At 75.0% G+C, this 55851-nt stretch carries 58 protein-coding genes and 1 riboswitch; of the genes, 25 read left to right on the plus strand and 33 right to left on the minus strand.

Annotated elements, in window-relative coordinates:
• Positions 1–297: 297 nt before the first annotated feature.
• Positions 298–1944, minus strand: a complete 1647-nt coding sequence (locus DQ238_RS09820; protein ID WP_113781247.1) for an IS1634 family transposase — start codon at positions 1942–1944, stop codon at positions 298–300.
• 357 nt (positions 1945–2301) lie between these two features.
• Here DQ238_RS09820 and DQ238_RS23145 point away from each other — a divergent pair, with 357 nt between their 5' ends.
• The gene (locus DQ238_RS23145) at positions 2302–2511 is read left to right on the plus strand and encodes a hypothetical protein (protein WP_199506244.1); all 210 of its coding nucleotides are present in this window, start codon (positions 2302–2304) and stop codon (positions 2509–2511) included.
• A 52-nt stretch (positions 2512–2563) separates the two neighbouring features.
• Here DQ238_RS23145 and DQ238_RS09830 read toward each other — a convergent pair whose 3' ends face one another.
• Positions 2564–3070 (minus strand): 2'-5' RNA ligase family protein, encoded by a 507-nt coding sequence (locus DQ238_RS09830; protein WP_113781121.1) that lies wholly within the window; start codon positions 3068–3070, stop codon positions 2564–2566.
• Between the two features lie 156 nt (positions 3071–3226).
• Entirely contained in the window at positions 3227–4447 is a 1221-nt protein-coding gene (glgC, locus tag DQ238_RS09840; protein WP_113781122.1) for a glucose-1-phosphate adenylyltransferase, read from the minus strand.
• Positions 4448–4608: 161 nt separating this feature from the next.
• Here glgC and glgA point away from each other — a divergent pair, with 161 nt between their 5' ends.
• The 5 genes from glgA (at position 4609) to DQ238_RS09865 (ending at position 9607) form a co-directional block, all read left to right on the plus strand.
• Positions 4609–5781 (plus strand): glycogen synthase, encoded by a 1173-nt coding sequence (gene glgA, locus DQ238_RS09845; RefSeq protein WP_113781248.1) that lies wholly within the window; start codon positions 4609–4611, stop codon positions 5779–5781.
• Between the two features lie 62 nt (positions 5782–5843).
• A riboswitch (cobalamin riboswitch) is annotated at positions 5844–5901 on the plus strand.
• Positions 5902–6001: 100 nt separating this feature from the next.
• Positions 6002–6934 carry an ABC transporter substrate-binding protein gene (locus DQ238_RS09850; RefSeq protein WP_233495859.1) on the plus strand — a complete coding sequence of 311 codons (933 nt, stop codon included), beginning with the start codon at positions 6002–6004 and terminating at the stop codon, positions 6932–6934.
• 15 nt (positions 6935–6949) lie between these two features.
• Complete coding sequence (locus tag DQ238_RS09855) at positions 6950–8029, plus strand: iron ABC transporter permease (protein WP_233495860.1); 1080 nt, start codon at positions 6950–6952, stop codon at positions 8027–8029.
• Positions 8026–8862, plus strand: coding sequence for an ABC transporter ATP-binding protein (locus DQ238_RS09860; protein WP_113781251.1), 837 nt, complete (start codon positions 8026–8028; stop codon positions 8860–8862). The genes DQ238_RS09855 and DQ238_RS09860 overlap by 4 nt, the downstream gene beginning before the upstream one ends.
• Positions 8863–8869: 7 nt before the next feature.
• On the plus strand, positions 8870–9607 hold the full coding sequence (locus DQ238_RS09865; RefSeq protein ID WP_113781123.1) for a GAF domain-containing protein: 738 nt from the start codon (positions 8870–8872) through the stop codon (positions 9605–9607).
• Positions 9608–9949: 342 nt separating this feature from the next.
• On the opposite strand, the gene DQ238_RS09870 is transcribed toward DQ238_RS09865, so the two are convergent.
• Both DQ238_RS09870 and DQ238_RS09875 read right to left on the minus strand, forming a co-directional pair.
• Entirely contained in the window at positions 9950–10633 is a 684-nt protein-coding gene (locus tag DQ238_RS09870) for a DUF6766 family protein (protein ID WP_113781124.1), read from the minus strand.
• A gap of 85 nt (positions 10634–10718) precedes the next feature.
• A complete protein-coding gene (locus tag DQ238_RS09875) occupies positions 10719–11120 on the minus strand; it encodes a hypothetical protein (RefSeq protein WP_147263041.1) in 402 nt (133 codons plus the stop codon).
• Between the two features lie 149 nt (positions 11121–11269).
• On the opposite strand from DQ238_RS09875, the gene DQ238_RS09880 reads away from it, so the two are divergent.
• Positions 11270–12784: an NAD(P)/FAD-dependent oxidoreductase gene (locus DQ238_RS09880; RefSeq protein ID WP_113781126.1), complete on the plus strand. Its 1515-nt coding sequence runs from the start codon at positions 11270–11272 to the stop codon at positions 12782–12784.
• Between the two features lie 26 nt (positions 12785–12810).
• The gene (locus tag DQ238_RS09885) at positions 12811–16017 is read left to right on the plus strand and encodes a BTAD domain-containing putative transcriptional regulator (RefSeq protein ID WP_158550753.1); all 3207 of its coding nucleotides are present in this window, start codon (positions 12811–12813) and stop codon (positions 16015–16017) included.
• Between the two features lie 223 nt (positions 16018–16240).
• On the opposite strand, the gene DQ238_RS09890 is transcribed toward DQ238_RS09885, so the two are convergent.
• On the minus strand, positions 16241–17068 hold the full coding sequence (locus tag DQ238_RS09890) for an ABC transporter permease (RefSeq protein ID WP_113781128.1): 828 nt from the start codon (positions 17066–17068) through the stop codon (positions 16241–16243).
• Entirely contained in the window at positions 17065–18018 is a 954-nt protein-coding gene (locus DQ238_RS09895; RefSeq protein ID WP_113781129.1) for an ATP-binding cassette domain-containing protein, read from the minus strand. The genes DQ238_RS09890 and DQ238_RS09895 overlap by 4 nt, the downstream gene beginning before the upstream one ends.
• A gap of 176 nt (positions 18019–18194) precedes the next feature.
• On the opposite strand from DQ238_RS09895, the gene DQ238_RS09900 reads away from it, so the two are divergent.
• Both DQ238_RS09900 and DQ238_RS09905 read left to right on the plus strand, forming a co-directional pair.
• Positions 18195–18407 (plus strand): type II toxin-antitoxin system VapB family antitoxin, encoded by a 213-nt coding sequence (locus DQ238_RS09900; protein ID WP_113781130.1) that lies wholly within the window; start codon positions 18195–18197, stop codon positions 18405–18407.
• A complete protein-coding gene (locus tag DQ238_RS09905) occupies positions 18404–18814 on the plus strand; it encodes a PIN domain nuclease (RefSeq protein WP_113781131.1) in 411 nt (136 codons plus the stop codon). The genes DQ238_RS09900 and DQ238_RS09905 overlap by 4 nt, the downstream gene beginning before the upstream one ends.
• 42 nt (positions 18815–18856) lie before the next feature.
• Here DQ238_RS09905 and DQ238_RS09910 read toward each other — a convergent pair whose 3' ends face one another.
• The 5 genes from DQ238_RS09910 to DQ238_RS09930 form a co-directional block, all read right to left on the minus strand.
• Complete coding sequence (locus DQ238_RS09910) at positions 18857–20317, minus strand: hypothetical protein (RefSeq protein ID WP_113781132.1); 1461 nt, start codon at positions 20315–20317, stop codon at positions 18857–18859.
• Positions 20317–21978: a M17 family metallopeptidase gene (locus tag DQ238_RS09915; RefSeq protein ID WP_233495861.1), complete on the minus strand. Its 1662-nt coding sequence runs from the start codon at positions 21976–21978 to the stop codon at positions 20317–20319. Before DQ238_RS09915 ends, DQ238_RS09910 begins: the two co-directional genes overlap by 1 nt.
• Before the next feature lie 89 nt (positions 21979–22067).
• Positions 22068–22235, minus strand: coding sequence for a DUF3117 domain-containing protein (locus tag DQ238_RS09920; protein ID WP_012947303.1), 168 nt, complete (start codon positions 22233–22235; stop codon positions 22068–22070).
• Positions 22236–22466: 231 nt separating this feature from the next.
• A complete protein-coding gene (locus DQ238_RS09925) occupies positions 22467–23051 on the minus strand; it encodes a DNA-3-methyladenine glycosylase I (RefSeq protein ID WP_113781133.1) in 585 nt (194 codons plus the stop codon).
• A gap of 35 nt (positions 23052–23086) precedes the next feature.
• Positions 23087–23983 carry a DMT family transporter gene (locus DQ238_RS09930; protein WP_113781134.1) on the minus strand — a complete coding sequence of 299 codons (897 nt, stop codon included), beginning with the start codon at positions 23981–23983 and terminating at the stop codon, positions 23087–23089.
• Between the two features lie 76 nt (positions 23984–24059).
• On the opposite strand from DQ238_RS09930, the gene DQ238_RS09935 reads away from it, so the two are divergent.
• A complete protein-coding gene (locus DQ238_RS09935) occupies positions 24060–24680 on the plus strand; it encodes a LysE family translocator (protein WP_233495862.1) in 621 nt (206 codons plus the stop codon).
• 123 nt (positions 24681–24803) lie between these two features.
• Here the strand turns inward: DQ238_RS09935 and DQ238_RS09940 are convergent, their stop codons facing one another.
• The 5 genes from DQ238_RS09940 to dapE all read right to left on the minus strand — a co-directional run bounded on the left by DQ238_RS09940 (position 24804) and on the right by dapE (position 28368).
• The gene (locus DQ238_RS09940; protein ID WP_113781136.1) at positions 24804–25361 is read right to left on the minus strand and encodes a Uma2 family endonuclease; all 558 of its coding nucleotides are present in this window, start codon (positions 25359–25361) and stop codon (positions 24804–24806) included.
• A gap of 136 nt (positions 25362–25497) precedes the next feature.
• Positions 25498–25965 (minus strand): SRPBCC family protein, encoded by a 468-nt coding sequence (locus tag DQ238_RS09945; protein WP_113781137.1) that lies wholly within the window; start codon positions 25963–25965, stop codon positions 25498–25500.
• Entirely contained in the window at positions 25958–26329 is a 372-nt protein-coding gene (locus tag DQ238_RS09950; protein ID WP_233495863.1) for a DivIVA domain-containing protein, read from the minus strand. Before DQ238_RS09950 ends, DQ238_RS09945 begins: the two co-directional genes overlap by 8 nt.
• A gap of 81 nt (positions 26330–26410) precedes the next feature.
• Entirely contained in the window at positions 26411–27250 is an 840-nt protein-coding gene (locus DQ238_RS09955) for a TIGR00730 family Rossman fold protein (protein ID WP_113781138.1), read from the minus strand.
• On the minus strand, positions 27247–28368 hold the full coding sequence (gene dapE, locus DQ238_RS09960; RefSeq protein ID WP_113781139.1) for a succinyl-diaminopimelate desuccinylase: 1122 nt from the start codon (positions 28366–28368) through the stop codon (positions 27247–27249). Before dapE ends, DQ238_RS09955 begins: the two co-directional genes overlap by 4 nt.
• A 242-nt stretch (positions 28369–28610) precedes the next feature.
• On the opposite strand from dapE, the gene dapD reads away from it, so the two are divergent.
• Entirely contained in the window at positions 28611–29585 is a 975-nt protein-coding gene (gene dapD, locus DQ238_RS09965) for a 2,3,4,5-tetrahydropyridine-2,6-dicarboxylate N-succinyltransferase (protein ID WP_113781140.1), read from the plus strand.
• Between the two features lie 189 nt (positions 29586–29774).
• Here dapD and DQ238_RS09970 read toward each other — a convergent pair whose 3' ends face one another.
• Entirely contained in the window at positions 29775–30905 is a 1131-nt protein-coding gene (locus DQ238_RS09970; protein WP_113781141.1) for an alpha/beta fold hydrolase, read from the minus strand.
• A gap of 265 nt (positions 30906–31170) precedes the next feature.
• On the opposite strand from DQ238_RS09970, the gene DQ238_RS24060 reads away from it, so the two are divergent.
• Positions 31171–31665: a hypothetical protein gene (locus DQ238_RS24060; protein ID WP_199506246.1), complete on the plus strand. Its 495-nt coding sequence runs from the start codon at positions 31171–31173 to the stop codon at positions 31663–31665.
• A gap of 139 nt (positions 31666–31804) precedes the next feature.
• Here the strand turns inward: DQ238_RS24060 and dapC are convergent, their stop codons facing one another.
• Together dapC and fdxA are read right to left on the minus strand one after the other, a co-directional pair.
• The gene (gene dapC, locus DQ238_RS09980; protein ID WP_113781253.1) at positions 31805–32926 is read right to left on the minus strand and encodes a succinyldiaminopimelate transaminase; all 1122 of its coding nucleotides are present in this window, start codon (positions 32924–32926) and stop codon (positions 31805–31807) included.
• Positions 32923–33249: a ferredoxin gene (fdxA, locus tag DQ238_RS09985; protein WP_113781142.1), complete on the minus strand. Its 327-nt coding sequence runs from the start codon at positions 33247–33249 to the stop codon at positions 32923–32925. Before fdxA ends, dapC begins: the two co-directional genes overlap by 4 nt.
• A gap of 156 nt (positions 33250–33405) precedes the next feature.
• Between fdxA and DQ238_RS09990 the strand changes: the two genes are divergently transcribed.
• Positions 33406–34158, plus strand: a complete 753-nt coding sequence (locus DQ238_RS09990) for a GNAT family N-acetyltransferase (protein WP_113781143.1) — start codon at positions 33406–33408, stop codon at positions 34156–34158.
• Here DQ238_RS09990 and DQ238_RS09995 read toward each other — a convergent pair.
• The 7 genes from DQ238_RS09995 to DQ238_RS10025 form a co-directional block, all read right to left on the minus strand.
• Positions 34115–34522: a hypothetical protein gene (locus DQ238_RS09995; protein WP_113781144.1), complete on the minus strand. Its 408-nt coding sequence runs from the start codon at positions 34520–34522 to the stop codon at positions 34115–34117. The two genes, DQ238_RS09990 and DQ238_RS09995, sit on opposite strands and share 44 nt — an antisense overlap.
• Complete coding sequence (mshB, locus tag DQ238_RS10000; RefSeq protein ID WP_113781145.1) at positions 34519–35415, minus strand: N-acetyl-1-D-myo-inositol-2-amino-2-deoxy-alpha-D-glucopyranoside deacetylase; 897 nt, start codon at positions 35413–35415, stop codon at positions 34519–34521. Before mshB ends, DQ238_RS09995 begins: the two co-directional genes overlap by 4 nt.
• Positions 35416–35546: 131 nt before the next feature.
• On the minus strand, positions 35547–36560 hold the full coding sequence (locus tag DQ238_RS10005) for a dipeptide ABC transporter ATP-binding protein (RefSeq protein ID WP_199506262.1): 1014 nt from the start codon (positions 36558–36560) through the stop codon (positions 35547–35549).
• Between the two features lie 163 nt (positions 36561–36723).
• On the minus strand, positions 36724–37776 hold the full coding sequence (locus tag DQ238_RS10010; RefSeq protein ID WP_113781147.1) for an ABC transporter ATP-binding protein: 1053 nt from the start codon (positions 37774–37776) through the stop codon (positions 36724–36726).
• The gene (locus DQ238_RS10015; RefSeq protein WP_113781148.1) at positions 37773–38744 is read right to left on the minus strand and encodes an ABC transporter permease; all 972 of its coding nucleotides are present in this window, start codon (positions 38742–38744) and stop codon (positions 37773–37775) included. Before DQ238_RS10015 ends, DQ238_RS10010 begins: the two co-directional genes overlap by 4 nt.
• Entirely contained in the window at positions 38737–39660 is a 924-nt protein-coding gene (locus tag DQ238_RS10020; protein WP_113781149.1) for an ABC transporter permease, read from the minus strand. The genes DQ238_RS10015 and DQ238_RS10020 overlap by 8 nt, the downstream gene beginning before the upstream one ends.
• 140 nt (positions 39661–39800) lie before the next feature.
• Positions 39801–41420 (minus strand): ABC transporter substrate-binding protein, encoded by a 1620-nt coding sequence (locus tag DQ238_RS10025; protein ID WP_199506247.1) that lies wholly within the window; start codon positions 41418–41420, stop codon positions 39801–39803.
• A 349-nt stretch (positions 41421–41769) separates the two neighbouring features.
• Between DQ238_RS10025 and DQ238_RS10030 the strand changes: the two genes are divergently transcribed.
• Complete coding sequence (locus DQ238_RS10030) at positions 41770–41940, plus strand: CsbD family protein (RefSeq protein WP_113781150.1); 171 nt, start codon at positions 41770–41772, stop codon at positions 41938–41940.
• Positions 41941–42164: 224 nt separating this feature from the next.
• Here DQ238_RS10030 and DQ238_RS10035 read toward each other — a convergent pair whose 3' ends face one another.
• Both DQ238_RS10035 and DQ238_RS23150 read right to left on the minus strand, forming a co-directional pair.
• Positions 42165–42578, minus strand: a complete 414-nt coding sequence (locus DQ238_RS10035) for a VOC family protein (protein WP_113781151.1) — start codon at positions 42576–42578, stop codon at positions 42165–42167.
• Entirely contained in the window at positions 42575–43357 is a 783-nt protein-coding gene (locus DQ238_RS23150) for a (deoxy)nucleoside triphosphate pyrophosphohydrolase (RefSeq protein WP_199506248.1), read from the minus strand. Before DQ238_RS23150 ends, DQ238_RS10035 begins: the two co-directional genes overlap by 4 nt.
• 36 nt (positions 43358–43393) lie before the next feature.
• Here DQ238_RS23150 and DQ238_RS10045 point away from each other — a divergent pair, with 36 nt between their 5' ends.
• The 6 genes from DQ238_RS10045 to DQ238_RS10065 all read left to right on the plus strand — a co-directional run bounded on the left by DQ238_RS10045 (position 43394) and on the right by DQ238_RS10065 (position 47777).
• The gene (locus tag DQ238_RS10045) at positions 43394–43870 is read left to right on the plus strand and encodes an Rrf2 family transcriptional regulator (RefSeq protein ID WP_113781152.1); all 477 of its coding nucleotides are present in this window, start codon (positions 43394–43396) and stop codon (positions 43868–43870) included.
• A gap of 45 nt (positions 43871–43915) precedes the next feature.
• Positions 43916–44467, plus strand: a complete 552-nt coding sequence (gene cysC / locus DQ238_RS10050; protein WP_113781153.1) for an adenylyl-sulfate kinase — start codon at positions 43916–43918, stop codon at positions 44465–44467.
• Between the two features lie 297 nt (positions 44468–44764).
• Positions 44765–46456: a nitrite/sulfite reductase gene (locus DQ238_RS10055; RefSeq protein WP_113781154.1), complete on the plus strand. Its 1692-nt coding sequence runs from the start codon at positions 44765–44767 to the stop codon at positions 46454–46456.
• Between the two features lie 78 nt (positions 46457–46534).
• Positions 46535–46678, plus strand: a complete 144-nt coding sequence (locus tag DQ238_RS23155) for a hypothetical protein (protein WP_199506249.1) — start codon at positions 46535–46537, stop codon at positions 46676–46678.
• Positions 46675–47400 carry a phosphoadenylyl-sulfate reductase gene (locus tag DQ238_RS10060; RefSeq protein ID WP_113781155.1) on the plus strand — a complete coding sequence of 242 codons (726 nt, stop codon included), beginning with the start codon at positions 46675–46677 and terminating at the stop codon, positions 47398–47400. The genes DQ238_RS23155 and DQ238_RS10060 overlap by 4 nt, the downstream gene beginning before the upstream one ends.
• 74 nt (positions 47401–47474) lie before the next feature.
• Positions 47475–47777 (plus strand): 4a-hydroxytetrahydrobiopterin dehydratase, encoded by a 303-nt coding sequence (locus tag DQ238_RS10065; protein WP_113781156.1) that lies wholly within the window; start codon positions 47475–47477, stop codon positions 47775–47777.
• A gap of 130 nt (positions 47778–47907) precedes the next feature.
• On the opposite strand, the gene DQ238_RS10070 is transcribed toward DQ238_RS10065, so the two are convergent.
• Both DQ238_RS10070 and DQ238_RS10075 read right to left on the minus strand, forming a co-directional pair.
• The gene (locus DQ238_RS10070) at positions 47908–48300 is read right to left on the minus strand and encodes a DUF3037 domain-containing protein (protein WP_113781157.1); all 393 of its coding nucleotides are present in this window, start codon (positions 48298–48300) and stop codon (positions 47908–47910) included.
• Positions 48297–49253, minus strand: coding sequence for a HipA family kinase (locus DQ238_RS10075; RefSeq protein ID WP_113781158.1), 957 nt, complete (start codon positions 49251–49253; stop codon positions 48297–48299). The genes DQ238_RS10070 and DQ238_RS10075 overlap by 4 nt, the downstream gene beginning before the upstream one ends.
• 36 nt (positions 49254–49289) lie before the next feature.
• Here DQ238_RS10075 and DQ238_RS10080 point away from each other — a divergent pair, with 36 nt between their 5' ends.
• Complete coding sequence (locus DQ238_RS10080) at positions 49290–49838, plus strand: DUF1990 family protein (protein ID WP_113781159.1); 549 nt, start codon at positions 49290–49292, stop codon at positions 49836–49838.
• 57 nt (positions 49839–49895) lie between these two features.
• Complete coding sequence (locus tag DQ238_RS10085) at positions 49896–51050, plus strand: serine hydrolase (RefSeq protein ID WP_113781160.1); 1155 nt, start codon at positions 49896–49898, stop codon at positions 51048–51050.
• Positions 51051–51119: 69 nt separating this feature from the next.
• On the opposite strand, the gene DQ238_RS10090 is transcribed toward DQ238_RS10085, so the two are convergent.
• Positions 51120–51929 carry a formate/nitrite transporter family protein gene (locus DQ238_RS10090; protein WP_113781161.1) on the minus strand — a complete coding sequence of 270 codons (810 nt, stop codon included), beginning with the start codon at positions 51927–51929 and terminating at the stop codon, positions 51120–51122.
• A gap of 175 nt (positions 51930–52104) precedes the next feature.
• Between DQ238_RS10090 and DQ238_RS10095 the strand changes: the two genes are divergently transcribed.
• Both DQ238_RS10095 and DQ238_RS10100 read left to right on the plus strand, forming a co-directional pair.
• Positions 52105–54225: a catalase gene (locus tag DQ238_RS10095; protein ID WP_113781162.1), complete on the plus strand. Its 2121-nt coding sequence runs from the start codon at positions 52105–52107 to the stop codon at positions 54223–54225.
• A 222-nt stretch (positions 54226–54447) separates the two neighbouring features.
• Positions 54448–55146 carry a monooxygenase gene (locus DQ238_RS10100; RefSeq protein WP_113781163.1) on the plus strand — a complete coding sequence of 233 codons (699 nt, stop codon included), beginning with the start codon at positions 54448–54450 and terminating at the stop codon, positions 55144–55146.
• 63 nt (positions 55147–55209) lie between these two features.
• On the opposite strand, the gene DQ238_RS10105 is transcribed toward DQ238_RS10100, so the two are convergent.
• Complete coding sequence (locus DQ238_RS10105; protein ID WP_113781164.1) at positions 55210–55725, minus strand: GNAT family N-acetyltransferase; 516 nt, start codon at positions 55723–55725, stop codon at positions 55210–55212.
• Between the last annotated feature and the right edge of the window lie 126 nt (positions 55726–55851).

The following is a 55851-nucleotide window of genomic DNA, read 5'->3' on the forward strand; positions in this document are numbered from 1 at the left end:
TTCCTTGAGCAGAACCGATCCTCTCGCAGGACCCCGCGCCTATGCAGTGACACTCCCTTCAGCCCGCCGACCTGCACATCCTCGGGCCGGAGAATGGCTCACACGCCAATCCGTTGAGAAAACCTCAGTCCTGTTGTATGATACAAACCGGCGGTCCGTTTTTTGTGGTTGAGTCTGCAAACCCATCCTATCAAGAGGCGGACCGCCCCTCATTCAAACGCGCCGCGGAATCCGCTGTCGATCAACCCCGTGAATAACCCTCCTACTTCATCCAAGACCTGAGTTGGGTCAATTGCTTTAGTGCCTTGCGTCGCGCTGGTTGAGTGCATTCAGGATTTCCTGCGCCTCGGGGGTGAGCGCGGCTGGAAAGGTGCTGGTTACGCCGTTGATCTGGACGGTGGCCGACCGCAGCGGCTTGAGGGCGCGCAGCACGCGGCGCAGGGACAGGCCGGTGCGGTTCTGCACGGTCCGGGAGACCGCCAGTGCGGCGAACACGATCGTGAGGTGGGCCTCGATCGCGTCGCGGGTGCGAGCGAACAAAGGCCTGGCGGCGAGGTCGGTCTTGCTCATGCGGAAGGACTGCTCGACCTGCCACAGGTCGTGGTAGCTGCCGATCACCTCGGCCGCGGGCATGAGGCTGGCAGGGATGTTGGTGACGTAGCCCTTCAGCCCGACCAGTCGCTGCGCTCTGGCCAGCGCGGCCTCGTCGAGGGAGCGGGCGCCGTTGCTGGTCTTGACGAACCGGGGTGCGCGGGCGGCCCGCTCGCCGTCGACGACCTCCCGGGCCCGGGCCTCCTGGGCGGCGAGGGTCTTGCGGTCCCGGGCTGCGCGTGTGGCCGAGTAGGCCCACACCGCTCGCCACGAGCCCGTGTGCTCAGCGGGATCCCATACGGGTTCGGCCCGTCGGGCGGTGTCGTTCTCCCCGACCTTGCCGCCCTTACTGCGACCGGTTTTGGGGGTGATGGTGTCGATGATCTGGCCGTTGGTGAACGCGTCGCCGTGCCAGTGGAAGTGGGACTCCAGATCGATCGGCGCCCGGGTCACCCGCGACCCGACGACGAACCGCAACTGCGCCTCGTCCAAGGCCTTCAGATTCGCCGCGGAGAGCATCCCGGCGTCGGCGACGATCACCAGGTCGGCGATCCCATGTCGGGCTTGGAACGCGGTGATGATCGGGATCAAGGTGTGAGTCTCGGCCTTGTTGCCCTCGAAGCAGCCGATCTCCAGCGGAAAGCCCTGCCGGTCGACCAGCAGCCCGACCACGATCTGGGGGTCGACGCGGCGTTCCTTGGAGAACCCCACCTTCCGGAGGTCGTCCTCCTTCTTGGCCTCGAAGTACAGCGTCGTCACGTCGTAGAGGCACAAGCTCACATCCCCGCTGGCGCAGGCGTGGGCGTAGCAAGCCGCGGCGACCTGGTCGCGGTAGGCGCCGGTGTGCGCGCGACGCAGCGTGCGCTTGCGGGTCGACAGGCTCACCGACACCCGGCCCAGCTCGGCCAGTACCCGGTCGACATCGAGCAGCGAGGTGGGCTCGGCGATCCGGGCGATCACCAGGTCCCGGAACACGTCGTCACCGACGCGGTCCAGGCCCAGGCTGGCGTACACCCCGGCCAGCGCCTCGTACAGCAGCCCCGAGGACGTCTTCAGCACCCGCGCCGCAGGCACCACCGGCCTGCTGACCGGGCCATCGGCGGAGCCGCGGAACAGAGCCGGCGCGGCCGGCGGCGGCACCATCACGGTCTTCCGGACAGCCGGGGTGATGCCCAGGTCCAGCACCCCTTGAGCGTCGTCGACCAGCAGTCGCTGGGCCTGATCCATCAGCAGGCCCAGCTCGGCCTCATCCCGGGCCGAACCGACATGACGCACGATCCGCCGCCGGCCCCCGACGGACTCAGCGATCTGCACTGCGGTGGCCCCCGAAGCGGTGCGCACCCGCCGGACCAGGCCACCCACGCAACCCTACCGACCCCGATTAGTGCCTCAGCAGCACACTAAGCCTGCGCGAAGACGCAGGTCAGCGCGATCCGACATCGAAACGTCCTCCACCGTGACCCAACTCAGGAGGCGGACCGCCCCTCATTCAAACGCGCCGCGGAATCCGCTGTCGATCAACCCCGTGAATAACCCTCCTACTTCATCCAAGAGTTCGGACGAGCGGTCTGGAACCTGGCAGAAGGCCCCGACATCACCAAGGCAGATGCGTTGGCCGCTCGAGACCTGGTTGAGGCTGAACTCGACGAGAGCTTCTTCCGAGCTCGCGTACAGAGATCTTCTCCCGAAGAACTGCGATACATGCGCGCGATGGCCGAGCTCGGCCCCGAGGCTCAGAAGGCTTCCGAGGTCGCCGACGTACTCGGTCGCACGTCCGAGCAGGTCGCACCGCTACGGGCACGGCTCATCAGCAAGGGCTTGTTGTACACACCGAGGTACGGCTTCGCGAAGTTCACCGTCCCGCAGTTCGACCGCTTCATGCGCCGGTACATGACACTCGAGGAGGTGCCACCGGTATGAGCTCTATTCACGACTCCGAGGCCAGGAGTCCGGGGCACGCCACGCGCTTCCGTCAGCCGAACAGGTACTCCGCGACCGGGGCCCACGGGCCGCCGAGGTAGCGCCACAGGCCCAGCCCCCGCGCCGGCACCCGCTCGGGGGTGAACCCGGCGGCCAGCCGGTCGTGCAGCGCCCGGGCCATCGCGGGCTCGACCTTGTTCTGCACGGTGACGTGCGGCGCGTGCCGCTGGCGGTCCTGCCGGGTCAGCCAGGGATCCCAGGCCGCCGCCAGCCCGGCCCGCAGCGCGGTGAGCTCCGGCGAGTCGAGGGTGTAGGCCACCCCGCGGCCGAGCAGGCGCAGGCCGGTGACGGCGACGTCGAACGGCGGACGGCGGGCCGCCTCGGCCAGGTCGGCCGCGACGGCGTCCTCGTGCTCGCCGGGCAGCGCGTGGAACAGGGTGACGTGCGCGGCCAGGTGGTTGCGCTCGGCCGGGAAGTGCGCGGCGCGCAGCCGGTCGAACCGCTGCTGCGCCTCCTCGCCGAGCAGCAGGGTCACGACGAGCGGCTCAGCCGACGTCACCGATCAACCCGCTCCCGGCCCCTCCTGGCGTGCCCGAGCTTGTGAAGGGCTCGGGGAGGACGGCGGCCTCCCTGCAGTAAGAGGACCCCGTCCTCCTCACCCCTCGCAAGCTCGGGGCGAGCCTCGGAACGGGGCCGGGGGCAGGGAGGCCCTTCTTCAGACATGGGCGCGGGCCCCCTTGCCCAGGACGGTCACCCCGCCGGCGCTGACGTGGTAGCGCTCGCGGTCGGCGGAGAGGTCGACACCGATGCGCGCCCAGTCCGGGACGACGACGAACTTGTCGAGGATGGCCCGCCGCACGTAGGCACCCTCGCCGACGTGCACGCCGTCCATGAGCACGCTGTCCTCCACCCGGGCGCCGCGCTCGACGCGGACGCCGGGCGAGACGACGGAGTTGTGCACCGACCCGCCGCCGATGATCGCGCCGGCGCTGACCATCGACTCCTCCGCGCGGCCGCCGAGCACGAACTTCGCCGGCGGCTGTTGCGGCGGCAGGGTGAGGATCGGCCAGCGGTCGTTGTAGAGGTTGAACACCGGGGTGACCGACACCAGGTCCATGTGCGCGTCGAAGTAGGAGTCGATCGTCCCGACGTCCCGCCAGTAGCCGTGGTCGCGCTCGGTGGCGCCGGGGACGACGTTGGTGGAGAAGTCGTACACCCACGCCTGCCCGGCGTCGGACAGCATCGGCATGATCGAGCCGCCCATGTCGTGCGCGGACTCCTCGTCCTCGGCGTCCTCGCGCAGGGCCTCGAGCAGCGCGTCGGTGGTGAACACGTAGTTGCCCATGGAGGCGAAGCTCTCCTCGGGCGAGTCCGGCAGCCCCGGCGGGTCGGCCGGCTTCTCCAGGAAGCCGCGGACCCGCCCGTCGGCGTCGGAGTCGATGACGCCGAACCCGGTGGCCTCGTGCCGCGGCACCCGCAGGCCGGCGATGGTGACCCCGGCCCCGGTCTGCTGGTGCTGGTCGATCATCTGCGCGGGGTCCATCCGGTACACGTGGTCGGCGCCGAAGACGACGACGATGTCGGGCCGGGCGTCGTAGATGAGGTTGAGGCTCTGGAAGATCGCGTCGGCGCTGCCGGTGTACCAGCGCGGCCCGAGGCGCTGCTGCGCCGGCACCGGGGTGATGAAGTTGCCCAGCATCTGCGACAGCCGCCAGGTGGTGGTGATGTGCCGGTCGAGGCTGTGGCTCTTGTACTGGGTGAGGACGGCGACCTGCCGGATCTCGGCGTTGACCAGGTTGGACAGCACGAAGTCGATGAGCCGGTAGTTGCCGCCGAAGGGGACCGCCGGCTTGGCCCGGTCCTGCGTCAGGGGCGCCAGCCGTTTGCCCTCTCCACCGGCGAGGACGATGCCGAGGACCCGGGGACCACCACGCATGTGGCGCAACGTAGCGGGTGACGCGGATCACCGCCGCTCCGCGCGCTGCACGGCCCCGCCCCGAGCCTGCGAAGGGTGCGGAGGACGGTGGCCCCCCTGCAGGGTCCCGTCGCGAGCGTGCGAGCGGCGGGGGGCAGGGGGGTCCTTCTAGGGTGGGGGCCGTGCGCATCGGCATGGTGACGAGGGAGTGGCCGCCGGACGTCTACGGGGGCGCGGGTGTGCACGTCGAGCACCTCGCCGCGGCGCTGCGTGCGCTGCCGGACGGTCCCGAGCTCGACGTGCACTGCTTCGGCGGGCCGAGACCGGACGCGACCGGCCACGAGGTGCCCCCGGGGCTGGAGAAGGCCAACGGCGCGCTGCAGGCGCTCGGCGTCGACGTCGAGATCGCCGGGGCGCTGGCCGAGGTCGACCTGGTGCACAGCCACACCTGGTACGCCAACGCCGCGGGCCTGTTCGCCTCGCTGGTGCACGGCACGCCGCACGTGGTGACCGCGCACTCCCTCGAGCCGCGCCGGCCGTGGAAGGCCGACCAGCTCGGCGGGGGCTACCGGCTCTCCTCGTGGGTCGAGCGCACCGCCTACCTGGCCGCCGACGGGGTGATCGCGGTCAGCGCCGGCATGCGCGACGACGTGCTGGCCGTCTATCCCGAGCTGGACCCCGCGCGGTTGCACGTGGTCCACAACGGCGTCGACGCCGAGGCCTACCGCCCGGTGCCCGACCCCGGCACCGTGCGCTCCCTCGGGGTCGACCCCGACCGGCCCTACGCGCTGTTCGTCGGCCGGATCACCCGGCAGAAGGGCGTGACGCACCTGCTCGCCGCCGCCGAGCAGCTGCCCGCCGACGCCGGCCTGGTGCTGTGCGCCGGGGCCGCGGACACCCCGGCGGAGCGCCAGCAGGTCGCCGACGCGGTCGCCACGCTGCAGGCCCGGCGGGACGGCGTCGTCTGGATCGAGGCGATGCTGCCCCGCGAGCAGCTGGTCCCACTGATCACCGGCGCCACGGTGTTCGTCTGCCCGTCGGTGTACGAGCCGCTGGGCATCGTCAACCTGGAGGCCGCCGCCTGCGGCACCGCGGTCGTGGCCAGCGCCGTGGGCGGCATCCCCGAGGTGGTCGACGACGGCCGCACCGGGCTGCTCGTGCCCTACGACCCCGAGGACGCAGCCGCCTTCGAGGCCGGCCTGGCCGCGCGGATCGCCGAGCTGCTGGCCGATCCGCCGCGGGCGGAGGCGATGGGCGCGGCCGGCCGCGAGCGGGTGCTGGCCGAGTTCGGCTGGCCGGCGGTGGCGCAGCAGACGGTCGGGGTCTACTCCGCCGTCCTCGACGCGCGGAGCTGACCGCCGCCGCGGCTGGTACCGTCGCGCCGCCGGCCTGGTGCCGGCGGCGCTCGCGCAGCGAAGACCGGTGCGAACCCGGCGCTGTCCCGCAACTGTGATGGCCTCCCGGCCTCAGCCAGATCGCCTGCCCCGCGTCGTGTACCGACCCTCGCGGCAGGGGTCGCGCATCGGGGCCGGGCGCCCCTGGGCGGCCGCGTGCCGCCTCCCGGAAGGCTCCCCGTTGCTCCGCACCACCCCGCGCCGGCTCGCCCCGGTCGCGCTGCTGCCCCTGCTCGTCCTGTCCTCGTGCGGCGGGAGCGAGCCCCCCGCCGAGGGCGCCGCCACGACCGCCTCGGCCGACGGACACCCGGTCACCGTCACCGGCGACGACGGCGAGCTGACCCTCGACCAGCGGCCGGAGTCCATCGTGTCGATGTCGGCCTCGGCCACCGAGATGCTCTTCGCGATCGGCGCCGGCGGGCAGGTCGAGGCGGTGGACAGCACCTCGGACTTCCCGGCCGAGGCGCCGACCACCGACCTGTCGGCGTTCACCCCGAACGCCGAGGCGATCGCCGCCCGCTCCCCCGACCTGGTCGTCCTCAGCGACGACCTGAACGGCATCGTCGGCGCCCTGGACGCGCTCCAGGTGCCGACCCTGCTGCTCGGCGCGGCCGACACGCTCGACGAGAGCTACGCCCAGATCGAGACCCTGGGCGAGGCCACCGGGCACGCCGAGCAGGCCGCCGACGTGGTGGCCGGCATCCAGGACCGGATCGCCGCCGCGGTGGACTCCGTCCCGGACTCGGTGCAGGGCATGCGCGTCTACCACGAGATCGACCCGAGCTTCTACTCGGCGACCAGCGACACCTTCATCGGCGGCGTCTACGCGCTGTTCGGGCTGGAGAACATCGCCGACGGCGCCGCCGACCCCGCCGGGGGCTACCCGCAGCTGTCCGCCGAGTACGTCGTCGGCCGGGCGCCGGACCTGGTCGTGCTGGCCGACACGGTCTGCTGCGGCGAGAACGCCGCGACGCTGGCCGCGCGACCGGGCTTCGACACGGTGCCCGCGGTGCAGCAGGGCCGGGTGCTGGCCGTCGACGACGCCGTCGCCTCGCGGTGGGGGCCGCGGGTCGCCGACTTCGCCGAGTCCCTCGCGGCCGAGCTGCGGAGCTGAGCGGAGCGCGGACCCGTGACGGCTCCCGCGGGCACCCGACCCGTCGCCGCGGCACCGGCCCGGCACCGGCGCCGGACGGCGGTCGTCCTGTCCGGCGCCGCGGTGGCGCTGGTGCTGGCGGCGCTGGCCGGGGTCTGGGTGGGTGCCCTGCCGCTGCCGCCCGGAGCGGTGCTCGCCACGCTGCTCGACCGCGCGCTCGCCCCCCTCGGCGTGGACGTGCCCGGCGGGCTGGAGGGCACCGGCGCGGCGGTGCTGCTGCAGCTGCGGCTGCCGCGGGTGGTGCTGGCGGCGCTGGTCGGGGGCGGGCTGGCCGTCTCCGGCGCCGCCTACCAGGGGGTGTTCCGCAACCCGCTGGCCGACCCGTACCTGCTGGGGGCGGCCGCCGGTGCCGGGCTGGGCGCGACCCTGGTCATCGCGTACGCGCCCGGGACGTCGCTGGGCCCGGTCGGCGTCGTCCCGCTCGCGGCGTTCGCCGGGGCGCTGGCCGGCGTCGGCGCGGCGCTGGCCCTGGGCACCGCCGCCGGCGGGTCGTCCAGCGCGACGCTGCTGCTGGCCGGGGTCGCCGTCGCCTCGTTCCTGGCCGCCGCGCAGACCCTGGTCCAGCAGCAGGACAGCGACGACCTGCGCCAGGTCTACGGCTGGCTGCTCGGCCAGCTCGGCCGGGCGCGGTGGACCGACGTCGTCCTCGTGCTCCCCTACCTCGGCGCCGCGTGCCTGGTGCTGCTGCTGTGCGGCCGGGCGCTGGACGTGCTGGCGGTCGGCGACGACGAGGCCCGCTCCCTCGGCGTGCACCCGGGCCGGCTGCGGCTGCTGGTGGTGGCCGCGGCGTCGCTGGCCACCGCCGCGGCCGTGGCGGTCAGCGGGCTGATCGGCTTCGTCGGGCTGGTGGTGCCGCACGTCGTCCGGCGGCTGGTCGGCGGCTCGTACGCCCGGGTGCTGCCCGCGGCCCTGCTCGCCGGCGGCGCCTTCCTCGTGCTCGCCGACCTGGTGGCCCGGGTGGTGCTGGCCCCCGCCGAGCTGCCGATCGGCGTGGTGACCGCCTTCGTCGGTGCCCCGTTCTTCGCCGGGCTGCTGTGGTCGGGGAGGCGGCGGTGACCGGTGCCCGGGTGGAGGTCGTGGGGCTGGGCGCCGCCCACGGTCGCAGCCGCGTGCTCGACGACGTCCGGCTGACGGTGGCGCCCGGCGGGTGGACGGCGGTCATCGGGCCCAACGGCTCGGGCAAGACCACCCTGCTGCGCGCGGTGCTGGGCGCGCACCCGCACGAGGGGCTGGTCCGCGTCGACGGCGTCCCGACCGCGGACACGCCCCGGCGGGCGCGGGCCCGCCAGATGGCCTACGCCCCCCAGCGCCCGGTCGTGCCCGACGGCGTGACCACCGCCGAGTACGTGGGCCTGGGCCGCACCCCGCACCGGCCGCTGCTCGCCGCACCCCGCGCGGGCGACCGGCAGGTCGTGGCCGACGTGATAGCGCGGCTGGAGCTGACCGACCTGGCCGACCGGCTGGTGAGCACGCTCTCCGGCGGGGAGCAGCAGCGCGCGGTGCTGGCCCGGGCGCTGGCCCAGCAGCCGCGGGTGCTGCTGCTCGACGAGCCGACCGCCGCCCTCGACCTGGGACACGCCCAGCAGGTGCTCGACCTGGTCGACCGGCTGCGCCGGCAGGACGGGCTGACCGTGCTCAGCACGCTGCACGACCTGACCCTGGCCGGGCAGTACGCCGACCGGCTGGCCCTGCTCTCCCGGGGGCGGGTGGTCGCCGAGGGGCGGCCGGCGGAGGTCCTGACGCCGGCGGCGCTGGCCGGCCACTACGGCGCGCGGGCCGAGGTGGTGGCGGGCCCGCACGGCCCGGTCGTGGTCCCGCTCCGGGGGTCGGGGAGGCGATGCGGATCGGATCGATCCGTTTCCCCGGGTGGTGGCGGGGAAGGCGGATGATCGGGTCATGTCGATCGCCGCGCGTTTCCGGGCCGCGCTGGGCGACGTCGACGACGCCGACCTCGCCGGCCCCGAGCTGCTGCCGGTCCGGCTCTGCCGCGCCTGCGCGCGCACGCTGGGGGTCGACGGCGCCGGCATGAGCGTCCTCGACCGCGACGGACGGCGGATCCCGCTGGGTGCCAGCTCCGAGACGGCCGGCACGGCCGAGCGGCTGCAGTTCACCGCCGGCAGCGGCCCCTGCCAGTCGGCCCAGGAGAACCGCGAGCCGGTCTTCGCGACCTTCGCCGACCTGCAGCGCCGGTGGCCGGCGTTCGCCGGTCTCCTGGCCGAGCACACGCCCTACCGCGCCGTGGTCGCCCTCCCCATCGGCGAGACGCTGACCGGGCCGGGCGCCCTCGACCTGTTCTTCGTCGACGACGCCACCGTGACCGACCTCGACGTCTTCGAGGCCATGGCCGTCGGCGGCCTGGTCACCTCGGTGCTCGGGGAGGCCGCGGTGTGGGCGCCGTGGTCCCCGCAGGGCGGCCCGGCCTGGCTGCACGGCCCGGCGGCGCGGCGCCGCGCGACGGTCTGGACGGCGATGGGTCGGCTCGCCATGGCGCTGGACACCGACGGCCTCATCGCGCTGGACCTGCTGCGCGGCGCGGCGTGGACGGCCGACCGCTCCGTCGACGACCTGGCCGAGGACGTGGTCGCCGGCCGGCTCGACCCGGCCGCCCTCCGGCCGCGGGAGGACGGCCCGTAGCGCCGGAGCCGGTCGGCGTCGACCGCGTCCGGGCGCCCCGGTCGCCGTGCCGCAGGGCCCCCGTCGAGGTGCACGGCGTCGAGGTGCACGGCGTCGAGGTGCACGAACTCGTGGCCTTGAGCGCCTGACGACCATGACTGGTGCGTCTCGGCGCATCCCGGGAGCCCACCGGTACGCGACCTGCACCAGGTGGACCTCGACTGGCACCCGTGGGCGAGGAGCTGCTGTGGCAGCTGGTCGCCGCGCGCGCCCCGTGGCTGCGGGTGCGGTACGCCTTCTTGAGCAAGGACCCCGTCCTCCCCAGCCCTCGCAGGCTCGGGCCGGTACCCGGGGCGGTGCCCGTCAGCCGGTCTGCCCGGTGTCGGCGTGCGCGGCACCCACCGGCTTGGACTCCGGTGAGCCGCGCTGGCGCAGGTAGACGGCGAAGATCGCCATGGAGCCGACGGCGAGCATCTCCGACTGCCAGTTCTGGAAGGTGCGGTTCCAGAAGTCGGCCTCGCCGAGGTAGCCGACCCAGCTGACCGGATCCTCCAGGGCGGCGAGCTGCTCGGCGTTGAACGCCGCCCAACCGGCGACCGAGGAGGCCGCCCAGGTCAGCAGGAACAGCGCTCCCATGAGCAGGCCGAGGGAGCGGGAGAACAGCGCCGTCCGCCAGCCGCCGGCGCGGGCCCACGTCGGGGAGTGCTCGTCGGCGTGCGGGCCGACGTGCTGGTCCTCGTCGGACTCCCGGCCCTCCTTGCCCGGCTCCTTGGACTCCGACGACCCGCGCTGCACGAGCCAGACGGTCGCGAAGATGTAGAGGAAGAACTGCAGGTACTCCGACTGCCAGTTCTCCATCACGTCCACCCCGAACGACGACGAGGTGACGTAGTCGAGGAAGGACACCGGCTCCAGGCCGTCGGCGACCTGCTGGTGGTTGACGTAGGCGGTCCCGGAGATCGCCTGGCCGAGGAGGAAGACGAGGAACAGCCCGCCGAACACGAGGCCGAGGCTGTTGTCCCGGAGGAAGCTCCGCCGCTCGCTCACCGGCCCATCCACCCCAGGGCCACGACGTACCCGACCCCCAGCAGGATCACCACCAGGTAGCCCACGAACACTGCACGGACGTCCTTCACGGCCCCTCCACCTGACAGTCGTAGGGCGCTTCCCGCCGCGCCTGGCACGCGGCGGCGGCGACCCGCCACCCGGCGTCGGTCCGGGTGAGGAAGACGGTGTCGTCGGTCATCCGGACCTGGGCCTCGTCACCCCAGACCTCCACCGCCCGGACCGCCCCGCCGCCGAGCGGCAGCCGGCCGATCGCATCGGTGCAGGGCATCGACTCGTCGGACTCGAGCGCGGCCCGCGTGGCGGGGGTGAGCAGCGCACACCGGGCTGCGGGGTCCCCCGCCGGGTCCTCGAAGGCCAGGGCCACCTGTCCGACGTCACCCTCCGCGAGGCGCGCGCAGCCGGCCAGCAACCCGGCCAGGGCCAACCCCGCGGCGGTCAGGCACCTCCTCGTCGTCGAGGTCGCCACCCGAGCCTCCCGTCCTCCCCCTCCGTCGTCCCGGCCCTGCGGGCTGGGCCCGACCGCCTACCCGAGCCGGACGACCCGGCAAACGGTGCCCACCCGCCCGGGGGAACCGGCGGTGCCGACGGCCCGGCCCGGCCTCGTACCGTGGCGGCATGGCGCGGGTGGCGGTGGTCGGCGCGGGCCTCGGCGGGCTGGCGGCCGCGGCCCGGCTGGTCTCGCTGGGCCATGCGGTCACCGTGCTGGAACAGGCTCCGGCGGTCGGCGGCAAGCTGGGCTGGTACGTCCGCGACGGGCACGGCTTCGACACCGGCCCGAGCCTGGTGACCCTCCCGCAGGTGTACCGCGACCTGTTCGCCGCGACCGGCGCCCGGCTGGAGGACGCCGTCGACCTGGTGCGCCTCGACCCCGCGGTCGCCTACCGCTTCGCCGACGGGACGCCGCTGCTCGTGCCGGGCACCCGCCAGGAGGTCCCGGACGCCGTCGACGCGGCCCTCGGCCCGGGCACCGGCGCCCAGTGGGCGGCCCTGCTGGCCCGCGCCGGCGCGATGTGGCGGGTCACCGAGCAGCCGTTCCTGCGCTCGCCGCTGGCCGGCGCGGCCACCCTGGCCCGGCTGGCCCGCAGCGCCTCCGACGTCGCCACGGTCGCCCCCTGGCGCACGCTGCGCGGCCTGGGCGCCGAGCACCTGCGGCACCCGGCGCTGCGCACCCTGCTCGACCGCTACGCCACCTACTCCGGATCCGATCCGCGGCGGGCACCGGCGGTGCTGGCCACCGTCCCGTACGTCGAGCAGGAGTACGGCTCCTGGTACGTGCGCGGCGGACTGCGCCGGCTGGCCGAGGCGGTGGCGGCGCGGGCGGTCGAGCGCGGCGCCGTCGTCCGCACCGGGGCTCTGGTGGAGCGGGTGCTGGTCGAGGGCGGGCGGGCGGCCGGCGTGCGCCTGGCCGACGGCGAGGTGCTGGGGGCCGACGTCGTGGTCTCCGGCGCGGACGCCGCGGCCCTCTACGCCGACCTGCTCCCCTCCTCGCGCGCGACCGGTCGGGTGCGCCGCGACCTCGCCCGCAGCACGCCGTCGCTGTCGGGGTTCGTGCTGCTGCTGGCGCTGCGCGGCCGCACGCCGGGGCTGGCGCACCACACCGTGCTCTTCCCGGAGGACTACGACGCCGAGTTCGACGCGGTCTTCGGCGTCGGTCGGCACCGCGGCGCGCCGCGGCCGGTGGCCGACCCGACGGTGTACGTCAGCGCGCCCGATGACCCGGCCACCCGCCCGGACGGTGCCGACGAGTCGTGGTTCGTGCTGGTCAACGCGCCGCGACACCGTGCAGGGCACGACCCGGCCGGCGGCGTCGACTGGGACGCCCCCGGGCTGGCCGACCGCTACGCGCAGCAGGTGCTCGAGGTGATGGCCCGCCGCGGGCTCGACGTCCGCGACCGGCTGCGCTGGTGCGTCGTCCGGACCCCGGCCGACCTGGCGCGCGAGACCCGCAGCGTCGGCGGCTCGATCTACGGGACGTCGAGCAACGGCGCCCGCGCGGCGTTCCTCCGCCCGGGCAACGCCTCCCCCGTCCCGGGGCTGTTCCTCGTCGGAGGCTCGGCGCACCCCGGCGGCGGGCTGCCGCTGGTGGCGCTGTCGGCGCAGATCGTCGCCGGGTTGGTGGGCCCGGCCTGAGGCCCCGAGCTGCGAGACTCGGCGGTGTGCAGGTCGGATACCTGGGGCCGCTGGAGGTCGGCGACGACGGGCGCACCGTCGCGGTGCCGGGTGCCCGGCTGCAGCAGCTGCTGGTCGCGCTGGCCCTCGACCCGGGCCGGTGGGTCCCGGCCGGCGCCCTCGCCGACGCGGTGTGGGGTGCCGAGCAGCCGGCCGACCCGGTCAACAGCCTGCAGTCGCTGGTCTCCCGGCTGCGCCGCGCGCTCGGTCGGCCGGAGCTGGTCGAGCAGTCCGCCGCGGGTTACCGGCTGGGAGTCGCACCCGACGACGTGGACGCCGTCCGGTTCACCCGGCTGGTCGCAGAGGGCCGGCGGCTGCTGGCCGGCGGGGAGAGCCGCGCCGCCGCTGCGGCGCTCGACGCGGCCCTGGCGCTGTGGCGCGGCGAGCCGCTGCCCGGCGACGACTCCCCCGAGGCGGCCGGGCGGCGGGCGGCGCTGAGCGACCTGCGGCTGGCCGCGCTGTGCGACCGGGCCGCGCTGGCCGTGCGCGACGGGCGGGCGGCCGAGGTGGTGCCCCAGCTGGAGGAGCTGGCCGCGGCCTCCCCGCTGCGCGAGGACCTCGCCGGCGCGCTGGTCGACGCGCTCGCCGCCGCGGGACGGCCGGCCGCGGCGCTGGCCGCCTACGAGCGGGTGCGCGCGGCGCTGGCCGACTCGCTCGGCGCCGACCCGTCGCCGGAGCTGCGCGCCCGGCACCTGCGGCTCCTGCGCCAGGGCGACCGCCCGGCGGAGGTGCCGACGAACCTGCGGGCGGCGGTGACCAGCTTCGTCGGGCGCGAGGACGCCGTCCGCACGGTGCAGGAACGGCTGGCCGCCTCCCGGCTGGTGACGGTCGTCGGCGCCGGCGGCTCGGGCAAGACCCGGCTGGCCGGCGAGGTCGCGTCCCGGGTCGTCGCGGCGCAGACCCCGGCGGCACCCGACGGCGTCTGGCTGGTCGAGCTCGCCCCGGTCACCGAACCCACCGCCGTCGCGCAGGTGGTCCTCGACAGCCTGGGCGGACGGGGCATCGTCATCCCCGACCCGGTGGGTGAGTACCAGCGCCGCGAGGCACGCGAGCGGCTGCTGGAGCGGCTGCGCACCGCGACCTGCCTGCTCGTCGTCGACAACTGCGAGCACCTGGTCGACGCCGTGGCCGAGGTGGTCGCCGAGGTCCTCGGCCGGTGCCCGGGCGTGCGCGTGCTGGCCACCAGCCGCGAGCCGCTGGCCATCGAGGGCGAGACCCTCTTCCCGCTGGGCCCGCTGGCCGTCCCGGCCGAGGGGGCCCCGCCCGCAGAGGCGGCGGCCAACCCGGCGGTGCGGCTGCTGCTGGACCGGGCGCGGGCCGTCGGCGCCGACGTCGAGCCGGACACCGCCGCGGTCGAGATCGTCCGCCGGCTGGACGGCCTGCCCCTGGCGATCGAGCTGGCGGCGGCCCGGCTGCGGGTGCTCTCCTCCGCCGAGGTCGCCGAACGGCTGGCCGACCGCTTCCGGCTGCTGACCGGGGGACGGCGGACCGCGACCCCGCGGCACCGGACGCTGCGGGCGGTCGTCGAGTGGAGCTGGGGCCTGCTGACCCCGCTCGAGCGCGAGGTCGCCGAGCACTTCTCGGTGTTCGCCTCGGGCGCTCCCGAGGCGGCGGTGGCCGCGGTCGCGCCCAGCCGGCGGGAGGGCGCGGCGGCCGAGGAGCTGGCCGACGTCCTGCACGCGCTGGTCGACAAGTCGCTGCTGACCGCGACCCGGACGGCGGAGGGCACTCGCTTCCGCATGCTGGAGACGCTGCGCGAGTACGGCGCCGAGCGGCTGGCCGAGCTGGGGTTGGTCACCGCGGCCCGCGCCGCGCACGCCCGCTGGTTCACCGAGCTGGTGCGCGTCCAGGACGAGCGCCTGCGCACCGCCGAGCAGCTCGACGCGCTGCGGGTGCTCGACACCGAGCGGGACGACGTCCTCGCGGCGCTGCGGTTCCTCGGTGACACCGGGGACGCGGCGGGCGCCGTCGACCTCGCCGTCCACCTGGGCTGGTACTGGCTGCTGCGGGAGAGCGGGCAGGAGGCCACCCGCTGGACGGCGTTCGCCCTGGCGGTGCCCGGCGCGCAGCAGACTCCGCACGCCGTGCTGGCCGAGGCCCTGCAGACGCTGCTCGGCTTCGCCGTCGGCAGGGACACGGTGGACGTCCGCTGCACGAAGCGGGAGTTCGCCGAGCTGTCCGAGCGGCTGACCGCCGCGGAGGACGCACACCCCGCGGCGAAGGTGGTGCGGCCGCTGATGCTGTTCATGGGCGGGGAGCGGGAGACGGCCGATGCCGTGCTCGAGGAGGTCCTGGACGACCCGGACCCGTGGGTGCGGGCGACGGCCCGGCTGGCCCGGCTGATGTACGCGGAGAACGACGGGGACGTCGACCGCGTGCGCCGCGAGGGCGACGAGGGCGTGCGCGAGTGGGAGGCCCTCGGCGACCGGTGGGGGCTGGCCACGCTGCTGTCCTCGCGGGGGCAGGTGCGCACCGTGGACGGCGACCTCGTCGGCGCCGCGGAGGACTACGAGCGCGCCCAGGACTGCATCCGGCAGCTCGGCGGCGGCTCGAACGACCACGTGCTCGTCACCATGCGGCTGGCCGACCTGCGGCTGCGGGCCGGGGACACCGCCGGCGCCCGGCGCCACCTGGCGGCGATGCGCGCACAGCGCTCCCTGGGCGGCGCGGGGGAGCTGCTGCACGACGTGCTCGTCGCGATCACCGAGGGGGCGATCGCCGTCATCGAGGAGGACGACGCCGGGGTCGCCAGGGCCTGCGCGGTGCTGGACGAGCTGCTCCGCGCGCTGGGCGAGCCGTCGATGCTCAGCGCGCACAGCGGCGCGATCGGCCACGCGTCGGCGGCTGCGCTGGCGCTGCGCCTGGGCCGCGACGCCGAGGCGGCCGAGCACGTCCGCGAGGGGTACGCGCAGGCGCTGGTCACCAGCGACCGGCCGATCCTCGCCGCGGTCGGGATGTCGGTGGCGAACTGGGCGCGGGCGCTGGGCCGGCACCGCGACGCCGCCGTCGTCCTCGGCGCGACCACCCGGCTGCGCGGCACCGAGGACGCGACCAACCCGATCGTCGTCGAGCTCGTCACCTCGCTGCGGGAGGAGCTCGGCGACGAGTACGGCGTCGCCTACGCCGAGGGCCGGGCCCTCGACCCCGACGCGGCGACCGCGCGGATCGACCCGGCGGTGCTCACGTCGCCGTAACGGGCATGGGAAGCGATACCGGCGTCCCGGGTGCCCGGGACGCCGGTATCGCTTCCCATGCCTCGATCGGTCGGCTGGCAGGTCCCGGCGCCGGGAGCGGTGCTGCTCCCCGCGCCCAGCCCCCGTCCCGACCGCCTCCCGGGTACCGCCCCGAGCTTGGGGATGGGGAGGAGGCGGTCCTCCTACCGGGCCTGCGAGGCGTGGGGGGAGGGGTGGTCCTCTCTCAGGCGCGGCGGCGGTAGGCCCGCACCGCCAGCGGGGCGAAGACCACCAGCAGGCCGGCCATCCACACCAGCGTCCAGACGAGGTTGCCCGCCACCGGACCGCCGAGCATGAGCCCGCGGACGGCGCTCACCAGGTGGCTGATCGGGTTCACGTCCACGAACGCCTGCAACCAGCCGGGCATCGTCTCGGTCGCGACGAACGTGTTGCTGCCGAACGACAACGGCAGGATCAGCAGGAACATGATCCCCTGCACGGCGCCGGCGGTCCGGGCGATCATCCCGACGTAGACCGAGATCCAGCCGAAGCAGAGCGCGAAGCCCATCGACAGGACGAGCGAGGCGAGGATGCCGAGCCACCCGTTGGTCGCGTCGAAGCCCATCAGGGTGCCGACGACCATGATCACCACGAACAGGATCAGGTAGCGCACCAGGTCCGCCATGACCGCGCCGACCAGTGGCGCCGACCGACCGATGGGCAGCGACCGGAACCGGTCGAAGACGCCCTTCTCGATGTCGGCGTTGAGGTTCTGCCCCAGCGAGACGCTGGCCATCGCGATGGTCTGCCCCAGCAGGCCGGGCAGGAGGAACTGCAGGTAGGCCTGCTGCGAGCCGCCGGCGATGGCGCCGCCGAACACGTAGGTGAACAGCCCCAGGAAGACGACCGGTTGCAGCGTGACGTCGATCAGCGCCTCGGGCGTGCGCCAGGTCTTGATCAGGCTGCGCCGGGCCAGGACCTGCGCCTGCCGCCAGAGGCTGCTCGTCGTCGGGGTGCCGCGGTCGGCCAGGGGGACCTGCCGGCCGGTGCCGGCGGGAACGGTGGTGGTCATGCCGCCTCCTCGGTGGTGTCGCTGGTGGGCCGGCCGGTGAGGGTCAGGAAGACCTCGTCCAGGCTCGGCAGGTGCAGGGACAGCTCGCTGACGGCGATGCCGGTGACCTGGAGCCGGCCGACCAGCTCGGGCAGCAGCGAGTCGTCGTCCACGCGGCAGGTGAGCTCGCCGCGGCTGAGTTCGGGCACGCAGCGGGTGAGGTCGACGAGGATCCGCCGCACCTCCTGCGTCCGGCCCGGGTCGACGGGGCGGACCCGCAGCCGCTGGCCGCCGATGTGGTGCTTGAGCCCGTCGGGGGTGTTGTGGGCGATGACCCGGCCGGAGTCGATGACGGTGATCTCGTCGGCCAGGGCGTCGGCCTCCTCCAGGTACTGCGTGGTGAGCAGCACGGTCGCGCCCTCGGCCACGATCCGGCGGACGACGTCCCACATCTCCTCGCGCTTGGCCGGGTCCAGGCCGGTGGTCGGCTCGTCGAGGAAGATCACCGACGGCCGGCCCACCAGGCTGACCGCCAGGTCGAGGCGGCGGCGCATGCCGCCGCTGTAGGTCTTGGCCACCCGGCCGGCGGCCTCGGTGAGGTCGAACCACTCGAGCAGCTCGGCCGCCCGCGTCCGCGCCTGCGCGGTGCGCAGGCCGAGCAGCTGGCCGATCAGCAGCAGGTTCTGGGTGCCGGTGAGGTCCTCGTCGACCGAGGCGTACTGGCCGGTGAGGCCGATCCGGGCGCGCACCTCGGCCGGCTGGCGCAGCACGTCGAAGCCGGCGACGCGGGCGCTGCCCGAGTCCGGCTGCAGCAGGGTGGCGAGCACCCGGACGGCGGTGGTCTTGCCCGCGCCGTTGGGCCCGAGCACGCCCAGCACCGTGCCCTCGGGGGCGGCCAGGTCGACCCCGGCCAGCGCCTGCGTCTCGCCGAACCGCTTGGTGAGGCCCGCGGCCTCGATCCCGTAGGTCATGGATCTCTCCCTCCGTGTCGCTGCCGACGATGGGGGGAGGCGCCCACGCGATCCGCACACGTCGCTGACAGGCGCGCGGAGGTCGTGTCAGTGCACGTCAGCGATGTGCGGCGGCGGTGCGTGATGGCCGGGGCGGAGCCGCTCCCGGCCACGCGCCGAAGGTGTACCGTTGGTGTATGAGTCGGTCGCGCACCAACATCGAGCTGGAGGACGACCTCGTCCAGCTGATCATGGAGCGGCACGGCGTCCGCACGAAGACCGAGGCGGTGCACCTCGCCCTGCGCCACCTGGCCGGTCAGCCGATGACCCGCGAGCAGGCCCTCGCCATGCGCGGCGCGCGGGCCCTCGGCACGGCACCGGCCGATGCCGGTCCGGTCGACGCCGGGTGATCCTGGCCGACACCTCGGCGTGGGTGGAGTACGACCGGGCCACGGGCAGTCCTGTGGACCGGCGACTCACCGAGCTGATCGCCACCGACGGGCTGCTGGCCGTCACCGAACCCGTGCTGATGGAGGTCTGCGCGGGCGCCCGTGACGAGCGGCGAGCCGAGCAGCTGCGCCAGCTCCTCCTCCGCACCCACCTGCTGCCGGTCGACCCGGCTGCGGACTTCGAGGCGGCCGCACTGGTGTACCGCCGCTGCCGACGTGCCGGCGTGACGCCGCGCGGCATGGTGGACTGCCTGATCGCGGCCGTGGCCCGGCGGACCTCGGCGGTGCTCCTCGCCCAGGACGCCGACCTCGATCGGGTCGCCCGGGTGGTCGGCATCGCGGTGGACGACGCCTCCCTGCGAGCCTGAGCCCACACGGGTGGCCGGCTCAGGAGCACCGGCCCGATCCGCTCACCCCCGGGCGGCGCCGTAGCCGAGCAGCGCGGCCAGGCCGAGGGCGCTGCGCGGCGCGTAGGCGCCCCGCCACAGGCCGCCGTGCGCCGCGGCGCAGGCCTCGTCCTGCCACGGCTGCTGGTGCGCCGGGCCGCCGCCGGTGTGCAGGTCGTGCACGAGCAGCGCGGCCATCAGCACGTTGGACGTCGCCGGCTCGAACACCTCGACGCCGAACCGGTGCGCCCCGGCGTAGGCCGCGGCCAGCGCGCGGTTCTTGACCACCGAGCGGGTGCGGGTCGGCGGCGCGACGTTCATCGACACCGTCGTCCCACCGGCCCGGGCGACCGTCGCCCGCCACCGCTGCAACCGCTTGGCCAGCGCGTAGTTGGGGCCCTGCTGGGCGACCAGGCTGTCGGCGATGCCGGGATCGCTGCCGGGCACGTACGCCCGCTGCAGCAGCCGGCCGGCCGAGAGCGTCCGCAGCGGCCGGCCGAGCAGCTTGGCCGTCCGCGAGCGGCCGGCGTAGGCCCGCACCGACTGCTCGACCGCGTCCGCCGGGACGGCGAAGACGTCGGTCGGGGTGGCGAGGAACCCCAGCGCCAGGTCGTCGCGGGCCGCGGCCAGCCGGACGGTGAGCGCGTCGACCGCCGTCGACACCCGCACGTTGGTCGCGCCGTCGGCGTAGACGTAGTTGCCCAGCACCGCCCGCCCGGGCAGGGCGGCGACCCAGTCGGCGACGGCCGGCACCTCGGTGATCAGGTCCGCGCCGGCCCGAGCCGGATCGGACCCATCGTCCGGCGCCACCGGCACCAGGAGCGTCCCGGCGCCGCGTCGGGCGGTCTCGGCCACCCGCTGCCACAGCGCCGGGCGGGGCAGGTCGACGCCGGCCACCCGGGCGCCCCAGCGCAGCAGCGCGGTCAGCGGACCCATCTCCGCGCCCGCCCCGAGCACCACCACGGTGGTGCCGGGCAGGGCGAGCCACTCGGGGTGCGCGGCGACGGTGCGCACCGCCTCGGCGCACGAGGGCTCCACGACCCCGGCCGCCACCCACGCGTCGAGGCGGCGCAGCAGCGTCTCGCCGCGCAGCCGCTCGCCGTGGTAGGGCACCGACAGCTCCCGCTCGGGCTCGGCGGTGCCGGTCACCTCGGCGGTGGCCAGGGCGCGCCCGGCCGGAGCGCGGAGCAGGTCGTCCAGGCCGGCCTCCACGCCGTCCGGCCCGGCGACCCGCATCCGCCGGTGCAGCGCGACCAGGCCGGCGTCGGCGATCGCCAGGGCCGCCTCACGCGAGGCCAGCCCCGCCTCGACCAGCCGGCGGACGTGGGTGAGGTAGCCGGCCCGCCAGTTGGTCTCTCGCTCGGCGGCCGCGGCTCCGGTCGGGTCGACCGGGCGCAGCGCGTCGGCGACGACCGCCCGGCCCAGCGCCGCGGTGCTGCGCCGACCGTCCGGACCGGCGGGGAAGACGACCCCGAGGTCGGCCATCAGTCGGCGACCGTCGGCGGATTCGGCCCCGTCCCGGGCACCTGGCCCCCTGCAGGGGCCCGCCACGAGCCTGCGAGTGGCGGGGGGCAGGGGGTCCTTCTCCGAGGGGTCTGGAGGCCTCGGTGCAGGGTCCCACCGCGAGCTCGCGAGTGCTGGGGGGCAGCGAGGTCCTTCCACGGCGCGCCGGCCTCCAGCCAGCGCAGCAGCGTGCGGGCGCCGAAGCCGGTGCCGCCCTTGACCACCTCGGCGTCGTCCGACCCGGCGCGGGCCGGCCCGGCGACGTCGAGGTGCGCCCAGGGCAGGTCCCCGGCGAAGGGCCGCAGGAACAGCGCGGCGGTCGTCCCGCCCGGGTTGCCCGGCGCGTTGTTGGCGTCGGCGACGGCGGACTCGAGCAGGTCGGCGTGCTCCTCGGCCAGCGGCATCCGCCACACCGGCTCCCCGGCGTGTGCGGCGGCGGTGCTCAGCGCGTCGGCCAGCCCGTCGGTGGTCGCGTACAGCCCGGCGGTGCGGGTGCCGAGCGCGACCTTCATCGCACCGGTCAGCGTGGCGACGTCGACCAGCACCGTGGCGCCCAGCTCGAGCCGGGCCCACGCCAGCCCGTCGGCGAGCACCATGCGGCCCTCGGCGTCGGTGTTGAGCACCTCCGTCGTCCGCCCGCCGACGTGCCGGACGACGTCGGCCGGCCGGTAGGACGAGCCCGAGACGGCGTTCTCCGCGGCCGGGACGACGGCGGTGACGGCGACCGGCAGCTCCAGCCGGGCCGCGGCGTCGAGCGCGGCGAGCACGGCGGCCCCGCCGGCCATGTCGGTCTTCATCTCGCGCATGCCGGCGGTCGGTTTGATCGAGATGCCGCCGGTGTCGAAGGTGATGCCCTTGCCGACCAGCACGGGGTGGGCGGCGCCGGCCCCCGGCGGACGGTAGGTCGCGGCGACCACCCGCGGCGGGCTGGCCGAGCCGCCGCCCACGGCGAGCACGCCGCCGAAGCCCCCGGCCCGCAGCTCGTCGGGCCCGAGCACGGTGACGGTCACGGACGGCAGCCGGCCCAGGCGCTCGACGGCCCGGTCGGCCAGCCAGGCCGGGTCCTTGGTGTTGCTGGGCGTGTTGACCAGGTCGCGGGCCCAGGCGACCGCCTCGCCGGCGACCTCCCCCGCCCGCGCGGCGGCCGCGACCGCCGGGTCCTCGCCGTCGGCGGCGACGACCGTGACCGTGGCCAGCCGCGGCGGGTGGGGCGTGGAGGTCTCCCGGAACCGGTAGCCGGCCAGCAGGGCGGCCTCGACGGCGGCGCGGACCTCCTCGGCGCCGGCCGGGGCGGCCGGGTCGTCGAGCGGCAGCACCAGCCGGCGGGCGCCGTGCTCGGCGAGGGCCTGCGCGCGGCGGACGGCGGCGCCGACGTAGCCGCGCAGGTCGGGCAGCGTGGCGTCCCCGACCCCGACGGCGAGCACGGTGCGCGGCCGGCGGCCGGGCACCGGCAGGTCCCTGACGGTGCCCGGCCGGCCGGTGTTGCCCGTGTCGGCGAGCACGCCGGCGAGCAGCCCGGCGTCGACCGGGGCGCTCGGGCCGGGAAGCCACGCGGGCAGCGCCGCGCCGGTGCCGACGGGGACGGCCAGGACGTCGTCCTCGCCCAGCGCCGGGAGGGTGGCCAGGACCTCGACCCGCGGCAACGGCGCGGCCCCGGTCGCCGGCGTGCTGCCGGCGACCGGGGCCGTGTCGTCCTGCGCGGGGCTGCCCGGGGGCAGGTGCGCTGGGGTGTTCAGCTGGTCGCGCCCTTCAGTGCCTCGGAGAGGGCCGCGGCCTCGTCGGGCGACAGCTCGACGACCAGACGGCCGCCGCCTTCGAGCGGTACGCGCATGACCAGGCCGCGCCCCTCCTTGGTGACCTCCAGGGGACCTTCACCCGTGCGCGGCTTCATGGCCGCCATGCGTGCCTCCTTCACCGGCCACCCGCGGCCGGCCGGCTGCGGTGTGGCGTCCGTCGATGCTGTGAGCTCCCCCCATGATCCCGTATCCGGGCTCGGGAGACCAACCCGAGGGAAGGGCCCCCTTGCTCCCCACCACTCGCAAGCTCGCGGCGGGGCCCTGCAAGGGGGCCGTTCCAGTTCGTCACCCGGCTCGGGGCGGCGCCCGGACGGGGCCACCTCACGGGGGCCGTTTCACGGGGCGGCGCGGAAACAGGCGGCCACGTGGTCGTCGACCATCCCGGTCGCCTGCATGAGGGCGTAGGCGGTGGTGGGGCCCACGAAGACGAAGCCGCGGCCCTTGAGCTCGCGGGCCATCGCGGTGGACTCGGGGCTGGTGGCCGGGACGTCGGCGAGGGAGGCCGGCCGGGGCCGCGGGCCGGTGGGGGCGAACGACCACAGCAGCGCCGAGAGCCCCCCGGGCACCTGCTGCGCGGCGCGGGCGTTGCCGATCGCCGCCCGGATCTTGGCCCGGTTGCGGACGATCCCCGCGGCGGCCAGCAGCCGCGCCTCGTCGTCCTCGGTGAACCGCGCCACCGCGTCGATGGAGAAGCCGGCGAACGCGGCCCGGAAGGCCGGGCGCTTGCGCAGGACGGTGATCCAGGACAGCCCCGACTGGAACGCCTCGAGGCAGAGCCGCTCGTACAACGCGTCGTCGCCGTGCAGCGGGGTGCCCCACTCCTCGTCGTGGTAGGCGACGTACTCGGGGGCGCTGTCCCCCCATGCGCACCTGACCAGCCCGGCACGTCCGACCAGCTCGGCACGGCGGGCGCGGTCCACGCCCGGACGCTAGCGCGCAGCGCCGACGGTCCCGGTCAGGGGACGGCGGCGTCGACGTCGGGACGCTCGGCGCGGGCGGGGCTGCGCCGGGTGGCGAGCACGCAGCCGAGCACGACGAGCGGCAGCCCGAGGGCCAGGCCGAGGGTGAACGGCTCGTCGAGCAGCAGCACGCCCAGCAGCACCGCGACGGCCGGGTTGAGGAAGGTGATGACCAGCGCCCGCTGCGGGCCGACCTCGCGGATGAGCGCGAAGAACAGCGCCAGCGCGACGGCCGTGCACAGCACGCCGAGGGTCGCCAGGGCCAGCAGCGCCCGTCCGGGGGCCCGTGCCGCCTCGTCCAGCCGGGGGACGGCGAACGGGGCGTAGACCACCGCGGTGACGCTCAGCGCGATCGCGCTGGCGGCCACCCCGGGCACGTCGGGCAGGGCCCGGGTGACGACGAGCGGGGCGGTGGCGTACCCGACGACGACCAGCGCGACGGCCAGCAGGGGCAGCGGCCCGACCCCGTCGACGTCCAGGCCGAGGAGGACGGCGATGCCGACCACGCCCAGCCCCATGCCGAGCAGCCGCACCCGGGTCAGCCGCTCCTCCTCACCGGCCAGCCGGGCGGCCAGCGCGGCGACGAACGGCACGGCGGCGACCAGCAGACCGGTGAGCGAGCTCGACAGCGACTGCTCGGCGTAGGCCAGCAGCAGCCACGGGGCGGTCATCTCCAGCACGGTGAACAGCAGCAGCGCCCGCCAGTGCCGCAACGCCGGGCGCAGCTGGCCGCGGGCGACGGTCCACGGCAGCAGGAGCGCCGCGCCCAGGACGCACCGGCCGAAGACGACGACCACCGGAGGCATCGCACCGACGGCCACCTTGACCAGCAGGTACGGGACGCCCCAGATGACCGCCATCGCGAGGAACAGCGCCCAGCCCCGCCGGCTCACCGCTCCTCACCCGCTGCGCTGCACGACCTCACGGCCGCCATCCTGCTCGAGGCGTCCGACGCCCTACGGTGGTCCCGTGGCGCAGTACGGGACGTTCGTCGTCTTCGCCGCGGTGCTGGTCCTCGTCCCGGGTCCGGACTTCGCCGTGGTCGTGAGGAACACGCTGGCGGGTGGCCCGCGCCGCGGTGCGTGGAGCGCCGTCGGCGTGACGACCTCCAACGCCGTGCAGGGCGCGGCGGCCGCCGCCGGCCTGGCCGCACTCGTCGTCCGCATCGAGCCCCTGTTCCAGACGATCCGCTGGCTGGGCATCGCCTACCTGGCGTGGCTGGGGGCGCAGGCCCTGCGGTCCGCCGTCCGCGGGGAGTACCGGGCGCCGTCGGTCGGCGACACGGCGCCCGGTCAGGCGATCGTCGGCTGGCGACAGGGGTTCCTGTCCAACGTCACCAACCCCAAGGTGCTCGCGTTCTACCTCGCGGTGCTGCCGCAGTTCCTGGGGCCGGGCGCGCCGGTGCCGGTGCTGCTGGCCTACGCCCTCACCCACGCCGTCCTGTCGCTGGCCTACCTGCTGGCACTCGTCGCCGGGCTGGACCGGGTACGGGTGGTGCTGGCCCGCCGGCCGGTCCGCCGGGCGCTGGACGCGCTGACCGGCTGCGCGTTGCTGGGTTTCGGCGCCCGGCTGGCGGCCGAGCGGGCCTGACCGGGCCGGGTTCCCGGGCCTGGCAGCGGGCACCGCCCGACCGTGACCGAGGCGCAGCGGTGGCGGTGGTGCTGCGGCGGCGCTGGTACGTCAGCCGCGCCGCCGTCCGCGCCGCCGAGCGGGTCAGCGCCACAGCTCCGGCAGCGGCAGGGTGAAGCCGGGCAGCACGTCCTCGCCGTCGAGCGCGTCCTGACCGCGCCGCACGCCGGCCCCCTCCGGCCGGTACACGGTGACCGTGCGGTTCTCCGGGTCGACCACCCAGACCAGCCGTGCGCCGGCGTCCAGCCAGGCCAGTGCCTCGCCCGTCACCTCGGCGGCGCGGTCGGTCGGGCCGACCACCTCGGCGACCAGGTCCGGAGCGAGCGGGAGGAACCCGGGGACCTCGGCGTCGGCCACGCGGTCGGCGCGGACGAAGGCGACGTCGGGCGCGCGCACCGTGTCGGGGTCGCGGCGCAGCCGGAAGCCGGTCTCGGCGGCATACAGCCGTCCGAGTCGCTGCTGCTCGACGAACACACCCACCCGGAGCAGCAGCCTCGCGGCGACCGAGCCGTGCCTCGCCCCCGCCGGCGCCATCGTGCGCAGGACCCCCTCCACCAGCTCGTGCCGCAGACCGTCGTCGGGCAGCTCGAGCAGCTGCTCGGCGGTCATCGACGCGGCCTGTGCAGCCGGCGCGGTCGTCATGACGACACCCTACGGCCGGTGAGGCCCGGCCGTACCGGGAGTGGGTCGCCCTCCCCGACGGCGAGCCGGGCACCGACCTGCCGCTGGCCCGCGAGGCGCTGGAGTTCGCCCGCTCGCAGGGCCGCTGAGCAGCCGCTCAGCCCGGATGGCGCGCGGCGAAGGCGGCGAACCGGCGCAGCGAGCGCCGCACCCCGGCGACGACGGCCGGCTCGGCCACCGGCCAGCCGAGCCGGCCGAGCAGGCCGAGCAGGCCGAAGGGCAGCTCCAGCCGCTCGGTCCACACCAGGGTCGCGCCGGCGCCCCTCGGGACGACCTCGAAGATCCCCGGCCCGCGCACGACCCGGCCGGTGTGCTGGACGACGACGCGGCGCGGCGGGTCCCACTCGGTGATGACCATCGTGTCCAGGACGCCGAGGTGCCGGCCGCCCCGCCACGGCAGCCCGGTGCGCGCGGCGAGCCGGCCACCGACCGCGTGCGGGTCGCCGCCGACCACCTCCACGTCGGTCGCCAGCATCCACTCGCCCTGGCGGGTCCAGTCGGTGAGCGCGGCCCACACCCGCTCCGGCGGGGCGTCGACGTCCACGGTCTCCACCAGCTCACGCACCGGCGTCCTCCCCTCCCCCGGCGGACCCGGCGTCGTCCGGGCCCCTCGTCCGCCGCGCGGCACCGGCCTCGGCCAGCCGGGAGCGCAGCGTGGTGATCTGGCCGTCGCGCTCCTCCAACGCGTGCGCCAGCTGCTCGAGCAGCCAGTCCACCTCGGTCATCCGGTAGCCCCGGACGGTCACCGAGATGCGCAGCCCGCGCAGGTCGTCCGCGGTGACCGGCCGGCCGTCGGGCAGCGCGACCGGCGAGCGGTCGGGGTCCGCCGGCGGCTGCGTCTCGCCCCGCCCCAGCATCAGCGAGGCCCCGAGGAACAGCAGCCCCCCGACCACCAGGACGATGACGAGGAAGACGACGGCCGAGAGCACCTCAGGCGACCCCCTCGGCCCGACTCCGCGCCCCGGTGCGCTCCCCGCTCGTTCCTCGCCGCGGTGCTCCCGGTGCTGTCATCAGGCGTCGCTCGGTCCGGGGTCGACGGGCAGCGCGCGCATGCCACCGCCGTTGTCGCCGGCCAACCGGGCGGCCTCCGCCTCCCGGATCAGCCGCACCACCTCGTCGACGTCGTCGGTGACCCGGAACAGGTCCAGGTCGCCCGCCCGGATCGTGGCGGCCGGGACCATCGTCCGCCGGATCCAGTCGACCAGCCCCGACCAGTACTCCGACCCGAAGAGGACCACCGGGAAGCGGGTGACCTTGCGGGTCTGCACCAGGGTGAGCGCCTCGAACAGCTCGTCGAGGGTGCCGAAGCCGCCGGGGAGGATGACGAACGCCTGGGCGTACTTCACGAACATCGTCTTGCGCACGAAGAAGTAGCGGAACGCGATGCCGACGTCGACCCACTCGTTGAGCTCCTGCTCGAACGGCAGCTCGATGCCCAGCCCCACCGACAGCCCGCCGGCCTCTGAGGCGCCCCGGTTGGCCGCCTCCATGGCGCCGGGCCCGCCGCCGGTGATCACCGCGTAGCCGGCGCGGGCCAGCGCGGACCCGATCTCGACACCGGCGGCGTAGTACGGGTCGTCGCGGCGGGTGCGGGCGCTGCCGAAGACGCTCACCGCCTTGGGCAGCTCGGCCAGCAGGCCGAAGCCCTCGACGAACTCGCTCTGGATGCGCAGCACCCGCCACGGGTCGGTGTGTACCCAGTCGGTCGGCCCGCGGCGGTCGAGCAGCCGCTGGTCGGTCGTCGTCCCGTGCGCGCGGGAGTCGGGTTCCCCACCGCGCAGCATGACCGGCCCGCGGTGGCGGGTGGACCGTGGCTCACGGGCGCCGGCCGGCTCGGGGATGGTCGTCATGCGTCAGCTCCTGGTCGGGCAGGCGTCGTGAGGTAGGCGACGAGCGCGTCCTCGGCCGGCTGCAGCCGGTCGACGAGGACGTGCTCCTCGCGGGTGTGGGCCAGCTGGGGGTCGCCGGGCCCGTAGTTGACGGCGGGGATGCCGAGGGCGGCGAAGCGGGCCACGTCGGTCCAGCCGAGCTTGGCCCGCGCCGGCCGGCCGACGGCGGCCACGAACGCCGCCGCAGCGGGCTCGGACAGGCCGGGCAGCGCGCCGCCGGCGTTGTCGACGACGGTCAGCGTGACCCCGGCGGCGATCGCGTCGGCGAACACCTCGCGCACGTGCGCCGAGGCTTCGTCCTCGTCCCGGTCGGGGGCGTAGCGGAAGTTCACCGTCACTGCGCACGAGTCCGGGACGACGTTGCCGGCCACGCCGCCCTCGATGCGGACGGCGCTGAGCCCCTCGCGGTAGCGGCAGCCGTCGATGTCGACCTCCCGCGCCTCGTAGGCCGCCAGGGTGGCCAGGATGCCGGCCGTGCCGTGGATCGCGTTCACCCCCAGCCAGCTGCGGGCGCTGTGCGCGCGCCGGCCCGGCACCTCGAGCACCGCCCGCAGCGTGCCCTGACAGCCGGCCTCGATCTCGCCGTCGGTCGGCTCCAGCAGGATCGCGAGGTCGCCGTAGAGCCAGCCGCGGCGCTCCCGGGCCACCCGGCCGAGGCCGTTCTTGACCGCCTCGACCTCCTCGTTGTCGTAGAAGACGAAGGTGAGGTCGTGCGCCGGCTGCGCGCCGGGGACGCCGAACCGGCCGGCCAGCCGCAGCATGACCGCGTCGCCGGCCTTCATGTCGCTGCTGCCGCAGCCGTGGAGGCGGCCGTCCTCGAGCCGGCTGGGCAGGTTGTCGGCGATCGGCACGGTGTCCAGGTGGCCGGCGAGCACCACGCGGGTCGGCCGGTCGAGGTTCGTGCGGGCGAGGACGGCGTCGCCCACCCGCTCCACCTCCAGGCCGCCCAGGCCGCGCAGCGCCGCCTCGACCGCGTCGGCCAGGGCCCCCTCGGTGCCCGACACCGACGGGGTGTCGACCAGCGCCCGGGTGAGCGTCAGGACGTCGGCCGACGGGTCCAGCAGGGGGAGGTCGCTCACGGCACCCGAGCCTACGGGCGCCGTCCGGACCGGGCCGCCGCAGCGCCGGAGCGTCACCGGCCGGTCACCCGGGTCGTCGCAGCACGCGGACGGTACCTATACCGTCACGCACCGTCCACCCCGGGCCGCCGGTCAGGTGTCCTTCGGCGTGCTCGTGCTCTGCCCACCCTGCTGGGCAGAGCACGAGCGTGCGCACGGGAGGACGTCGGGCCGGCGGCCGGGCGCTCGGTAGCGTCGTCGCCGTGACCGCTCCCGCTCCGCGCTCCGCCGTCGCCGTCGGTCTGGCCACCGTGACCCCCTCGGGCACGGTCCTCGACACCTGGTACCCCGAGCCCCGGCTCGGCCTTCCCGAGGGGGCCACCCACGGCACGACCCGGCTGAACGCGCTGGAGCTGGCCGGCGAGCTGGGCCCCGACCACGGCGGTCTGGTGGGCAGCGACGAGGCCCGCGGGGTCGAGGTGATCGGCGTCCGCACCGTCGTCCCCGACCTCGCCGCGCCGCCGGCCGACCCCCACGACGTGTGGCTGCGGCTGCACCTGCTCTCCCACCGGCTGGTCCGCCCGCGCGGGCTGAACGTGGACGGCGTCTTCGGGCTGCTCGCCAACGTGGCCTGGACCAGCGTCGGCCCGGTCGAGGCGGCCTCGTTCAACCCGCACCGGCTGCGCGCCGCCCACGGGCAGGTCACCGTGTACGGAGTCGACAAGTTCCCGCGGATGGTCGACTACGTCATCCCCTCCGGCGTGCGCATCGCCGACGGCGACCGGGTGCGGCTGGGTGCCCACCTGGCCGAGGGGACGACGGTCATGCACGAGGGCTTCGTCAACTTCAACGCCGGCACGCTCGGCCCGTCGATGGTCGAGGGGCGGATCAGCGCCGGTGTCGTCGTCGGCGCGGACAGCGACGTCGGCGGCGGCGCCTCGATCATGGGCACGCTCTCCGGCGGCGGGACGCAGGTCATCTCGATCGGCTCGGGCTGCCTGCTCGGCGCCAACGCCGGCATCGGGATCTCCCTCGGCGACGGGTGCGTCGTCGAGGCCGGTTGCTACGTGACCGCCGGAGCCCGCGTCACCCTGCCCGACGGCTCGCTGGTCAAGGCCGGGGAGCTCTCCGGCCGGGACGGCCTGCTGTTCCGGCGCAACTCGGTCTCCGGCGCGCTGGAGGCGCTGCCCCGCGAGGGCACCTGGGGCGCCCTCAACGCCGACCTGCACACCAACTGAAGAAGGACCTCCCCTCTCCACCCTCGTAGGAGGACCCCGGCCTCCCCACCCTCCGCAAGCTCAGTGGAAGGACCCTCCTGCCCCCCGCCACTCGCAGGCTCGTGACGGGCCCCTGCAGGAGGGCCGCCGGGACGGGGCCAGCGGTGCCCGGGAGGAGGCCGGCGCCCGGAGGGGGGCCGCCGGCACCGGTCAGCGGGTCCCCGGTCCGGGCGTCTCCGGGGTGTTCGACGGCGGGGCCGCCGGGACGGCGAGGTGCTCCAGCAGCGCGACGACGAACTCCCGTGGCCGCTCCACGTGCGGCGAGTGCCCGACCCCGGGCAGCACGACCTCCCGGTACGCGCCCCCGGCCGCGGCGTAGCGGTCCAGCACCGCCCGGGTCTGGGTGACCATCGGCTGCGGTGGGGCGACCTCGGCGCCCGGCCAGCCCGGCACCGCGCCGACCGAGCCGAGGAGGGCCAGGTCGAACGCCGAGGCGTCGGAGACGATCGTGTCGGCGTCCCCGCGGATCCACAGCACCGGTGGCTTGGCCGGTGAGTCGACGATCCCGGAGAGGTCGAGCACGGTGGGCGCCATCGTGTTGAGCACGCCCCGCTCCCCCGGCGCCACCCCGGGCCAGGTGTCGGAGGTCGTGGCGTCGCCCGGGTAGTGGTCCTCGCCGGTGCGGGTGGAGAGCATGGCGGCCACGAACACGTCCTCGAGCTGCGGGCCGAGCGGCAGCGAGTCCGGCGCCACGTAGAAGGCGCGGAGGATCGACCGGGGGCTGGTGGGGGCGTCGGCCGTGGTGTCGCCGGCGGTCAGGGCGGCGACGAACTCGGGGTTGGCCGCTCCTCCGCCCGATCCGGCGCCGTCCGCTGCGAGCCGCCGTCCCTCGGGCCCGGCGGTGCCACCGAAGCCGTACGGGGACACCGGGGCGACCAGCACCACCGACGCCACCCGCGCCGGGGCATCGAGCAGGTGCTGCAGCACCACGGCCGCGCCCATGCTCCAGCCGACCAGGTGCACCCGCTGCAGCCCGAGGGTGTCGACCAGCGCGGCGACGTCGTCGGCCCAGTCGCGCACCCCGCGCCGGGCGTCCACCGGCAGCGGGTCGGTGTCGCCGTAGCCGCGCAGGTCGACGGCGAGCGGCCGCGGCCCTCCGGCTCCGGCCAGCGCCAGCAGCGGCTGCTGCCAGAACAGCGCCGAGCTGACGTTGCCGTGGACGAACAGCACCGCCTCGCCCGGGCCGGCCGGCTCCACCCCGTCGGGGTGCAGCACGCTCTGGGTCAGCCGCGGCGTGGGCACGCGGGTGGCGGTGACGCCGGGCAGCAGGACGTCGCTCATCGGTCTCCTCGCAGGTGGGGGCCACACGCTAGGCGACCAGCGCCTCTGCGCGACAGCGCGGCGCCGTCAGGGTCCCCACCTACAGTCGCAGGTGATGAGCAGCGGGCGGAGCGCGACGGCACGACCGGTCGGCAGGCCGACGGCGCCCCGGTCTGCCGACCGCCGCCCCGCGCCGCGGCGACGCCCCTCGTCCGGACGACGCGCACCGGCCCGACGGGGCGGGCCGGCCGCGGCGTCCTGGGCCTGGCTCGCGGTGGTGCTCGCCGTGGTCGTGCTCGTGGCGCTCTCGGTCGAGGCCGACCACCCGGAGGTACCCGTGGCGACGGCGGAGTGCACGCTGCCCGCGACCGGGGTGCAGCTCACCGGCGAACAGGTCGCCAACGCCCGGACGATCGCGCAGGTCGGCCACGACCGCGGCCTGCCCGAGCGGGCCGTCGTCATCGCGCTCGCCACGGCCATGCAGGAGTCGACGCTGCGCAACCTCGACCACGGCGACCGGGACTCACTCGGGCTGTTCCAGCAGCGCCCGTCGCAGGGCTGGGGCACGCCCGAGCAGGTGCAGGACCCGGTCTACGCGGCCGGGAGGTTCTACGACCACCTGGTGCGGGTCCCGGATTGGCAGACGGGGGAGCTGACCGTCGTGGCAGACGCCGTGCAACGCAGCGCGTACCCCCGTGCCTACGGACGGTGGTCGGAGTTCGCCGAGGAACTCACCCGGGCCCTGGGCGGCGGCGCGGTGGACCACCTCCGGTGTTCGTGAGGGCTCGGGCCGACCTCGCGACCCGCACCGGGTCAGCCGAGAGCCGCGGCGAGCGCCAGCACGTCGTCATCGGCGCGACCGGTGTCGCCGTGCACATCGGCCACCGCCGCCGCCAGCGCGGGAGGGACGGCGGCCGGAGTCAATCGGCCAGGCGCTGCGCGGCGGCGCTGATGCGCTCGTCGGTGGCGGTGAGCGCCATGCGCACGTGGCGGGTGCCGGCGGGGCCGTAGAAGGAGCCGGGGGCGGCGACGATCCCCAGGCCGGCCAGCCAGTCGATCGTCGCCCAGCAGTCCTCGTCCCGGGTGACCCACAGGTACAGCCCGGCCTCGGAGTGGTCGATGCGGGCCCCGGCGGCGCGGACGGCGGCGGCCAGCCGCTCCCGGCGGGTCCGGTAGCGCTCCCGCTGCCGCTCGACGGAGGCGTCGTCGGCCAGCCCGGCGGCCATCGCCGCCTGCACCGGGGTGGGCACGAGCAGGCCGAGGTGGCGGCGCACCTCCCACACCCGGCGGACCAGCCCCGGGTCGCCCGACAGCAGCCCGGCCCGGTAGCCCGCGGCGGTCGACTGCTTGGACAGCGAGTGCACGGCCAGCAGGCCGGTGTGGTCGGCGCCGGCGACCTCCGGGTGCAGCAGCGAGCGCGGCTCGACGTCCCACCCCAGCGTCACGTAGCACTCGTCGGACACCACGGGTACGCCGTGCGCCCGCCCCCACGCGACCCAGGCCCGCAGCTGGTCGTCGGAGAGCACCCGGCCGTGCGGGTTGCCCGGCGAGTTCAGCCACACCAGGACGACGCCGGCCGAGCCCGCCGGCGGGGTGTCGGTGCGCCGTACCTGCAGGCCGGCCAGCACCGCGCCGACCTCGTAGGTCGGGTAGGCGACCTCGGGCACGAGCACCGTGCCCCCGCCGCGCAGGCCCAGCATCGTGGGCAGCAGCGCGACGAGCTCCTTGGAGCCGACGGTGGGGATGACCGAGGGGTCGGGCCCCAGCGGGTCGGCCAGGTGCACCCCGAGCCGGCGCCGCAGCCACTCCGCCGCCGCCGTCCGCAGCGCGGCGGTGCCCAGCGCGGTCGGGTAGCCGGGGGCGTTCCCCGCGGCCGCGAGGGCGGTGGAGAGCACCTCGGGGGTGGCGTCGACCGGCGTCCCGATGGAGAGGTCCACCACCCCGCCCGGGTAGCGGGCCGCCTTCGCCCGGGCACCGGTCAGCGAGTCCCAGGGGAAGTCGGGCAGCGCACCGGCCGCCGTCCCCGCGACCGTGGTCGTCAGTGACCCTCCTCCTGCGGCGGCAGCGCGGCGACCAGCGGGTGGTCCCGGCCGATCTTGCCGGTCTTGGCGGCGCCGCCCGGGCTGCCCAGGTCGGAGAAGAACTCCACGTTGGCGTTGTAGAAGTCCTTCCACCGGTCCGGGACGTCGTCCTCGTAGTAGATGGCCTCCACCGGGCAGACCGGCTCGCAGGCGCCGCAGTCGACGCACTCGTCCGGGTGGATGTAGAGCATCCGCTCGCCCTCGTAGATGCAGTCCACCGGACACTCGTCGATGCACGCCTTGTCGAGGACGTCGACACAGGGCTGGGTGATGACGTAGGTCACGGTGGATCCCTCCCGGGGACGCGGGGCTGTTCGGCCGGCCCGCAGGCCGGTCGTTGCGATCCTCAGTATGGCCCGTGGCGAGGCCGGGGAACGCGACGGGTGACGCCGCGGGACCCCGCCGGGTGAGGCGGCGCCGCGCCGCGCAGGATCACGGACGTGGGACAGAGCCGCACCCCCCTCGACGTCGCGGATCTCGAGCGGCTGGCCGCGCGCGGCTGGCGGGGCTCGGAGGAGGAGCACCTCGGCGACTGGCTGCTGCGCGCCGGCGGCGGGTTCACCGGCCGGGCCAACTCCGCCCTCGTCGTCGGGGATCCGGGGCTGCCGCTGCCGGCCGCCGTGGACGCCGTCACCCGGTGGTACGGCGATCGCGGCCTGCGACCGTGCGCGATGCTGCCCGGCCGCCAGTCCCGCGCCGCCGACGCGGCGTTCGCCGCGGCCGGCTGGGAGCGCGACGAGGACGTGCTGGTGCTCACCGCGCCGTTGACGGTCCCGCCGGCGGACGGCGTCCCGGTGGAGCTCTCCCCCGCACCGGACGACGCCTGGCTGACCGGCTACCGCTACCGCGGCCGCCCGCTCCCGCCGGCGGCCCGGGAGGTGCTGACCAACGCCGAGGACGTCGTCTTCGCCTCCGTGCGCTGCGAGCCGCCCCCCGCCCCGCTGGCCGCCGTCGCCCGCGGGGTGCTCACCGACGACTGGCTCGGGGTCGCGGCGGTCACCGTCGCCGAGCGGCACCGCCGCCGGGGCCTGGCGACCGCGGTGATGGCCGCGCTGCAGCGCTGGGCGGCCGACCGCGGCGCCCGGTGGGTGTACCTGCAGGTCCTCGCGTCGAACGCGCCGGCGCGGGCGCTCTACCGGCGGGCCGGGTTCATCGAGCACCACCGCTACCACTACCGGTCCGCCCCCGCCTGAGCCCCGGGTCGGCCAGCGCCCGGCCGACGGCGGAGGCCGCGGCCACCACGCCCACCAGCAGGAAGGCCAGGCCGACCCAGCCGAGGGCGCCGCTGCCGACCACCACCAGGTCCCCCTCCGGCCGTCGGGTGCTGGCCGCGACCGCGACGACGAGCCAGGTCAGCGCCGGCAGGACGGCCAGCGCCCGCGACCCGGTGAGCCGGGCGGCCAGCCGCACCAGCAGCAGGTTGCCGACGACGGCCGCCACCACCGAGACCGGCACCAGGACGCCGAGGACCCGCAGCGGCAGCCAGAACACCTCGACCAGCGCCAGCCAGGCGGCCAGCACCACGACGAGCAGGGCCGCCGCGGCCCGGCGGATCACCCGGACAGGCCGGCGAACAGGTCGTCCTCCCAGCCGTCGGGCGCGCCTGCGGCCGGGCCGCGCTCTCCGCGCACCAGCCGGTAGTACTCGATCCCGAGCACCTCCTGGCCGAGGTTGTTCGACAGGGCGAAGAACGGGCCGTCGACGGTGATCTGGGTGGCGTGCGCCCGCATGGCCGACTCCTTCGCGGCGGCGTGGGCCCGCCCGTCGACGGCGGCGGCGACCAGCTCGTCCGGGACGGCGAACGGCACCTCGTCGACCTCGCCCAGCGACTCGAACGGCGAGGCCTCCCCCAGTGCTGCCATCGCCTCGATGCCCCGGCGCATGACCGAGCGCGGCACGCAGCACCAGTAGACCTTCGCCACCTCCCACACCGGGCCGAGGTCCGGGCGGTAGGCGGGGTCGGCGGCGGCGTCCACGGCACCCATGGCGACCCGGTGGGCCTGGATGTGGTCGGGGTGGCCGTAGCCGCCGTTCTCGTCGTAGGTGACGACCACCTGCGGCCGCACCTCGCGGACGACCGCGACGGCGTGCGCGACCGCTTCGTCGAGGTCGGCCCGCCAGAAGGCCCGCGGCCGGTCGTTGGCCGGCGTGCCCATCATCCCGGAGTCCCGGTAGCGCCCCGGGCCGCCGAGGAACCGCCAGTCGGTCACCCCGAGGGCGTCCATGGCGGCGCGCAGCTCGGCGATCCGGTAGCCGCCGAGCTGGTCGGCGTGCTCGGGCCCGAGCAGCTCGAGCTCGGGAACGAGCACCTCGCCCTCCTCGCCCAGGGTGCAGGTGAGCAGGGTGACCTGTGCCCCCTCGGCGACGTAGCGGGCCATCGTCGCGCCGTTGTTGATCGTCTCGTCGTCGGGGTGGGCGTGCACGAGCAGCAGCCGTCTCTCAGCGGTCACGGTGCTGCATCATCGTCGGCCTACCGGCCGACACCGCGGCCAGGGGCCGTCCCCGACCGCCGCTGAGCCCCACTCGTCCTTCGTCGGGGGACCCTCCGGGCCCGCCGACGGGCACGACGACTCGTCCTCCCCTACTCGGCGTCGACGGGGACGACCTCGCGGGCCTCGGCGAAGTGGCACGCCGAGGGGTGGCCCTGGCCGCGGTCGACCAGCGCCGGGGCCTGCTCGGCGCAGACGTCCTGCGCCTTCCAGCAGCGGGTGCGGAACCGGCAGCCCGACGGCGGGTTGGCCGGGCTGGGGACGTCGCCCTGCAGCAGGATTCGGTCCTTCTGCCCGCGCAGCACCGGCTCGTGCAGCGGCACCGACGACAGCAGCGCCTGGGTGTAGGGGTGCGACGGCGAGGTGTAGACCTGCTCGTCGGTGCCCTCCTCGACGATGCTGCCGAGGTACATGACCGCGACCCGGTCGGAGATGTGCCGGACCACCGACAGGTCGTGCGCGATGAACAGGTAGGACAGGCCGAACTCGTCCTGCAGGTCCTCCAGCAGGTTGACCACCTGGGCCTGGACCGAGACGTCGAGGGCGGAGACCGGCTCGTCGCAGACGATCACCTCGGGCCGCAGCGCCAGCGCCCGGGCGATGCCGATGCGCTGCCGCTGGCCGCCGGAGAACTGGTGCGGGTAGCGGTTGACGTAGTCGGGGTTGAGGCCCACCCGGTCGAGCAGCTCCTGGGTGCGCTGCAGCCGGCCCTTCTTCGGCGCGACGTCAGAGTGCACCGCCCAGCCCTCGGCGACGATGTCGCCCACGGTCATCCGCGGGTTCAGCGACGCGTACGGGTCCTGGAAGATGATCTGGACCTCGCGCCGGTAGTCCTTGAGCGCCCGGCCGCTCATCCGCGCGACGTCGCGGCCCTTGTAGAGGATCGACCCGGACGTCGGCTTCTCCAGCGCCACCAGCAGCTTGGAGACGGTGGACTTGCCGCAGCCGGACTCGCCGACCAGGCCGACGGTCTCGCCGCGGCGCATGGTCAGGTTGACACCGTCCACCGCGCGGACGTGGCCGATGGTGCGCTTGAACACGATCCCCTGGGTGAGCGGGAAGTACTTCTGCAGGTCGCGGATCTCCAGCAGCGTCTCCCCGGCCACCGGCTTGCCCGGGCGCGGGGCGGCGGACGCGGCAGTGGCGCCGGTCGTGGGCTCGGACGGCGTCGTCCGGTCCGTCCCCCGCGAGCGGGAGGTGCTCCCGGCCGCGCCCCGGTGCGCTGCTCGCTCGTCCCCCGCCGCGACGCCCCTCGCGGGGACGCTGTGGTCAGACACCGAGGACCTCCTCGCTGTAGTGGCAGGCCGCCTCGCGGCCGGGGACGACCAGGCGCAGCGGCGGGACGTCGGTGGCGCACTCCCGCCCGGGTGCCGCGGCGGCGCCGAGCCGGCGGCGCGGGCACCGCGGGTGGAACGGGCAGCCGCTCGGGATGGCGGCCAGGTTCGGCGGCTGGCCGGCGATCGGCTGCAGCCGGCCGCCCTTGGCCTCCACCTGCGGCACCGAGCTCATCAGGCCGTCGGTGTAGGGGTGCGCCGGGTCGGTGAAGACGTCGTCCACGGTGCCCCGCTCGACGATCTCGCCGGCGTACATGACCGCCACGTTGTCGGCGACCTCGTTGACCACGCCCAGGTCGTGGGTGATGAGGACCAGGCCCATCCCGGTGTCGCGCTGCAGGTCCTTGAGCAGGTCCATGACCTGGGCCTGCACCGTGACGTCGAGGGCGGTGGTCGGCTCGTCGGCGATGAGCACCTTGGGGTCGAGGGCGATCGCCATGGCGATCATGACCCGCTGCCGCATGCCGCCGGAGAACTGGTGCGGGTAGTCGTCGACCCGTGACGCCGCGGCGGGGATGCGCACCCGGTCCATCAGCTCGACGGCCCGCTGCCGGGCCTCCTTCTTGGACGTGCCGCGGTGGGCGCGGAACATCTCGCCGATCTGGTAACCGACGCTGTACACCGGGTTCAGCGACGACAGCGCGTCCTGGAAGATCATCGAGATGCCCGGCCCGCGCACCCGGCGCTGCTCGTCCGGCGTCTGCTGGAGCAGGTCGCGGCCCTCGAACCAGATGCCGCCGCCGGCGATGACCGCGGGCGGGGTGTCGAGGATGCCCATGATCGCCTGGGCGGAGACCGACTTGCCCGAGCCGGACTCGCCGAGGATGGCGAGGGTCTCCCCCTCGGAGAGGGAGTAGCTCACGCCGTTGACCGCGTGCACCACGCCGGAGCGGGTGCGGAACTCGACGTGCAGGTCGTCGACCTCGAGCAGCGGGTTGCCCGCCGCGGGCCTGGCCGGGGCGGACGGGGAGAGGTCGGGTCGGGTCATGCGCGCTGCCTCGGGTCGAGGGCGTCGCGCAGCGCGTCGCCCATCAGGATGAACGCCATCACGGTCAGGGTCAGGACCAGACTCGGGAACAGCACCAGGTGCGGCGCGGTGCGGATGGACTCCTGACCGGCCTCGATCTGCAGGCCCCAGGAGATGGCCGGCCGTTGCAGGCCGACGCCGAGGTAGGTCAGGGTCGCCTCGGCGGCGATGAGCACGCCGATGGTGATGGTCGTGTAGACCAGCACCGGCGCCACGGCGTTGGGCAGGATGTGCCGGACCAGGATTCGGCCATTGGAGGCCCCCATGGCCCGGGCCGCGGCCACGTAGTCCGAGCTCTTCACCGCGATGACCTGGGAGCGCACCAGCCGCATCGCCGTCATCCAGCCGAACAGCGCCAGGGCGAGGGCGACCGCACCGGGGCCGCGGTCGCTGATGATCGGCAGGTTCGTCGACGGGCCGACGCGCAGCAGCACCAACGCGCCGAGGATGAGCGGCAGGGCGTAGAAGATGTCGGTGAGCCGGGACAGCACGCCGTCGGTGACCCCGCCGAAGTACCCGGCGATGGCGCCGACGATGATCCCGAGCACCAGCACCACCAGGACCGCGGCCACGCCGATGATCAGCGAGTTGCGGGCGCCGTAGACCACGTTGGCCAGGTAGTCGCACCCCTGCTGGTCGAAGCCGAACCAGTGCTGGGCCGAGGGCAGCGCCTTGGAGTCGGCCAGGTCGCAGGCGCGCGGGTCGGCGCCGCCGGCGAACAGCTGCGGGACGATCGCCATGAGGACGAAGAGCAGGCAGAGCACGGCTCCGATCCAGAACAGCGGGTTGCGCTTGAGCTCGCCCCAGGCGTCGCTCCACAGGCTGTTCTGCCGCGCCTCGGTGACGTCGACCGACGGGGCCGCCAGCCCGGTGGTCGTGCCGGCCTCGACCTCGTCGCGGCGCAGGTCCATCTGCTGCTGATCAGTCATAGCGGATCCTCGGGTCGAGGACGGCGTAGAGCACGTCGACCACCAGGTTGAAGAAGATGAAGAAGAAGACCATCAGCGTCACGATCCCGACGACGACCGCACCCTCCTGGGCCCGGACGGAGTCGAAGACCTCCCGGCCGATACCGGGGAGGTTGAACACCGACTCGGTGACGATGGCCCCGCCCAGCAGCGTGCCGATGTCGGCGCCGATGAAGGTCACCACCGGGATGAGGCTGTTGCGCAGCGTGTGCCGCACGATCACCGTGCGGTTGGACAGCCCCTTGGCCCGCGCCGTCCGCACGTAGTCCGCCCGCAGGTTCTCCGCGACGCTGGTGCGGGTCAGCCGGGCGACGTAGGCCAGCGAGCCGGAGGCGAGCACCAGCCCGGGCAGGAGGTAGCTGTACCAGCCCTCGCGGGTGCCGGCGATGGGGAACCAGCCGAGCTTGAGCCCGAAGAGCAGCTGGGCGACGAAGGCCAGCACCAGGATCGGGATCGAGACGATCAGCGTCGTCGAGACCAGCACCAGGTTGTCGAAGAAGCTGTTGCGCCGGATCCCGGCGAGGACGCCGGCGATCAGCCCGATGACGGCCTCGAAGACCACGGCGACGATCGTGAGCCTGATCGTGACCGGCAGCGTCCGCTCGATGGTGTCCAGAACCGGGCGGCCGCGGAAGTCGGTGCCCAGGTCGCCCTGGAACAGGCCCTTGAGGTACTCCCAGTACTGGGCCCACAGCGGCTCGTCGAGGTGGAACCGCTCACGCAGCTCGGCGACGACCGCCGGGGAGAGCGGCCGGTCGCCGCCCAGGGCGCGGATCGGGTCGCCCGGGAGGGCGTACACCATCGCGAAGATGAGGAAGGACGCGCCGAGCAGTACCGGGATGGTGAGCAGCAGGCGGCGCGCGACGTAGCGGCCCATGTCCCCCCTCGAGTCGTCGGGCCACCGCAGATCCGCCGGCGGCGCGGGTACATCGTGCCCCTCACGCGGCACGCGCGCCGCCGGGGGCGACCGTCCTGCTCGAACGGGCGCCCCCGGCGGGCGGTGCGGTCCTGGGCGGATCAGTCGTTGACGGTGACCTCGGAGACCACGATCCGCTGGAACAGGTCCAGCCGGACGTTGTCGACGTGGTCGGAGCGCACCGACTGGATCTTGGTGAAGAACAGCGGGGCGTACGGCACGTCCTCGGCGACGAGGTCCTCGGCCTGCTGGTAGTCCGCGATGGCCGCCTGCTGGTCGCTCGCCTGGTCTCCCTGGGTGATCAGGCCGTTGACCTGCGGGTTGTCGTAGAAGCTGTAGTTCGAGCCCAGCGGCGGGAACGACTGCGGCGTGTACAGCGGGGTCAGGTAGCTCTCCGCGGCCGGGTAGTCGAAGCTCCAGCCGTAGCGGAACGGGCCGGTGTAGCCCTTCTGCTCACCCAGCGGCAGGTACTCCGAGAAGTCCAGGTTGCCCTGCAGCTGGAAGTCCACGCCGAGGTTCTGCCGCAGCTGGTTGCCCACGGCCTCCATCCAGGCGTCGTGGCCGGCACCGGCGTTGAACCACAGCGCGATCGGCTGGCTGCGGTCGAAGCCGGCCTCGTCGAGCAGCTGGTTGGCCCGGTCGACGTCGAACGTGCAGTAGGTGCACGACCCGGAGCGGTAGCCGTCGACGACCGGCGCGATGTAGGAGTCGGCCGGGGTCCGGGTGCCGCTGAAGATCGCGTCGGAGATGGCCTGCCGGTCGACGGCCATGGAGAGGGCCTGGCGGACCCGCTTGTCGGCGAACCGCTGGTCGTACAGCGGGAAGCCGAGATAGGTGATCTGCGAGGACTGGGTCTCGATGAACCGGTCGCCGAACTCGTCCTTCGCCGACTCGATGACGTCGGGTGGGATGACGTCGACGATGTCGAGGTTGCCGTCCTGGACGTCGGTGTAGGCGGTGCCCACCTCGGCGTAGACGCGGTACTCGACGCCCTCGGCCTGGGCCTTGTCGTCACCGGCGTAGTCGTCGTACCGGGTCAGGGTGATGCCCTCGCCCGGGACGTAGTCCTCGTCGGCCTTGAAGGGGCCGTTGCCGATCGGCCGGGTGCCGAACCCCTGGGGGTCCTGGAAGAAGGCGTCGGGCAGCGGGTAGAAGGAGTTGTAGCCGACGACCGCCGGGAACAGCGCGAACGGCTGGGACAGCTGCACGGTGAAGGTGCGGTCGTCGACGACCTTCAGCCCGGAGAGCTCCGTCGCGGTGCCGCCCTGCAGCTCCTGGAACCCGGCGATGCGGGACAGGTAGGAGCCGCCGTCCTGGGCGTTCTTCGGGTCGGCGGTGTAGTTCCACGCGTCGACGAAGGACTGCGCGTCGACCGGCGTCCCGTCGTGGAAGGTCCAGCCGTCCTTGAGGGTGACGGTCCAGTTGGTGTTGTCGGAGGACTCGATCGACTCCGCGACGCCGGTGTACTCGACCTCGCCCTGGGGGGAGTACTTGACCAGGCCGGTCCACAGCGAGTTGACGACCTGGTCGCCCTCGCTCTCGGTGGTGTTGCCTGGCACGAGCGGGCTCTTCGGCTCGCCGATGTACACGCTGAAGCTGCCGCCACCATCGCCGCCGCCACCGGCGGACCCGCTGTCGTCGCCACCGCCACAGGCGGACAGCAGCATCGCGCCGGACAGGCCGGTCGCGACGAGCGCAGCAGCGCGCTTGCTCAACCTCACGTGCTATGCCTCCCTCGTCCCGCGGTGCGGGGGGAACGGTCAGTTTCCCAGCAGCCACCGCCGTCAGCCGGGCGGCCGGGTCCCGTACGGACAGGTACCGCAGTCACGCCGGTACGACGGGCGACCCTAGGCGCGTGCGTGGAGGGCGTCCACGGCCGTCATCGACTTGTGACCTCGGGTCAGCATCCCACGGGATGGGAAGTCGCTTGCACGGGGCAGCCGCACCCCTCCCTCCAGGAGTTGCGGCGCCCCGGCGGCCTTGCCGGACGTCTTCCGCCGTTCCGCGCCGCCGGGTGTGGCGACGGGGTTCACGGGGTACGCCGGCGACATCCGAGGAGAGGAGTCCGTCATGAGTGGCACGGACAAGATCAAGAACAAGGCCGAGGAGCTGACCGGCAAGGGCAAGGAGGCCGTCGGCGACGCGACGGACAACCGCGACCTGCAGGCCGAGGGGCAGGCCGACCAGGCGTCGGGGAACCTCAAGCAGGCCGGCGAGAAGGTCAAGGACGTCTTCAAGTAGCAGAGGGACCCCGTCCTCCCACCTGTCGGAGAAGGACCCCCTGCCTCCCCCCGTTCGGCCCCGTCCAGAGGCTCACCGCGAGCCTGCGAGGGGTGAGGAGGACGGGGTCCTTCAATCTGTAGGGGGCCGGTGGGACCCGGGACGGAGCCTGCGACGGACGCCGTCCCCTCGAGGGGCGGCGTCCGTCGCCGTGTGCGGCCTCCGGACCGCAGGAGCCGCGGCGCTCAGAGCGGCAGGTCCGCCGTGTCCGCCACCAGCTCGACCTCGAATCCGTCGGCGTCCTCCAGGTAGGCGGCACGGTGCTGCGGGCCGCCCGCGTACGGGTGGCGGTCGGCGTACAGGAGCGACCAGCCGTGCCGGAGGGCGTCGGTGACCAGGTCGTCGAGCTGCTGCGCCGTGCCGGCCCAGAAGGCCAGGTGGTTCAGCCCCGCACGGGTCCGCTGGTGCGGCCCGTCCAGCACGTCCGGACCGCTCTCCACCACGACGTAGGTCTCCCCCAGCCGCCAGGACCGGCCGGTGGCCCAGGTCCGCTCCCGCTCGTGGCCGAGCGCCTCCAGCAACCAGCCCAGCGACGCCTCGGCCGCGTCCAGGTCCCGGACCCAGAGCTCGACGTGGTGGAGGACGCCGCGGCTGCTCACCCGCCCGATGATGCCGGGCCGAGGCCGGCGAGGAGGGAACGGACGGCGGGGACGAGCGGGCGGTCGGCCGGGATCCAGCCCAGGTCGTCCAGCTCGTCGGCGCTCAGCCAGCGCAGCTCGCTGTGCTCGTGCGCGGTGATCTCCCCGTGGGCCACGACGCGGGCCGCCCACACGCGCAGCGTGGAGGCGCCGGGCGGCCCACCGGCGACGACACCGTCGAGCACGACCTCCCCCAGGAAGGTCTGCGGGACGACGAGGACCCCGAGCTCCTCGCCGATCTCCCGCACCAGGGCGGTGAGCTCGTCCTCCCCGGGCTCGACCTTGCCCCCCGGGAACTCCCAGCAGCCGTCGTAGGGCCCGTCCGACCGGCGCGCCACCAGCACCCGGTCGCCGTCCACGAGCGCCGCGCCGACGACCTGGACGACGTCGAGCGCGCGCCGGGCGGCCGCGGCGGCGTAGACGTCCAGGTGCGCCCGCACCACCCGCCGGACGCGCCGGCGCAGCAGCACGTCGAGCAGCCGGCCGAGGACCCCGGGCAGCGACGTCGCCCAGTCGACCTGCTCGTCGACCAGGGTGCCGGCGCCGGTGGCGACGAACCGGCGGGAGTGGGTGAGCCAGCGCCAGCCGCGCCCGAGCCCGACCGCGTGGACGTCTCGCACCGGCCGGACCGAGACGACCTCCTCCAGCGGCACGGGCCAGGGACGACCGAGGGCCCGGGCGACGTCGAACGCCACGGTCAGCGGCGCCTCCACCAGGGTGGTGACACGCAGCTGGGACACACGGTCCACCCTCCCAGACAGGGCAGACTGGCCGCTGTGCGCATCACCGCCCGGGTCGACTACGCCGTCCGTGCCGCCGTGGAGCTGGCCGCGGCGGCACCCGGCGCCCTGACCTGTGACCGCATCGCCGCGGCGCAGGGCATCCCCTCCCGCTTCCTGCAGTCGATCCTGGGCGACCTGCAGCACGCCCGCCTGGTGACCAGCCAGCGCGGCCGCGAGGGCGGCTACCGGCTGGCGCTGCCGCCGGCGGAGGTCTCCATCGCCCGGGTCATGCGGGTCGAGCAGGGCTTCCTCGCCGAGGTGCACGGCCAGCGCCCCGAGGACGTCGAGTACGCGGGCGCCGCCGCTCCGCTCGCCTCGGTGTGGGTGGCCGCGCGCGAGGCCTACCGGCGGGTCCTGGAGGAGGTCACGCTGGCCGACGTCGTGGCCGGGGAGCTCCCTCCGCACGCCGCCGAGCTGGTCGCCGTGGAGAGCGCCTGGCGCTCCTTCGGCGAGCCCGCCGCCCGGGACTGAGGGCCGGGTCGGCACCGCGCCGACGGCCTGGGCGAGACTGGCGGCATGCCAGCCGCACCGCGCACCGGCGTCACCGTGTTCCTGACCGGGTTGTCCGGCGCCGGCAAGTCCACGATCGCCGACGCCCTGGTCGCCGACCTCGAGGCCGAGGGCCGGCCGGTGACCCTGCTGGACGGCGACGTGGTGCGGACCCACCTGTCCCGCGAGCTCTCCTTCTCCCGCGCGGACCGCGACCTCAACATCCGCCGGATCGGCTTCGTGGCCGGCGAGGTCGTCAAGCACGGCGGAACGGTCGTCGTCGCGGCGATCGCTCCCTACGAGGCCGCCCGCGAGGAGGCCCGGGCGCTGGTCGAGCGGCACGGCCGGTTCCTGCTGGTGCACCTGTCGACGCCGCTGGAGGTGTGCGAGGGCCGCGACGTCAAGGGCCTGTACGCCCGGGCCCGGGCCGGCGAGATCCCCGGGTTCACCGGCATCGACGACCCCTACGAGCCGCCCGCGCGCGCCGAGCTGGTCATCGACACCTCGGTCACCCCGCTGGCCGAGTCGGTGGCCCGGATCCGCGCCGTGGCGGACGAGCAGCCGGCCTCCGTGGGCTAGAGAAGAGGGCCCCTCCGGGGCGTCCCCGCAGGGGGTCGCGCTCGGGGAGGCCCTGGAGGGGTCGGGTGACCGCTGCCCCCGGTCTGCGCCGGTGTGGGACCATGAGGGCGTGACCGGTCGCGCCCTGCTCCTCGTCGCGCGCCGTCACATCGACCTCGCGCTGGTCAGCAGCGCGGTCTGTCGCTCCGCGCGCTGATCCCGTCGCCCGCGCAGCGTCCGCTGCGCCTCCCGAACAGGCAGCGCCTCCCCGTCCCGCGCCCGGCGCCCGGACGGACGGCGCAGTGAGGAAGACCCGCTGTGACCACTCCTCCCCGCACCAGCAGCCGGCCACCGCGTCGCGACACCGCACCGCGCGGCCAGGGCCAGTGGGCGCTGGGCTACCGGGAACCGCTCAACCCCAACGAGCGGATGAAGAAGGACGCCGACGGCCTCACGGTGCGCCAGCGGATCCTCGACACCTACTCCAAGACCGGCTTCGACGGGATCGACCCGAGTGACCTGCGCGGCCGGATGCGCTGGATGGGTCTCTACACCCAGCGCGCCCAGGGCATCCCCGGCGGCAAGACCGCCGTGCTGGAGCCCGAGGAGCTCGAGGACTCCTACTTCATGCTGCGCGTGCGCATCGACGGCGGGCAGCTCACGGCTGCGCAACTGCGGGTGATCGCCGGTATCAGCACCGAGTTCGGCCGGGACGTCGCCGACGTCACCGACCGGCAGAACGTGCAGCTTCACTGGATCCGCATCGAGGACGTCCCCGAGATCTGGCGGCGGCTCGAGGCGGTCGGGCTGTCGACCACCGAGGCCTGCGGCGACACCCCGCGCGTCATGCTCAACTGCCCGCTGGCCGGAATCCTCGAGGACGAGGTCGTCGACGCCACGCCGGTCATCGACCAGACGGTGGCCGAGTACGTCGGCAGCCCGGAGTTCAGCAACCTGCCGCGCAAGTGGAAGACGTCGATGTCCGGGTGCGCCGACCACTGCACCGGGCACGAGATCAACGACGTCTCGTTCGTCGGCGTGCGCACCGGGGACGGCGGGGTCGGCTACGACCTGTGGGTCGGCGGCGGCCTGTCCACCAACCCCAAGCTCGCCCAGCGGATCGGCGTCTTCGTCCGGCCCGACGAGGTGACCGAGGTGTGGGCCGCGGTGACCTCGATCTTCCGCGACTACGGCTACCGCCGGCAGCGCAACCACGCGCGGATGAAGTTCCTCATGGCCGACTGGGGCCCGGAGCGGTTCCGCCAGGTGCTGCAGGACGAGTACCTGCACCGGGCGCTGCCCGACGGCCCCGCACCCGCGGCACCCGAGCACGACCAGCGCGACCACGTCGGCGTGATGCGGCAGAAGGACGGCAACCACGCCGTCGGCTTCGCGCTGCGCACCGGCCGCATCAGCGGCACCCTGCTGGCCCGGGTCGCCGACCTGGCCGACCAGTACGGCGCAGGCCGCATCCGCACCACCGCCCAGCAGAAGCTGGTCGTCCTCGACGTGCCCGGCGAGCGGGTCGAGGACCTCGTCACCGCGCTGGCCGAGCACGACCTGCTGGTCCGCCCGAGCGCCTTCCGCCGCGGCACCATGGCCTGCACCGGCCTGGAGTTCTGCAAGCTGGCCATCGTCGAGACCAAGGGCCACGCCCAGGACCTCTACGCCGAGCTGGAGAAGCGGCTGCCGGACTTCGACGAGCCCGTCTCGATCAACGTCAACGGCTGCCCGAACAGCTGCGCCCGCTTCCAGACCGCCGACATCGGGTTCAAGGGGTCGATGGTCCGCGACGACAACGGCGAGATGGTCGAGGGCTTCCAGGTGCACCTGGGCGGGCACCTGGGCGTCGAGGCCGCGTTCGGCCGCAAGTTCCGCGGCCACAAGGTCACCAAGGCCGAGACCGCCGACTACTGCGAGCGGGTGCTGCGCGGCTACCTCGAACGGCGCGAGCCCGGTGAGCGGTTCGCCGCGTACGTCTCCCGCGCAGAGGAGGCATGGTTGCTGTGACGGGGCTGCTGTGACGGGGCTGCTGTGACCGAGGAGGGGGCCGGACGAGCTCGGCAGCGGCCGGTGTCCTCGGGAAGAGTGCGTCAGCTGCCCGTGTTCTGCTGCCCGTACTGCGGGGACGAGGAGCTGACCCCGCACGGGGACGGAGGCGAGTGGCACTGCGCCGCGTGCCTGCGGACCTTCACCGTCCGGCTCACCGGGACAGGAGTGCAGACGCCATGACGACCGCGATCCGGCCGACCCCCGAGCTGGCCACTCCGGAGTTGGCAGCAGCGGCCGACGCCCGCTTCGAGGGGATCGCCGACCCGGTCGAGCAGGCGCTCGCCGTGCTGCGCTGGGCCGGGGAGACCTTCGGCGACGACTTCGCGATCACGTCGTCCATGGCCGACGGGCTGCTGGCCCACCTGGCGTCCCGCGCCGTCCCGGGTGTGCACGTGGTCTTCCTCGACACCGGCTACCACTTCGCCGAGACGATCGGCACCCGCGACTGGACCAGCGGGGTGCTGCCGATCACGCTGGTCGACGTGCGCCCCGCCCAGACGGTCGCCGAGCAGGACGCCGAGTACGGTCCCGAGCTGCACCGGCGCGACCCCGACCTGTGCTGCTCGCTGCGCAAGGTGCAGCCGCTGGCGACCGCGCTGGCCGGGTACGCCGCGTGGGGCTCGGGCGTGCGCCGCGACGAGGCGCCCACCCGCGCCGGCACGAAGGTCGTCGACTGGGACGCCAAGCGCGGCATGGTGAAGGTCAACCCGCTGGCCGCCTGGACTCAAGGACACGTCGACGCCTACGTCGCCGAGCACCAGGTCCCGGTCAACCCGCTGCAGGAGATCGGCTACGCCTCCATCGGCTGCGCGCCGTGCACCCGTCCGGTGGCCCCGGGCGAGGACCCGCGCGCCGGGCGCTGGGCCGGTCACGGCAAGACCGAGTGCGGCCTGCACCTCTGAAGGACCTCGTCCCACCCCACGACACGCTTCGCGCGCCGCGGGCCCCTGGAACGAGGCCGTTCCAGCGCGGCAGGATGACCACCGTGCCCCGACCGCCGCGCCTGTCCCCCGACGAGCTCGCCGCCGCCCTCTCCGAGCTGCCGCTGTGGTCCGGGGACGGCGACGGGATCCGCCGCAGCGTCGAGCTGCCCGGCTTCGCCGACGCCGTCGCGGCGATCGTGCGGATCGGGTTCGTCGCCGAGCGGATGGACCACCACCCCGACGTGGACCTGCGCTGGCGCACCCTGCACCTGACGTTGGTCACCCACTCCGCGGGCGGGGTCACCGAGCTCGACCTGGAGCTCGCCCGCCGGATCGATGCGCTCTTCCCCGGCTGACAGAGGACCCCCTCCTCGACGCGATCATGAAATCCGGGAAGCGACACGCCGGGAAGCGACGGCGTGTCGCTTCCCGGACTTCATGATCGTTGAGGAGACATGATCGCCGGAGAGGGGCGCCGGGCGGGGCTCAGTCGGTGATCGGCAGGACGAGCAGCCGCAGCAGCCGGTCGGCCTCGGCGTCCGGGTCGTCGGTCAGGCCGGTGTGCACCGGCCCGGGCTGGACGACGGTGCTGCGCGGCGCGGTCAGCCAGCGGAACCGCGAGCCCAGCGCCTCCCGGCCGGCGGCGCCCGAGGCGGGATCGGCGGCGCAGACGTCGGCCGCCGCCTGCAGCGCGCGGCGGACGGCGTCGGCGTCGGCGGTCGGGTCCAGGGCCCGCAGCCGGTCGACGTCCAGGTGCACCCGGGAACCGAGGTAGTCGCGCTGCCGGCAGTAGACGAGGACGCCGGCGTTGAGCGCCTCGCCCCGCTCCACCCGGGGGACCACCCGCAGGACGGCGTACTCGAAGGTGTCCCGGCTCACCGCCGGCCCACCCCCTCCGGCGGGGGCGGGCCGAGCCACGACAGCCGGTTGCGCCCCCGCGGCGCCGTCCGGCGCGACCCGCCCGCGGCCGCGGTCGCGACCAGCGGCGGCAGCCAGGAGTCCCGCGCGGCCAGCCGGGCCACCAGCTGGTCGGCGTAGCGGGCGCGGACGTCCGAGAGGACCCCGGCCTCCCCGAGAAGGACCCCGTCCTCCCCAGCCTTCGCATGCTCAGGCCGGGGCTCGGGACGGCGCCGGTCGAGCTCGGGGCGCTGCCCTGGCCGGGGCCACCCGTGGGCGGCCTCCGCGAGCCAGTCGTCGGGCACCTGGGCCAGCACGCCCTCCAGCACCGCCCGCGTGACCCGCGGCGCCAGCGCGGCGTCGGCGGCCAGGACGTCGGGCGCGCACTCGATGAGCGCGTGCTGGGAGGCGTCGTAGGGCCGGGCCACCGCGGCCGCCGCCCCGGGCCAGTGGTGGTGGAAGGTCAGCGCGGCGCCGTGGTCGATCAGCTGCAGCCGGCCGTGCCAGAACAGCATGTTCGGGTTGCGCCAGGAGCGGTCGACGTTGCCCACCAGCGCGTCGAACCACAGCACCCGGCCGGCCAACTCGGGGTCCACGCCGTCGGCACCGGCCTCGAAGTCCAGCGCGCCGGGCAGGTAGTCCAGCCCGAGGTTGACCCCCGCCGAGCGCTGCAGCAGCTCCTGCACCTCGACGTCGGGCTCCCCCACCGCCAGCTCCGGCGCCACGTCGACGGTCACCAGCGCCGGCACCGGCAGCGACAACGCCCGCGCCAGCTCGCCGCAGACCACCTCGGCGACGAGCACCTGCACGCCCTGCCCGGCGGCCCGCCACTTGACCACGTAGGTGCCCAGGTCGTCGGCCTCCATCAGCCCCGGCAGCGAACCCCCCTCGCGCAGCGGGGTGACGTAGCGGGTGGCGGTGACGGCGGGCAGCACAGTGGCCGCGACCCTACCGGCGGGCACACTGCACGCGTGGGCCTGCTCCGTGCGACCTCCCCCGCCGACCTGGCCGGCGTCCCGTTCACCTACCCCGAGGTGGGCGCCACCCGCGACGCCGTGCTGCCGGCCGGCTACGACCGCGTCGAGCGCTCGGTCGTGGTCGGCTCCGGCCGGGAGGCCTTCGAGCGGGCGGCGGCCGCGGTGTTCGACTGGCGGGCGCAGCGCGGCGTCGGGCTGCGGGTGCGGGCGAGCGGGCCGGCGTCCGAGCCGGGCACCGTCGTCGTCCTCACCGCCGGGTGGCCGCGGCTGGGCTACCACATCCCCTGCCGGGTGGTCTGGGCCCGCACCGGCGGGGACGAGCGCGGTTTCGCCTACGGCACGCTGCCCGGGCACCCGGAGCGCGGCGAGGAGGCGTTCCTCGTGCGGATCGGCCCGAGCGGCGACGTCGCCTTCACGCTGCGGGTGTTCTCCCGGCTGGCCTCGCCGGCAGCCCGGCTGGGCGGCCCGGTGAGCCGGTTGGTCCAGCGGCTGGCCACCCAGCGCTACCTGTCGGCGATCCGCGAGGCGGCCGCCGGCCGATGAGTCCGGGGCGGCCGCCCGGTCGCAACGACGGAACGGTCGTCGACCGAGGAGGGGCTCGTGGGGCTGGCGGAGGACGTCGAGGCGGTCGTGGCACCGCACGTGGCCGCGGGCGCGGTGCCCGGGGCGGCCTGGTGGGTCGCCCGGGACGGCGAGGTGGCCCGCGGCGCGGCGGGGACCCACACGCCCGGCGGGGACGACCCGGTGCGGCCGGACACCGTGTTCCGGATCGCCTCGACGACCAAGCCGGTCGTGGCCGCGGCGGTGATGGCCCTGGTCGACGAGGGCCGCCTCGGCCTGGACGACCCGGTGGACACCCTCCTCCCCGAGCTCGCCGACCGCACCGTCCTCACCGACCCGGCCGACCCGGCCGCGGGGACGGTGCCGGCCCGCCGGGCGATCACCGTCCGCGACGTCCTGACCCTCCGGCTGGGTCTGGGCATGGACTTCACCGCCCCGTGGCCCTCGCCGACCGTCGTCGCGGTGCAGGCCGCCGGCCTGCCGCTGGGACCGCCGGCTCCGCAGGCCGCTCCCGGGCCGGACGAGTGGCTGCGCCGGCTGGCCACGGTGCCGCTGGCGTACCAGCCGGGCGAGCGCTGGCTCTACCACACCGGGGCCAGCGTGCTCGGCGTCCTCGTCGCTCGTGCCGCCGGCCGCCCGTTGCCCGAGGTGCTCACCGAGCGGGTGCTCGAGCCGCTGGGCATGACCAGCACCGGCTTCGGCGTGCCGGAGTCCGCCCGGGACCGGCTGGGGCCGCACTGGACCCCGCCCGACGACGACGGCGCCCGCGCCGTCTACGACCCGGCGGACGGTCAGTGGGCCCGCCCGCCGGCGTTCCCGGACGGCGGCGACGGCCTGGTCTCCACCGTCGACGACCTGGCCGCGTTCGCCGGCATGCTGTGCGCCGGCGGCGTCGCGCCCTCCGGTGACCGGGTGCTCGGCGCGGAGGCGGTCCGGGCGATGACCACCGAGCAGGTCGGGCCGGTGGACGACGAGGGCGGCGGGTGGGGCCTGGGCATCGGCGTGCGCCGCACCGACGAGCCGGCCGGCCGCTCCGCCGGGTCCTACGGCTGGGACGGCGGCCTGGGCAGCTCGTGGTGGACCGACCCGGTCACCGGTACCACGGCGGTCCTGCTCACCAACCAGATGTGGTCCTCGCCGCAGCCGCCCGCGCTCTTCGGCGACTTCCGGGCCGTCGCCTTCGGCGCCAGGTAGTCGCCTTCGGCGCCAGGTAGCCGCCGTTGGCGGCAGGTGGTCGCCTCCGCCGCGGCGCGCCCGTCGTCCTCAGGACGCCGCGGCCCGCTCCCGCTCGATCAGCTCCTTGCTGCGCACCAGCCGCAGGGACGTGACCACGAGCAGGCCGCCGACGACGTTGAACAGCGTCGTGTACCAGAACCAGGCCAGCCAGTCGCCGTAGCCGTACGGGGCCCCGGCGTGCAACGCCCCGAAGAGGACCAGCGAGTCGAGGACGGAGTGGAACAGCACCAGCCCGGCGAGCAGGAACGCCCCGGCCACCGCCGCGGCCAGTTTCCCCGCCTCGGAGTCGGCGCCGTGCTGCATGCGGGTCATGAGCGTGATGAAGGCGCCGGCCAGCAGGGCCAGGCACACCGAGCGCAGGTCCAGCGGCGCCTCGACGAAGGCCCGGCCGGACTCGATCGCGGTGGCGCCCAGCTCGGGGATGGCGTGCACGACCAGCCACATGACCAGCCAGCCGCCGATCAGGTTGGCGATCAGGGTGCCCGCCCACAGCCGGCCCAGCTGCCCGAGGCCCGCCCGGCCCGCGACCACCGCGGTCACCGGCACGAGGAACCCCTCGGTGAACAGCTCGCTCTTGGCCAGCAGCAACGCGACGAAGCCGATGCCGAACGCCAGCCCCGCCAGGAGGTGACTGCCGGTCTCGGCGTAGACGGCGAGCATCGCCACGACGCCGGTGGCCACCTCGAGTCCGCCGGCCAGACCGGTGGTGAGCACCTCCCGCCAGGAGCGGTGCAGCCGCTGGGCCCCCTCGTCGACGATCCGGTCGAAGGCCTGGGCGACCTGGTCCTCGACCGGGGCGTCGGTCTCCCCCAGCCGCTCGCGTGCCGACTCCGCCACGGTGGCCCCCTCCGGCCGGGACCTCCGGGCGCCTCCCGGGACCGGATGGCACCTACCCTTCCCGGTGTCGGAGCACGCACGAGTGACGTCCGCCGCTGCGAGCAGGCCGGTTGCCTGGTGACGGCCTCGGGTAGCGCGGAACGACCGCGAGCAAGCCGGTCACCAAGGAGAAGCCATGCCCCCCGCCCGCCACCCCGACCAGTCCGCTCCCGCCACCGTCAGCCCCACCGGAGTGGGGTACGAGGGTCCCCGTTCCGGCCGCGACCCGAGAGGGCAGGCCGGTGATGCGCTGACCAGCCCCAACGGTGTCCGCATCCCCGACACCGACCACTCGCTCAAGGCGGGCCCGCGCGGTCCGGTCCTGCTCGAGGACTTCCACCTGCGCGAGAAGATCAACGCGTTCGACCACGAGCGCATCCCCGAGCGGGTGGTGCACGCCCGCGGCGCCGGCGCGCACGGCGTCTTCACCGCCAACGGCGCCGCCGCGAAGGTCACCCGGGCCGCCGTCCTCGCCGAGAAGGGCCTGCAGACGCCGGTCTTCGTGCGGTTCTCCACCGTGCTGGGCTCACGCGGCTCGGCCGACACCGCTCGGGACACCCGCGGGTTCGCGACGAAGTTCTACACGAAGGAGGGGACCTGGGACCTGGTCGGCAACAACATCCCGGTCTTCTTCATCCAGGACGCGATCAAGTTCCCCGACATCATCCACGCCGGCAAGCCGCACCCGGACCGGGAGATCCCGCAGGCGCAGTCGGCGCACGACACCTTCTGGGACTTCGTCACCCTCCACACCGAGGCCACCCACCACACGATGTGGAACATGAGCGACCGGGGCATCCCGCGCAGCTACCGGATGATGGAGGGCTTCGGCGTCCACACGTTCCGGCTGGTCAACGCCGACCGGGAGACCGTGCTGGTCAAGTTCCACTGGAAGCCCAGGCTCGGCGTGCACTCGCTGACCTGGGAGGAGGCGCAGATCGCCGCCGGCGTCGACCCCGACTTCCACCGCCGCGACCTCGCCGACGCCATCGAGGCCGGCGCCCACCCCCAGTGGGACCTCGGCATCCAGGTCTTCCCCGACACCCCGGAGGAGACCTTCGAGGGCATCGACCTGCTCGACCCGACCAAGATCGTGCCGGAGGAGCTCGCGCCGGTGCAGGTCATCGGGACCCTGGTGCTCAACGCCAACCCGACCAACTACTTCGCCGAGACCGAGCAGGTGGCCTTCAACACCGGCCACGTGGTGCCGGGCATCGAGTTCACCAACGACCCGCTGCTGCAGGGCCGCAACTTCTCCTACCTCGACACCCAGCTGCTGCGCCTGGGCGGCCCGAACTGGCGGCAGATCCCGATCAACCGGCCGCACGCCCCGGTCAACGACAACACCCGCGACGGCTTCCACCAGCACGCGGTCCACACCGGCCAGGCGCCCTACACGCCCAACTCCGTGGACGACGGCTCGCCGTTCCCGTCCGACTGGGCCGACGCCGGGTACGTCAACGTGCCGCGGAAGATCGAGGGCGAGGCGGTGCGGGCCAGCCAGTCCTCGTTCGAGGACCACTTCAGCCAGCCGGCCATGTTCTACGCCAGCCTGTCCGAGCCGGAGAAGGTGCACCTCACCGAGGCGTACACGTTCGAGCTCGGCAAGTGCTACGAGCAGGCGGTCAAGGAGCGGGCGCTCGGCGTGCTGGCCAAGATCGACGCCGACCTCTGCGAGAAGGTCGCCGCCGGCCTGGGCCTGCCGGCACCGGAGCCCGACCCGGTCGAGCACCTCGCCCCCTCCCCGGCCCTGCGCCAGGTGACGGACGAGACGTTCCCGGTGGACGGCCGGATCGTCGGGGTCGTGGCCGGTCCGGACGCCGACGTCGCCGGGATCACCGCGCTGCGCACCGCGCTCGAGGCGGAGAGCGCGGTGGTCAAGGTGATCGCCCCGGCCGGCGGCACGATCGGCTCCGGCTCGGGGACCGAGATCGTCGAGCGGACCTTCCTCACCGCTCGCTCGGTCGAGTTCGACGCGGTGGTGGTCGCCGCCGGCGCGCCGAAGGACAAGGACGTCAAGGCGGTGATCATGCTGCAGGAGGTGTTCCGGCAGCTGAAGGCCGTCGGGGCGTGGGGCGACGGCGCGCAGGTGCTCACCGCGGCGGGCATCGACACCTCCGCGCCGGGCGTGCTGGTCGCCGACGACCCGCAGGCGCTGGCCACCGAGCTGCTCGCGGCGATGGGGAAGCACCGGGTGTGGCAGCGCGCCGACCTGGTGACGGCCAGCGCGGTGCCCCCGGCCGTGCCCGTCGGCTGACAGCCGGAGGAGCCGACCGGGGTCATCGAGCGGCCGAGCGGCCGACGCCGCCGGGCCCGGGTCCCGAGGGACCCCGGCCCGGCGGTGCTCCTCGCCGTCGCCCGGTCGGTCGCCGGCACGCTCCGGGCGACGCGGGCCCGCACGCCCTGCTGACGTCCTCCGGCCCGCCCAGCGGGCGGCCGCGTCGAGCGCGCGAGCCCCGACCTGCCTAGCCTCGGCAGCGTGGACGGCGACCGGCTGGCGACCCTGCACGTGTGGGAGGTGCCCGGCCGGGCGGTGCCCGCGGCGCTGCTGCGGATGGCCGCCGACCGCCGTCCGCTGCGCCGCGCCCCCGGGCTGCGCTTCGCCAAGCTGCTGGGCACCGGCAGCGGGCGCACCTTCACCGTGGGCGACGCCGACCCCCGCCGGTGGGCGCTGCTGACGGTGTGGGACGACGAGCACGCGGCGACCGCGTTCGAGGACGGTCCCGTCGTCCGCCGGTGGCAGCGGATCGCCGACGAGCAGTGGACGGCCCGGCTGCGCCCGTTGGCCGCCCACGGGCGGTGGTCGCGGCGGGAGCCGTTCGGACGGCCGCAGCCGCGGCGGTGGGACGGCCCGGTCGCCGCGGTCACCCGCGCCCGGCTGGCCCCCCGCACGGCGCTGACCTTCTGGCGCGCCGTCCCCCCGGTCTCCGCCGACCTGCACGAGAGCCCCGGCCTGCGCCTCGCGCTCGGCATCGGCGAGGCGCCGCTGGGCCTGCAGGGCACGTTCAGCGTGTGGGACTCCGCGGCGGCGCTGAACTCCTTCGCCTACGGCCGCGCCCCGCACGCCGCGGTGGTCACCCGGACGGCGCAGGAGGGCTGGTACGCCGAGGAGCTGTTCGCCCGCCTCGGCGTGCTGTCGGCCGAGGGGACCGTGGCCGGCCGCGACCCGCTGGCCTGATCGGCCATCCTCCAGGGGCCCTCCGCCTGAGCGCGCGAGGCGTGGGGGGGAGGATGGTCCTGCTCAGAGCCGGCAGGTCAGGTGGATCTCGTCGCGGTCGTCGCCCGGCGCCACCCGGACCGCTCCCGGCATCCGACCGAACTCGCGGTAGCCGAGCCCCTGGTAGAAGGCCTCGATGCCGGTGCCGCCGCGCACGGTGAGGTGCAGGAACTCCAGGCCGCGCTGCCGGGCGATGGCGTGCACCCCCTCCATCAGGACGCGCCCGAGGCCCCTGCCCTGCCGGCTGGGGTGCACCTGCACCCGCAGCACGGTCGCCCAGTGCCGGCGCAGCGGGCTCATCGACAGCGACAGGACGGCGAACCCGGCCACCTCGCCGTCCACCCGCAGCAGCGCGACCACCTCGCGCCCCTCGTGCACCCGCTCCACCACGGCGTCGAGGACCGGCGCCACCTCCTCCGCCGTCACCGGGGGGACGAAGCCGACCGCTCCCCCGGCGTTGCTCACCTCGGTCCAGCAGGTGAGCAGCTGCGACCGGAGCTCCTCGTCGACGGCTCCGACCGGGCAGACCTCGGCGCGCATGGGCCCGATTCTCCCGGGTGCTCGCCGGCCCCCGGACGGGGGCGGACCGGCACCCGCGTGGCTCACAGGGAACGCCCAGGTGCCGTGGGTCAGGAAACGCGTCGTCCGCGCCGTCGAGCCCTGTCC

This window comes from Geodermatophilus sp. TF02-6 (genome assembly GCF_003319115.1).
In the GTDB taxonomy this organism is placed as follows: domain Bacteria; phylum Actinomycetota; class Actinomycetes; order Mycobacteriales; family Geodermatophilaceae; genus Geodermatophilus.

Coding starts and splice junctions, on each gene's coding strand:
- DQ238_RS23145 (WP_199506244.1), top strand. CDS start 2,302: ATGGCCGAGCTCGGCCCCGAGGCTCAGAAGGCTTCCGAGGTCGCCGAC.
- glgC (WP_113781122.1), bottom strand. CDS start 4,447: ATGCGTGGTGGTCCCCGGGTCCTCGGCATCGTCCTCGCCGGTGGAGAG.
- DQ238_RS09865 (WP_113781123.1), top strand. CDS start 8,870: ATGTCGATCGCCGCGCGTTTCCGGGCCGCGCTGGGCGACGTCGACGAC.
- DQ238_RS09880 (WP_113781126.1), top strand. CDS start 11,270: ATGGCGCGGGTGGCGGTGGTCGGCGCGGGCCTCGGCGGGCTGGCGGCC.
- DQ238_RS09890 (WP_113781128.1), bottom strand. CDS start 17,068: ATGACCACCACCGTTCCCGCCGGCACCGGCCGGCAGGTCCCCCTGGCC.
- DQ238_RS09895 (WP_113781129.1), bottom strand. CDS start 18,018: ATGACCTACGGGATCGAGGCCGCGGGCCTCACCAAGCGGTTCGGCGAG.
- DQ238_RS09900 (WP_113781130.1), top strand. CDS start 18,195: ATGAGTCGGTCGCGCACCAACATCGAGCTGGAGGACGACCTCGTCCAG.
- DQ238_RS09910 (WP_113781132.1), bottom strand. CDS start 20,317: ATGGCCGACCTCGGGGTCGTCTTCCCCGCCGGTCCGGACGGTCGGCGC.
- DQ238_RS09920 (WP_012947303.1), bottom strand. CDS start 22,235: ATGGCGGCCATGAAGCCGCGCACGGGTGAAGGTCCCCTGGAGGTCACC.
- DQ238_RS09940 (WP_113781136.1), bottom strand. CDS start 25,361: ATGACGACCGCGCCGGCTGCACAGGCCGCGTCGATGACCGCCGAGCAG.
- DQ238_RS09955 (WP_113781138.1), bottom strand. CDS start 27,250: ATGACGACCATCCCCGAGCCGGCCGGCGCCCGTGAGCCACGGTCCACC.
- DQ238_RS09970 (WP_113781141.1), bottom strand. CDS start 30,905: ATGAGCGACGTCCTGCTGCCCGGCGTCACCGCCACCCGCGTGCCCACG.
- DQ238_RS10010 (WP_113781147.1), bottom strand. CDS start 37,776: ATGACCCGACCCGACCTCTCCCCGTCCGCCCCGGCCAGGCCCGCGGCG.
- DQ238_RS10015 (WP_113781148.1), bottom strand. CDS start 38,744: ATGACTGATCAGCAGCAGATGGACCTGCGCCGCGACGAGGTCGAGGCC.
- DQ238_RS10020 (WP_113781149.1), bottom strand. CDS start 39,660: ATGGGCCGCTACGTCGCGCGCCGCCTGCTGCTCACCATCCCGGTACTG.
- DQ238_RS10030 (WP_113781150.1), top strand. CDS start 41,770: ATGAGTGGCACGGACAAGATCAAGAACAAGGCCGAGGAGCTGACCGGC.
- cysC (WP_113781153.1), top strand. CDS start 43,916: ATGCCAGCCGCACCGCGCACCGGCGTCACCGTGTTCCTGACCGGGTTG.
- DQ238_RS10060 (WP_113781155.1), top strand. CDS start 46,675: ATGACGACCGCGATCCGGCCGACCCCCGAGCTGGCCACTCCGGAGTTG.
- DQ238_RS10065 (WP_113781156.1), top strand. CDS start 47,475: ATGACCACCGTGCCCCGACCGCCGCGCCTGTCCCCCGACGAGCTCGCC.
- DQ238_RS10095 (WP_113781162.1), top strand. CDS start 52,105: ATGCCCCCCGCCCGCCACCCCGACCAGTCCGCTCCCGCCACCGTCAGC.
- DQ238_RS10105 (WP_113781164.1), bottom strand. CDS start 55,725: ATGCGCGCCGAGGTCTGCCCGGTCGGAGCCGTCGACGAGGAGCTCCGG.